This window comes from Spirillospora sp. NPDC049024 (assembly GCF_040649235.1).
Lineage (GTDB): Bacteria > Actinomycetota > Actinomycetes > Streptosporangiales > Streptosporangiaceae > Spirillospora.
The window spans coordinates 171224-212358 of sequence record NZ_JBEZFD010000017.1 but is presented as its reverse complement, the minus strand read 5'-3'; the positions used below and the strand labels follow the sequence as shown (position 1 = coordinate 212358).

Below are 41135 nucleotides of genomic sequence, written 5' to 3'. Positions count from 1 at the left end.
GGGCGGCGCGGCGCCGGGCGGCGCGGCGCCGGGCGGCGGCGCGCCCCGGGGACGGGCGCCGGGGTGAGGGGCGCGCAAGCAAGGACCGCCGGGCGGAACCCGCCCGGCGGTCTTCACCTCCGCAGTGCCGAAGCCGGCGGCTACGCGCCGCCGTAGGGGGTGGCGTCGAGGATCTCCACGGTCATGGAACGGCCGTTGGGGAGGTTGTAGGTGGCCTTGTCGCCGACCTTCTTGCCGTCGATCGCGGAACCGAGCGGCGACTTGGGCGAGTAGACGTCGATGGGGGCGCCGACCTCCTCGCGGGAGGCGAGCAGGAACGTCACCTCCTCGTCGTCGCCCTCGAACGAGACCGTGACGGTCATGCCCGGCCCGACCACGCCCTCGGTGCGCGGCGCCTCGCCGACGCGGGCGTTCTCCAGGATGCCCTGGAGCTGGAGGATCCGGCCCTCGATCTTGCCCTGCTCCTCCTTGGCCGCGTGGTAGCCGCCGTTCTCGCGCAGGTCGCCCTCCTCCCGCGCCGCCTCGATCTTCTGAGCGATCTCGATGCGGCCCGGGCCCGACAGGTGGTCCAGCTCAGCCTTGAGCCGGTCGTACGCCTCCTGGGTCAGCCAGGTGACGTTGTCAGCGCGGGTCTCGGTCACGGGTACTCCTCATCCACATGGTGCGATCGGTCCACCCCCGCGGGCGGGCGTCACATCGACATGAAGTGCGGCTGGGTGAAACCTCAAGCCTATCCGGTGTGTGCGGGTAAAGGTTCCCTGAACTCGGCGTCCGCAATCCGCCAATCGTGTCCCGCCACTCACCGGCCGTAAAGGCCTGCCGTCAGCGGCAGGCGGGTCAGACCCTGCGGCAGTCGCGGATCCTCGCCCCGGTGGCCCGCCGCGGCGTCTGGAGCGTCTCCGTCCCCTTGACGCTGGACGTCCCGGGCGGCACGGAGACCTCCTTCTGCGCGATCACGGCGAAGGCGGTGTCGTAGGCGTCCACCGTGCAGCGCACGTCGTCGCCCTTCCCCTTGGCCACCGTGTAGTTGAGCTCGACCGACGTGTCGGTGATGTTGTACGTGACCGTCTGCGACACGATTCCCGGCGTCTGCCCCGTGTGCGCGGCGAGGATGCCGAAGCCGGCCGCCCCCAGCGCCGCCAGGAGGCCGATGACCACCAGCCCGAGCCGGCTCCGCCGGGACGCGGCCGGAGCCGCTGCTTTCGACACGCTCGTCGTCATGGCGGGAATCCTCGTGCGGGGTGCGGACGTTGTCAGGGACAATTCATTCTCGTCTGTCATGGCGCGTGCCTCGAACCGGGGCCCGCTCAACAGTCCGGAGAGGGAGACCCCCAGTGTCCGAGGTCATCGACGGTACGTCCGACGCCATGGGCGGTGCGGCGCTCGAACGGCCCTGCGGCGGCGACGAGCCCCTGCGGCTCATGGCGGTGCACGCGCACCCCGACGACGAGTCCAGCAAGGGCGCGGCCACGATGGCCCGCTACGTCGCCGAAGGAGTCGAGGTCCTCGTCGTCACCTGCACCGGCGGCGAGCGCGGCGACATCCTGAACCCGGCGATGGACCGGCCCGAGATCAAGGCCGACATCGGCAAGGTCCGCGAGGCGGAGATGGCGCGGGCCCGCGAGATCCTCGGCGTCGGGCAGCGCTGGCTGGGGTTCGTCGACTCCGGCTTCCCCGAGGGCGACCCGCTGCCCCCGCTGCCGGAGGGCTGCTTCGCGCTGGAGCCGCTGGAGACCGCCGCCGAGCCGCTGGTGCGCGCGGTCCGCGAGTTCCGCCCGCACGTGATGCTCACCTACGACGAGAACGGCGGCTACCCCCACCCCGACCACGTGAAGTGCCACGAGGTGTCGGTGGAGGCGTTCGAGGCCGCGGGCGACCCGGAGCGCTACCCCGACGCCGGCGACCCCTGGCAGCCGCTGAAGCTCTACTACCACATGACCTTCAGCAAGGAGCGCATCCTCGCCCTGCACTCCGCGATGGAGAAGGCCGGCCTGGAGTCGCCCTACGGCGACTGGCTGAAGCGCTTCGAGGAGGAGGGCGACCAGCGCGCCAGGTGGGAGGTCACCACCCGCGTCCCCTGCGCCGACCACTTCGAGACCAGGGACCAGGCCCTGCTCGCCCACGCCACGCAGATCGACCCGAACGGGTTCTGGTTCGTCGTCCCGCTCGACGTCCAGCGCGAGGCATGGCCGACCGAGGACTACCATTTGGCCAGGTCCCTGGTCGACACGGAACTGCCGGAGGACGACCTGTTCGCCGGCGTCCGGGAGAAGGTGTGCTTGTGATGCCAGCCGTCTACGCCATGCCGCTGAACGACGACACGGTCACCCCCGGCGTCCTCGGCTTCGTGGTGTTCCTCGTGCTGCTGGCCGCGACGGTCTTCCTGATCCGCTCGATGGGCAAGCAGATGAGGAAGATCCAGGCGCCCCGCGAGGCGGATCTCCGGCAGCAGGAGTGGGAGCGGGCCGAGGCGGCGAAGGCGGCCAAGGCCGCGGCGGCGGCCAAGCCCTCCGACGACGACGCCTGACCCGGCCCTGCGCCGGTCCCCGCGCCGGTTGGATGCCGCCGCGCCGGGGAGGACCCTCGGTGTGCGCGCGAACTCCGATGACGCCGACCGCGGCCTCCCGCCCGCGGAGGCTCGCCGTGCCCTCGACCGCCATCTCGCCGGCGCCGTCATCGGTGAGGGCGAGATGGCGGCCGAGGGGCTGGCCCTGCTGGAGGGGGAACGCTGGGCGGAGGCCGCCGAGACGCTGGAGGAGGCCCTGCGCCTCGCCGAGCGCGAGGGGGACGCCCACACGGTCCTGGCGGCGCGCCACGACCTCGCCCGGGCGCTGATCGGCAGCGGCGACCTCGACCGCGCGATCGAGCTGCTCGGCCCGCTGCCGGACGAGTTCGCCGCCCTGCCGGAGCCCGACGAGCGCGCCCGCGCCCGCGCGCTGGAGAGCCTCGGCGAGGCCCACCTGCGCGCGCACCGCCCCGTCGCGGCCATCAACTTCTTCGGCCAGGCCCTGGAGATCCTGCGCGGGCTGGACGCGGTCGCCGGGCAGGCCGCCATGTTCGTCCGCATCGCCGACGCCGCCCGCCTCCGCGGCGACGCCGCGGCCGAGCGCGCCGCCCTCGACCGCGCCGCCGAACTGATCCGCCCCGCCTGACGGCCCGGCCCGGAGCGCTCTAGATCTTGCCGTGGTCCCAGCTGACGATCCGGTCGGGCTCCATGACGATGAGGACGCGCTTGGACAGCGCCTGCTCGATGCCCTCGGCGATCACCGGGTCGACCGGCTCGCCCAGCTTCGGGACGGGCAGGCCCGCCATGCGGGAGCCGACGACCATGCCGACCTTGGACCGGGGCTCGGGGTCCTCGATGACGAGGCCCCGCCCGTACAGGGCGACGCCGCGCAGCTGGTCGTACTCGACGCCGTCCTCGACCAGGCACGTCATGGTGGGGTCGCGGCGCAGGTTGATCACCTTCTGCGACGACTTGTACGTGGTGAAGGCGATCTTGCCCTCGTACAGCGTGTAGAACATCGTCACCAGATGGGGCTCGCCGTCCTTGCCCACGGTCGCGACCTGCACCTTGAAGTTGGCGGCCAGGTAGTCCGCCACTTCCTCGGGCGACATCTTGATCTTGTCGCGTTTGCTACCGGCCAACGGGCCCTCCCAGGATCGTCTGCATCGCGCACAGAATAACCAAGCGCTTGTCCGCCCCATCGCCCGGCACCATGGGGGGATGTCCGTGCGCGATCTCACCGTCCTCGGCTCCGCCAGCGCGGTGCCCACCAGGACCCGCAACCACAACGGCTACCTGCTGCGCTGGGACGGGCAGGGCGTCCTGTTCGACCCGGGAGAGGGCACGCAGCGGCAGATGACGCACGCGGGCCTCTCCGCGAACGACGTGAACTGGATCTGCGTGACGCACTTCCACGGCGACCACTGCCTCGGCGTGCCGGGGATCGTCCAGCGGATCGCCCGCGACGGCGTCGCGCACCCGGTGGACGCGGCGTTCCCGGCGAGCGGCCGGCTCTACTGGGAGCGGCTGCGGAACGCGGCCGTCTTCCGGGACACCGACGTCGTCCGCGAGCGCCCCGTGTCGGGTGAGCGGATGGCGCTCGACACCGGCGACGCCCCGTTCAGCCTGGTCGCACGGCGGCTGTCCCACCCGGTGGAGGCGTACGGGTACCGGCTGGAGGAGCCCGACGGCGTGACGATGCTGCCGGACGAGCTCGTCGCGCGCGGCGTCCGGGGGCCGCTGATCCGCCGCCTCCAGGAGGACGGGCGGGTCACCACGCCCGACGGCCGCACCGTCACGCTGGCCGAGTGCAGCGTGACCCGTCCCGGGCAGAAGGCCGCGTTCGTCATGGACACCCGGCTCTGCGACGGCGTCCGCGAACTCGCCGACGGGGTGGACATGCTCGTCATCGAGTCCACGTTCCTGCACGAGGACGCCGGGCTGGCCGCCGAGTACGGGCACCTGACCGCCGCCCAGGCCGGGGAGGTGGCCGCGGAGGCGGGCGTCCGGCGCCTCGTCCTCACCCACTTCTCCGAGCGGTACCCCGCCGCCGACGAGCACCGCTTCCTGGCCGAGGCGTCCGCCGCGTTCGGCGGCGACATCACCCTGGTCCACGACCTGGACCGCATTCCGCTGCCGCCGCGCCGTCTGACCGGCCGGGATGCCGGGCAGGACCCAGGGCATGACTGACGAAGTCGATGTCGTGGTGATCGGTCTCGGGCCCGGGGGAGAGGACGCCGCGGGGCGGCTCGCCGAGGCGGGCCTCTCGGTCGTCGGCGTGGAGTCGCGGCTGGTCGGCGGGGAGTGCCCCTACTACGCCTGCGTCCCCACGAAGATGATGGTGCGCGCCGCGGGCCTGGTCGCCGAGGCCGAGCGCGTCCCCGGCATGGCGGGCGAGGCGTCCGTCCGGCCCGACTGGGGGCCGGTGGCCGCCCGGATCCGCGACGAGGCGACCGACTCGTGGGACGACAAGGCCGCCGCCGACCGCCTCACCGGCAAGGGCGTGCGCCTGGTGCGCGGCGAGGGCCGCATCACCGCTCCCCACGAGGTCACCGTCGGCGGCCAGGTCTTCCACGCCCGCCGCGGCATCGTGCTCAACACCGGCACCTCGCCCACGGCCCCGCCCGTCGACGGTCTCGCGGACACGCCCTACTGGACGAACCGCGAAGCCGTCCAAGCCACCGAGGCCCCCGAGTCGCTCCTCGTCCTCGGCGGCGGCGTGGTCGGCGTGGAGATGGCGCAGGTCTTCTCCCGCTTCGGCAGCCGCGTCACCATCGTCGAGGCGGCGGACCGCCTTCTCGTCAACGACGAGCCGGAGTCGAGCGCCCTGCTGCGCGAGGTCTTCGAACGCGAGGGCATCGGTGTGCGCACCGGCGTGAACGTCACCCGCGTCGCCCACGACGGAGCCGAGTTCACGATGCGGCTCGGCGACGGGGAGCTCGCCGCCGACCGCCTCCTCGTCGCGACCGGCCGCCGCCCCAACCTGAAGGGGCTCGGCCTCGGCGCCGTCGGCCTGGACGAGAACGCCCGCCGGATCGCCGTGGACGGCCGCATGCGCGCCGCCGACGGCGTGTGGGCGATCGGCGACATCACCGGCATGGGCGCGTTCACGCACGTCTCCATGTACCAGGCGGCCGTCGCCGTCCGGGACGTCCTCGGTGAGGAGGGGCCGCCCGCGGCCTACCGCGCCGTGCCCCGCGTCACCTTCACCGATCCCGAGATCGCGTCGGTCGGCCTCACCGAGGCCCAGGCCCGCGACCAGAACCTTCCCGTCCGCACGGCGGTCGCGCCGATCCCCGAGTCGACCCGCGGCTGGATCCACAAGGCCGGCAACGACGGCTTCATCAAGCTCGTGGAGGACACCGAGTGGGGCACGCTGGTCGGCGCCACGGCGGCGGGCCCGTCCGGCGGGGAGGTCCTCGGCTTCCTGGCCGTGGCGGTCCACACCGAGACCCCGACCGCCGCCCTCCGCGAGATGATCTACGCCTACCCCACCTTCCACCGCGCCGTCGAGTCCGCGCTCGCCGGCCTCGCCGCGCGGGCGCGGGGGGAGTGAGGCGGCGGCCGGATCGGGCAGGATCGGGGGCATGAACCGGCTCAAGGACGCGACCAGCCCGTACCTGCTCCAGCACGCCGGGAACCCGGTGGAGTGGTGGGAATGGAGCGACGAGGCGTTCGCCGAGGCACGGCGGCGCGACGTCCCCGTCCTGCTCTCCGTCGGATACGCCGCCTGCCACTGGTGCCACGTCATGGCCCACGAGTCCTTCGAGGACGGCGAGACGGCCCGGGCCATGAACGAGCTGTTCGTGAACGTCAAGGTCGACCGGGAGGAGCGCCCGGACATCGACGCCGTCTACATGGAGGCGACCCAGGCCATGACGGGCCAGGGCGGCTGGCCGATGACGGTGTTCATGACTCCGGAGGGGCACCCGTTCTACTGCGGGACGTACTTCCCGCGAGCGCAGTTCCGGGCGCTGCTGCAGGCCGTCCACAAGGCGTGGGCGGAGCAGCGCGACGACGTCGCCCGGCAGGGGCAGCAGGTCGTCGACGCCCTGACCTCGCGCGGGTCCGGTCTCGGCGGGTCGGAGACGCCCGGCGACCGGGTGCTCGCGCACGCCGTGAAGGTGCTCGCGCGCTCCTACGACGCGGCGCGCGGCGGGTTCGGGGGCGCCCCGAAGTTCCCGCCGTCGATGGTCCTGGAGTTCCTGCTGCGCCATCACGCCCGCACGGGCGACGAGGAGTCGCTGGCGATGGCGTCCGGCACGCTGGAGGCGATGGCGCGCGGGGGCATGTACGACCAGCTCGGCGGCGGGTTCGCGCGGTACTCGGTCGACGCGGGATGGGTCGTCCCGCACTTCGAGAAGATGCTCTACGACAACGCCCTGCTGGCGCGCGTCTACGCGCACTGGTGGCGGGTGACGGGGAACCCGTCCGCGCGGCGGGTCGCCCTGGAGACGTGCGACTGGATGCTGCGCGACCTGCGCACCGACCAGGGCGGGCTCGCCTCGGCGCTGGACGCCGACAGCGAGGGCGTCGAGGGCAAGTACTACGTGTGGACGCCCGAGCAGCTGCGGGAGGTGCTCGGGGACGAGGACGGCGCGTTCGCCGAGCGCCTGTTCGAGGTGACCGGGACGTTCGAGCACGGCGCGTCCGTCCTGCAACTCCTGAGCGACCCCGATGACGTCGAGCGGTACGAGCGCGTGCGGACCGCGCTGCTGGCGGCGCGCGCGCAGCGGATCCCTCCGGCGCGGGACGACAAGGTGGTGGCGGCGTGGAACGGGCTCGCCGTCGCGGCGCTGGCCGAGTGCGGCGCGCTGTTCGACCGGCCGGATCTCGTTCTGGCGGCCGAGGAGGTCGTGCGGCTGCTGGGAGAGGTCCACCTCCGGGACGGGCGGCTGGCGCGCACGTCCAAGGACGGGGCGGCCGGGGCGAACGCCGGCGTCCTGGAGGACTACGCCGACGTGGCCGAGGGCCTGCTCGCCCTGCACGCGGTCACCGGCGACCCGCACCACGTGCGGCTGGCCGGCGAGCTGCTGAACACCGTCCTCGAACGGTTCGCCGACGGGTCCGGCGGCTTCTACGACACGGCCGACGACGCCGAGCGGCTGTTCCGGCGCCCCCAGGACCCGACCGACAACGCGACGCCGTCGGGGCAGTTCGCGGCGGCCGGGGCGCTGCTGTCGTTCGCCGCGCTGACCGGGTCCGACTGGCACCGGCAGGCGGCGGAGGACGCGCTGGCGCCGGCGGGCACGCTCGCCGACGAGCACGCGCGGTTCGCGGGCTGGGGCCTCGCGGTCGCGGAGGCGCGCGCGGCGGGCCCGGTCGAGATCGCGGTGATCGGCGATCCGGACGACGTGCGCACCCGCGCGCTGCACCGCACGGCCCTCATGGCCGTCGCGCCGGGCGCGGTGGTGAGCGTGGGCCCGCCGGACGCCGAGGGCGTTCCCCTGCTGGAGGGGCGGGGACTGGTGGAGGGAGAGCCGGCGGCGTACGTCTGCCGCGGGTTCGTCTGCCAGCTGCCCGTCACGACCCAGGCGGACCTGAACCGCGAACTACGTGGGCAATTGGACTGACGATCCACTTTATGGCAACGTGACCTTGATCTCAGCCGGGCAGGCTGTTACTACTGAGTAACTGGAACGTGCCTGACCCAATGAAGCCGAGCGGACGAGGCTGTCCGATGGCGCCCCGGGTATCTGGACGGTGGCCGACCATCTGAGTCATAGTCGTGTCCTGTGCGCGGTCAGGGAGCCGGCGCGAGGCGACATCGAGGGAGTGTGCCAGTGGGCAAGCCGAACCGCCGGATCCTTCCGACGATCATCGGCGTCTCCGTGCTGACGACGCTCGCGGCCAACGTCGCCGTCCTCGTCGCGCACGACGACGGCCCGCCGGACCGGCCGCGCGGCGAGCAGCGCGCCCGCTTCGTCGCCGCCTCCGGCAGCACCGGCCTGTCGCCGGGCGCGGTCGCGCCGCTCGGCAAGCGGCTCACCCCGCACGTCCTCGTGGCGGCCCCCTCCACGCTCCCGCCGGAGTTCGTCCAGAAGATCCGCGGCGCCAAGGGCGTGAAGGGCGTCGAGGTCGTGGACGCGGTGCAGGGCATGGTCGCGGGCAAGCGCGTCGGCCTGATGGGCGTCGACCCGTCCACGTTCCGCAACTACACCCCGAAGCCGACCGCCAAGTCGGACGCCCTCTGGCGCAACGTGGCCTCCGGCGACGTCGCCATCTCGTTCACGATGGGCAGCGACGGCGGCGTCAAGCTCGGCAGCCAGGTGCCCGTCGGCGGCAAGCAGCACCAGTCGCAGCTGCGGGTGGGCGCGTACGCGACGATGGGCATCAGCGACGTCGACGCGGTCATCTCGCACACCACCGCGCAGGCCCTCGGGATGCCGACCGGCAACGCCCTGCTGATCAGCGTCCCGAAGACCGCGCCGAAGACGTTCATCAAGAAGCTGCGCAAGGTGCTGCCTAAGCACGCCAAGGCCGTCGCGGTCAACCCGGAGATCGACTTCCCGCGGGCCGGGAACGTGCCGGTCGCGGGCGGCCAGGTCATGACGGCGAGCCAGGTCCGCACGGTGATCAAGGCGGCCTACACGCGGCTCGGCTGGCCGTACGTGTGGGGCGGCGAGTCCGAGGCCGAGGGCGGCTACGACTGCTCCGGCCTGATGCAGTACGCGTTCGCCAGGGCGGGCATCCGGCTCCCGCGCGTCGCCGCCGACCAGGCCCGCGCCGGCTGGGTCGTCCCCTACAGCAAGGCCGAGCCGGGCGACATGCTCATCTGGGCCAACGACCCGACCGCGCCCGGCTACATCTCCCACATCGCCCTCTACCTGGGCCAGGGCAAGATGCTGGCGGCCCCGCGGACCGGCACCGTGGTGCAGGTGCAGAACGTCTACACCCGCAACATGCGCGGCGCCGTCCGAGTCAGCCCCCGAATGGCCGCCTCCCTGGCCCGCTGACCCGCGCAGCGGGCCGCCGGCTCACAGGGGGCAGCCGCGCCCGAGGAACTCCAGGTTGTGGTCGATGAGCCCGGGGAGCTCCTCGGTCGTCGCGCGTCCTTCCATCCACCGGTAGAGGGCCGCCTGGAGCACCCCGATGACGGCCCAGGTGAAGGTCTCCACCTCCGGGTCGTCGGGCCGCCGCCCCGTGCGGTGGCCGATGACCTCGGTCAGCATGGCGTGGGTGCCCTCGCGCATCGACTCGAACGTGCGGGCGCGCAGCGAAGGGACCCGGGAGGTGAGCCGCATCCGGGCGTTGACCGTGTCCAGGTCGGCTTCGTACATGAGCGGGAGCAGCTCGCGGAGCGTGGCGCGCAGCGCCTCGATGGGGGACAGCCCGGCCGGCTGGCCCCGCATGACCTCCGCCATGATCGGGTCGTACTCGTCGGTGACGACCACGTCCTCCTTGGTGGGGAAGTAGCGGAAGAACGTGCTCGGCGAGATCTCGGCCGCCGCGGCGATCTGCTCCACGGTCGTCTCGTCGTACCCCCGCTCGCTGAAGAGGCGGAGGGCGTGGTCCTGGATCGCCCTGCGGGTCCGCAGCTTCTTGCGCTCCCGCAGCGGCAGCCGGGCGAGCCGGTCCTCCAGCCGGTCGATCGGGTGCTCACGGGACGGCGTGCTCATGCTCCGATTGTCCTGCATCCGCGGCGGAGGCCGCATCCTCGCGTCCCCGCGCGGGCTGGAAGAGCCACAGGAGCAGTGCCGCCGCGAGGGCGGCGGCGCCGCAAGCGGCGAACACCGCGTCCATACCGTGGACGTAGGCGGCGCGGGCCGAGGCGAGCAGCCCCCCGTCGTCCAGCCGCCCGGCGACGGCGACCGCCCCGCCGATGGAGTCGCGCGCCGCGCCGGCCGCGTCGGGAGGCAGCCCGCCGGTGGAGACGCGGTCCCGGTAGAGCGCGGACAGCAGGCTGCCGAGGCCGGCGACGCCGAGCGTCCCGCCCGTCTGGCGCAGCGTCTGCACGAGGCCCGAGCCGCGCCCCGCCTGGGCGGGCGGCAGGGCGGCGAGGACCGCGTCCATCGCCGGGACGATGGTCAGCCCGCAGCCGAGGCCGACGACGAGCAGCCACGGGACGGTGGCGGGGTAGCCGTCGCCCGCCCCGGTGAGCGCGCCCCACCCGAAGCCCGCCGCGAGCACGAGCAGCCCGGTGACGAGGATCGGCTTGTGCCCGGCGCGGTGCGCGACGCGGTCGGTGACGACCCCGCCGGCGAGCAGGCCGAGCAGCATCGGCATCAGCCGCACGCCGGTGCCGAGGACGTCGTTGCCCTGGACGGCCTCCAGGTACTGCGGCAGGACGAACAGCGCCCCGCCCATCATCAGGTTCGCGGCGACGGCGGCGACCATCGCCCATGTGAAGGCGGGGTTGCGGAAGAGGGCCATGTCCAGCAGGGGCTCGGCGGCGCGCCGCTCCCACAGGACGAACCCGGCCAGCAGGACGGCTGCGAGCGCGAGCGAGAGCAGCACCACCGCGTCGCTCCAGCCCCGCACGGGGGCCTCGATGACCCCGTACACGAGTGCGACGACCCCTGCCATCGACAGCAGCGCGCCGATCCCGTCGACCCGCGGCGCGGCCGGGTCCCGCGTCTCGGGCAGGAGCAGCGCCACCGCGATGCCGCCGACCAGCACGACCGGCACGTTGACCAGGAAGATGGAGCCCCACCGGAAGTTCTCCAGGAGCCAGCCGCCGAGCAGCGGGCCGAGCGGCAGCCCGAGCGCCATCGCCGAGGACCAGACCGCGACCGCGCGGGTGCGCTCGTGCGGGGGGAAGATCGCGGGCAGCATCGACATCGACAGCGGGGTCACGATCGCCGCGCCGAGGCCCATGAACGCGCGGGCCGCGATGACTCCGCCGGAGCCGTCCGCGAACGCACCGGCGAGCGAGGCGGCGCCGAAGACCGCGAGGCCGGCCAGCAGCAGCCGCTTGCGGCCGAACCGGTCGCCGAGCAGCCCGGCCGGGAGCAGCAGCGCCCCGAACACCAGCAGATAGGAGTCCACGATCCACTGCAGCGCGCTGGTGCTCGCGTGCAGCCGCTCCGACAGCGTGGTCAGCGCCACGTTGAGGATCGTCATGTCGAACCCGAGCGCGAGCATGCTCAGCGCCAGCGCCCCCAGCCCCAACCAGCGCCGGGTGTGTCCCACGGTCATGGCTGCCACCTTCAAATGAGAATCACTATGAAATGACAGTAGCTCTCATTTGAAGGTGGTTGTCAATCAAAGTGGGGACTGGACCAGCCCCGGAAGGGCCTGTAATTTTGATTACATGAGTACGAGCGAAGCGGCGGAGCAGCTGCGCGGCTGGTTCATCGGACGGCTCCCCGAGGAGTGGTTCGAGGGCGCGCCCGAAGTCGTCGTCGACCGCGAGGAGGTCGCGGTCGTCGGCACCCTGCCCGTCCCGGCCGCCGCGGCCGAGGCGGCCGGCGCCGAGCGCGCGGGCGTCATCGCGGGGCACGTCCAGCGCTTCCGCGACGAGACCCGCGACCGGCGGATCGCCATCGCCAGGGAGGCCGAGCAGCGCTTCGGGCGCAAGGTTTCCTGGGGCGTGGAGTGCGGCGGCGAGCGGGAGATGTTCACCACCCTGTCGGTGCCGGTGATGACGCGGCTGCGGCAGCCCGAGCGCCGCGTACTGGACACGCTCGTGGACGCCGGGGTCGCCCGCAGCCGCAGCGACGCGCTCGCCTGGTGCGTCAGGCTCGTCGGCAAGAACACCGACGAGTGGCTGTCGGAGCTGCGCACCGCCCTGCAGCACGTCGAGCGCGCCCGCGCCGCCGGCCCCAAGGCCTGACCGCCGGCCCGGAGCGGCCGGGCATTACCCGATCTCGGTGATCACTGGGTGTGATCATGGTGCCGACCTCCCCTAACGTACCTGGAGAGCGGGCCGGACGCGGGCGGGGAGGTGCGGGGATGCCGGGGCTGCGCTGCCTGGACGGGTCCGACCTCGCGGTGGTCCCGGTCGCCTCGACCGACCGCGGCGGCACACCGTTCGAGATCACGCTGGAGCTGTGGCGCGACGGCGAGCCCTTCGGGGCGGTGGGGGAGCGGTGCGGATACTTCCTGGCCGGGCTCGCCGCCCGGGTCGCCGCCGCCCGGGCCGACGGGTCCCCGCAGGCGGCACGCTGGCCCGACCCCGACGACCGCTTCCCCGACCCCGCCCCCGCAGACGCGGCCCGCGAGCCCGAGCTGTTCGCGTTCCGCTACCGCGACCGGGGCGACGTGGTCAGCACCGGTGAGCTGCGCTGCTCGCTGCGCACGTCCTCGATGTGGGTCGGACGCCAGCGGTCGGCGGCGGGCCGGTGGCGGGTCGCGCGCCGCGCGGTGGTCGAGGCGTGGGGCGCGGGCGGGCGCGGCGTCCGCGCCGTTCTCACCTCGGCCGAGCTGGCGCGCTTTCTCGCCGATCTGCTCGCCGAGGCGGACCGGGCCGGAGCAGGCCATCCACCGCGCCTGGCCCGGCCCGCGCGTTAGCCTGGCGTACGGGAACGGTGGGAGAAGTGTCGCCGTCGGGCCATAATTGAGCGACTTTCCGCCAGGGTCGGTCGCTCGAAGGGAAGCCCATATGCGGGTTCGGCGTACGGGAGAGCCGCGCACCAGGTCGGCGCGCGGCGCGCGGAGGGACGGCGTGCGCCGGCGCCCCTCCGAGGGCGGCGGGCGGCTCGTCTCCGCCCTTCGCCGCAGCGGCCCGTACGCGGCCGTCCGCGACGCCGTCTACCGGATGTACGAGCGGCGCGTCGAGGCCGAGCTGCCCACCGAGGTCACCCCCCGGCACGTCGGCGTGATCCTCGACGGCAACCGGCGCTGGGCCAGGTCGATGGGGCTGGCCGACGTCAACACCGGCCACCAGCGCGGCGCCCAGAAGATCTCCGAGCTGCTCCAGTGGAGCGCGGAGGCCGGCGTCGAGCACGTCACGCTGTGGCTGCTGTCGACCGACAACCTCAACCGGCCCGCCGCCGAGCTGGAACCGCTACTGGCGATCATCGAGAACACCGTCCGCAAGCTCGCCGAGGACGGCTGGCACGTCAAGCCCGTCGGCGCCCTCGATCTCCTGCCCGATAAGACGGCCCGCGTCCTGAAAGATGCGGGAGAGGCCACATCGGGCGCACCCGGCCTGATTGTGAACGTCGCCGTTGGGTATGGAGGTAGGCGTGAGATCGCTGATGCGGTGCGCTCTCTGCTCATCGAGCAGGCGAGTCGTGGCACCAGCATCGAGGAACTCGCCGAGGTCCTCGACGTGGAGCACATCGCGGAGCATCTCTACACGCGCGGCCAGCCGGATCCGGACCTGGTCATCCGCACCTCGGGAGAGCAGCGTCTCTCCGGCTTCATGCTCTGGCAGAGCGCCCACTCGGAGTTCTACTTCTGCGAGGTCCACTGGCCGGACTTCCGGAAGGTGGACTTCCTCCGGGCCATGCGCTCCTACGCCGCGCGGCACCGGCGCTACGGTACCTGATCGTCCCTCGCGGACCACCGCCCCTGCGCGGGCGGACCTGCGCGCCACCGGCAGTTCCCTCATATCCAGGGAGATCGAGTGGCCACAACCTCCGCGCGCCGTCCCGGTCAGTCCGGGATCCCTTCCGGGGCCTCCGTCCCGGGTTCTTCCGGGGGGAGTGGGGGGTCGTCCCCCCACAATGACCCGGAGACCTCCGGAGACCTCGGGGGCGCTGCCCCCGGCAGGGAACCGGACCGGCGCACGTACGTCCTGGACACCAGCGTCCTGCTCGCCGATCCGGGGGCGATGACCCGGTTCGCCGAGCACGAGGTCGTACTCCCCATCGTCGTCATCTCCGAACTGGAGGCCAAGCGGCACCACCCGGAACTCGGCTACTTCGCGCGGCAGGCCCTGCGCACGCTGGACGACCTCCGCCTGCTGCACGGGCGGCTGGACGAGCCCGTCTCGGTCGAAGGGGCGCTCGGCGACCAGGGCGGGACGCTCCGCGTCGAGCTGAACCACGCCGACCCGAGCGTCCTGCCGGACGGGTTCCGGCTCGGCGACAACGACACCAGGATCCTGTCGGTGGCCGCGTGGCTGGCCCGCGAGGGGCGCGACGTCGTGCTGGTCTCCAAGGACCTGCCGATGCGGGTGAAGGCGTCCGCGGTCGGGCTCGCCGCCGAGGAGTACCGCGCGGAGCTGGCCGTCGTGGAGTCCGGCTGGACCGGGATGCGCGAGCTGGAGGTGCCGGCCGGGGCCCTGGAGGAGCTGTACGAGACGGGCGGCGCCGACCTGGAGGAGGCGCGGGACCTGCCGTGCCACACCGGGCTGCGGCTGCTGTCGGAGCGCGGTTCGGCCCTCGGCCGGGTGCAGCCGGACAAGTCGGTGCGGCTGGTGCGCGGCGACCGCGAGGTGTTCGGGCTGCGCGGCCGGTCCGCCGAGCAGCGGATCGCGCTGGACCTGCTGATGGACGAGGAGGTCGGCATCGTCTCGCTCGGCGGGCGGGCCGGCACCGGCAAGTCGGCGCTCGCCCTCTGCGCGGGGCTGGAGGCCGTGCTGGAGCGGCGGCAGCACCGCAAGGTCGTGGTGTTCCGCCCCCTGTACGCGGTCGGCGGCCAGGAGCTCGGCTACTTGCCGGGTTCGGAGAACGAGAAGATGTCGCCGTGGGCCCAGGCCGTCTACGACACCCTGTCGGCGGTGACGACGCCGGAGGTCATCGAGGAGGTCGTGGACCGTGACATGTTGGAGGTCCTGCCGCTCACGCACATCCGCGGCCGGTCGCTGCACGACTCGTTCGTGATCGTCGACGAGGCGCAGTCGCTGGAGCGCGGCGTCCTGCTGACCGTCCTGTCGCGGATCGGCTCCGGGTCGCGGGTCGTGCTGACCCACGACGTGGCGCAGCGCGACAACCTGCGCGTCGGCAGGCACGACGGCGTCGCGGCGGTGGTGGAGCGCCTGAAGGGCCATCCGCTGTTCGCGCACGTGACGCTGACGCGGTCGGAGCGCTCGCCGATCGCGGCGCTGGTGACCGACATGCTCGGCGACGTCGGGGCCTAGAGCCCCGGCGAGTGAGAACCCCGGCGGGCCGTGACGGGCCGCCGGGGTTCTCGCGTCTCAGAACGCCGTTCTCCTTCCTACGGAGGGTGATCGGTAAACCTCGTAACGTAGGAATGTGGCGAAGGTCACAATCGTCCGCTTCTGTGGGAGGAGCCGCAGGTCCGGCCGGGTTTTCGGTACGCCCGCAGTCGGGTTGACAACGGGCCGTCCGGCCGCATCTGTCTCGTTTTGGTTGCGAACCAGCCCTCGGCCTCGGGCATTGTGTCTCCCCGTAAGCACCCCCAGTGCGGTGCCAGGCCGGAGCGCGGCCCCTGAACGCGCGCGCCGTGCCGGCGCCGACCCGGGTCCGGGGCCGCCGAACACCGGCGGCCGGGCCGGACCGGGGTGGAAACAGTTCGTGCGCGTGTCCATGCGCGTGCGACCGTCGGAAGGACCGCCTTGTACGGAGACCGCCCCGGGTCCCCTAGGCGAGACGATCGACAGAGCTTCGACCCCCGGCAGCCGGTGATGGCCTCCGCCCCGGCCCAGGCGCCCGGCTCCTCCGCGGAGGGCCCCGAGGCGCCGCACGAGGACGACGTGCGCGTGGCCGGCACCCGCCCCCGCGCGAACGCCCCCGCGGGCGACACGCTCGGCCTCCAGCCCCTCCAGGAGCCGCTGCGCACCGGCGTCTCCGCCGGCGGTTCCGGCGACGAGATCTCCTCCGGTCCGGGCGCGCCCCGCCGCGCCGCCCGCCGGGACGGCTCCCGCGGGCGCGGCGGCAAGCGCATCGCGGTGGTCGCCGCGGGCGCCGCCGTCGTGATCGGCGGAGGCGCGGTCGCCGCGTTCGCGCTGACCGGCGGCTCCGGGGACGAGGGCACGCAGACCGTCAAGCCGACGCAGCAGCTCGCCGACGCCGCCGCGCCGCCGAAGATCGACCCGAAGGTGCTGGAGCAGCAGCGCAAGAAGCTGGCGCTCGACCGCGCCTCCCGCGCGACGCGCCAGGACGGCGGCAAGGGCCCGTCCCTGCTGCCCAAGGGCAAGCCGATCCCGACCAAGACGCCGGAGAAGAAGAACGGCTCCTCCGGCGGCGGCCCGACCGGCGACCCGGTCCCGGCGGGCGAGGCGCAGGCGATCGCCAAGAAGCTCATGCCGAGCTACGGCTTCACCGGCGACGGCCAGTTCGGCTGCCTGGTCAACCTGTGGAACAAGGAGAGCCACTGGAACGTCCACGCGGCCAACCCCTCCTCGGGCGCGTACGGCATTCCGCAGGCCCTGCCCGGTTCCAAGATGGGCAGCGCCGGGCCCGACTGGCAGAACAACGCCACCACGCAGATCAAGTGGGGGCTCGGCTACATCAAGAACCGCTACGGCACGCCGTGCGGCGCGTGGTCGCACTCGCAGTCCGTCGGCTGGTACTGATCCGGCCCGCCGCGTCCCGGACGCCCTGAGCGGCGTCTGGGACGCGCGACCGGCCCCGCCCGGCTCAGCGGCGGGACGTCCCGGTCATCCGCAGGACGTCGAGCGCCTCGTCGAGCTGCTCGACCGTCAGCCTTCCCTCGTCGACGTAGCCGCGCTCCAGCACGACCTCGCGGATCGTCCTGCGCTCGCTGAGCGCCTGCTTGGCGACCTTCGCCGCCTCCTCGTACCCGATGTAGCGGTTCAGCGGCGTCACGATCGACGGTGACGACTCGGCGTACTCGCGCATCCGGTCCAGGTCGGCCTCGACGCCGTCCACGCAGCGGTCGGCGAGCAGCCGGGACGCGTTCGCCAGCAGGGTGACCGACTCCAGCACGTTGCGGGCCAGCATCGGCAGCATCACGTTCAGCTCGAAGCTGCCGGACGCGCCGCCGAACGCGACCGCCGCGTCGTTGCCGATGACCTGCGCGGCGACCTGCGCGACCGCCTCGGGGATCACCGGGTTCACCTTCCCGGGCATGATCGACGAGCCGGGCTGCAGGTCGGGCAGCCGTATCTCGGCGAGCCCGGCGCGCGGCCCCGAGCCCATCCAGCGCAGATCGTTGGCGATCTTGCTGAGGCTCACCGCGATCGTGCGCAGCGCCCCGCTCGCCTCCACCAGGCCGTCCCGCGCGCCCTGCGCCTCGAAGTGGTCGCGGGCCTCGGTCAGCGGCAGCCCGGTGTCCCGCGCGATCTCGGCGATGACGCGGGCGGCGAAGCCCGCCGGCGTGTTGATGCCGGTGCCGACCGCGGTCCCGCCGAGCGGGAGCTCCGCCAGCCGCGGCAGGACGGCCTCCAGCCGCTCCACGCCGTGCCGCGCCTGCGCTGCGTACCCGCCGAACTCCTGCCCGAGCGTCACCGGCGTCGCGTCCATCAGGTGGGTGCGGCCGGACTTCACCGCGGTCGCGAACTCCTCGGCCTTGCGCGCGAGCGCGGCCTCCAGGTGCCGCAGCGCGGGGATCAGCTCGTTCACGACGGCCCCGGTCGCCGCGATGTGGATGGACGACGGGAACACGTCGTTGGACGACTGGGAGGCGTTCACGTGGTCGTTGGGATGGACGGGGCGGCCGAGCCGCTCCTGCGCCAGCGTCGCCACGACCTCGTTGGCGTTCATGTTGGACGACGTCCCCGAGCCGGTCTGGAACACGTCGATCGGGAACTGGTCGTCCCACCGCCCGTCCGCCACCTCGCGGGCGGCCGCGGCGATCGCCTCGGCGAGGTCCTCGTCGAGGACCCCCAGCTCGGCGTTGACGACCGCTGCGGCGGCCTTGATCCGACCGAGCGCGGCGATGTGGGCGGCCTCCAGCGTCCGCCCCGAGATCGGGAAGTTCTCCACGGCGCGCTGCGTCTGGGCCCGCCACTTGGCCGCGGCCGGCACCCGGACCTCTCCCATCGAGTCGTGCTCGACGCGGAACTCCTGCTCGCTCATGGAACGCCTCCCACTCGACTTCGGCGGCCGCCGTCGTCCATGGCAGCCCGGTCGGTGGCTCACGCATTCCCGCGTGAGGCGCGGATCACTCCTTGTTCAGCGTGTAGTTCTGCCGCTCACCCGGCTTGCCCGCGGGCTTCTGCTGCCCGTTCACCCAGACGTCGCAGGCGGACGCGTCGTAGACGACCGCGTTGAGGCGCGGCTGGTCGTACCGGCGCGCCTCGCCCCGGTGCAGCGTCTCGTCGGCGAGCACGGTGATCGCGGTGCCCGGCACCGACACGAAGATCTTGCAGGAGTCGGTGCGGGCCCGGACGGCCAGCGTGCTGGTCGCGGCGCCGGGCGGCGCGGCGGCCTGGGCGGCGGAGCCGCCCGGGGTGGTGGACGCCCCGGCGGTGGGGGAGGGGCCGGGGCTCTCGCGCATCATGCCGACGATGAGGGCGGTGGCGCCGATGCCGCACGAGGCGACGGTCGCGCCGATGAGCCCGATCACCACCATCAGCCGGTAGCGGGGGGTGGGGGCGCGGCGTCCCGAGCGCGGGCCCGCCATGGCCCGTTCGAGCCGGTCGACCGCGCGGGCGTGGCTGAGCCGCCGGGTCGGGTTCTTCTCCAGCAGCCCGGTGATCACGGGCGCGAGGGCGCCGGCGTTCTGCGGGGCGGGGGTCGACTCGTTCGCCAGCGCCGACAGCGTCGCCATGACGTTCTCGCGCTCGAACGGCGGGCGGCCCTCCAGCGCGGCGTACAGCGTCGCACCGAGCGACCAGAGGTCCGAGCGCGGGGTCGCCTTCTCCCCGGCGGCGACCTCGGGCGCCACGTACGCGGGCGACCCCATGAAGTGGCCCGTCTTGGTGAGGCTCGCCGAACCGGAGGAGAACGCGAGCCCGAAGTCGGTGAGGACGACGCGGTCGCCGTCCAGCAGCACGTTGCTCGGCTTCAGGTCGCGGTGCACGATGCCGGCCTTGTGCGCGGTGTTGAGGGCGTCCAGCAGGGCGCGGCCGATGTGCGCGACGCGCTCGGGCGGCAGGGGGCCCGAGCGCTCGATGAGCTGTTCGAGGCTGGGCGCCTCGATCATCTCCATCACGATCCAGGGACGGCCCTGCTCGATGACCACGTCGTACACCTCGACGATGGAGTGCGTGCGCAGCTGTGCGGGCGCGCGCGCCTCCCGGAGGGTACGGCGGTAGAAGACCACCCGGTCGTCCTCGGCGAGGTTGTCGGGGAGCCGCAGCTCCTTGATCGCCACGGCGCGATCGAGGAGCTCGTCATGCCCTCTCCAGACGGTGCCGTTGGCACCCTGACCTATCTCCGAGACCAGCCGGTAGCGCGTCGCTAGCACGAGGCGCTCTGACTGAGACATGGCGGAAAAGATACCGGAGTGGCCCGGCGGTCATTGGGGAGACTTCGGCACCAACGCGGATTTTGGCCTAATACTGTGACCTACCGACAAGAAACTTCCGGGGACCGCCCGTCCGCGGCCCCTGTCCGGGGCCGCGGAGCGGTGCCGGACGTCAGCGCCTGCCGATGGTGAGGACGGGTCCGGTGGTGTCGGCGAAGAAGTCCTCGCCCTTGTCGTCGACCACGATGAACGCCGGGAAGTCCTCGACCTCGATCTTCCAGACGGCCTCCATGCCGAGCTCCGGGTACTCCAGGACCTCGACCTTCTTGATGCAGTCCTGCGCGAGCCGCGCCGCCGGGCCGCCGATCGAGCCGAGGTAGAACCCGCCGTGCTCCTTGCAGGCGTCGGTGACCTGCTTGGACCGGTTGCCCTTGGCCAGCATGACCAGGGAGCCGCCCGCGGCCTGGAACTGCTCGACGTAGGAGTCCATCCGGCCGGCCGTGGTCGGGCCGAACGAGCCCGAGGCGTAGCCCTCGGGCGTCTTGGCCGGGCCGGCGTAGTAGACGGCGTGGTCGCGCAGGTACCGCGGCATCGGCTCGCCCGCGTCCAGCCGCTCCTTGATCTTGGCGTGCGCGATGTCGCGCGCCACGACGAGCGGGCCGGTCAGCGACAGCCGCGTCTTGACCGGGTACCTGGTCAGCTCGGCGCGGATCTCGTCCATCGGCCGGTTCAGGTCGATCCGGACGACGGTGTCGTCCAGGTGCTCGTCGGTGGTGTCGGGCAGGTACTGCGCGGGGTCGGTCTCCAGCCGCTCCAGGAACACGCCCTCCGCCGTGATCTTGGCGAGGGCCTGCCGGTCGGCGCTGCACGAGACCGCGATCGCGACCGGGCAGGACGCGCCGTGCCGCGGCAGCCGGACCACCCGCACGTCGTGGCAGAAGTACTTGCCGCCGAACTGCGCCCCGATGCCGAGCTTCTGCGTCAGCTCGAACACCTGGAGCTCCAGCTCCAGGTCGCGGAACCCGTGCCCGAGCGGCGAACCCTCGGTGGGCATCGTGTCCAGGTAGTGGGCGGAGGCGTACTTGGCGGTCTTCAGCGCGTACTCGGCGGACGTGCCGCCCACGACGATCGCCAGGTGGTACGGCGGGCAGGCGGCCGTGCCGAGCGAGCGGATCTTCTCCTCCAGGAAGGACATCATCCGCTTGGGGTTCAGGACGGCCTTGGTCTCCTGGTAGAGGAACGACTTGTTGGCGCTGCCGCCGCCCTTGGCCATGAACAGGAACTTGTAGGCGTCGCCGGGCGCCGCGTACAGCTCGATCTGCGCGGGCAGGTTGGAGCCGGTGTTCTTCTCGTCCCACATCGTCACCGGCGCCATCTGCGAGTAGCGCAGGTTCAGCCTCGTGTAGGCGTCGTACACGCCCTGCGAGATGTGCTTCTCGTCGGCGCCGTCGGTCATGACGTGCTGGCCGCGCTTGCCCATGACGATCGCGGTACCGGTGTCCTGGCACATCGGCAGGACGCCGCCGGAGGCGATGCCCGCGTTCTTCAGCAGGTCCAGCGCGACGAACCGGTCGTTCGGGGACGCCTCGGGGTCGTCCAGGATCCGGCGGAGCTGGGCCAGGTGCGCGGGCCGCAGCAGGTGGGCGATGTCGCGCATGGCGGTCTCGGTGAGCAGCCGCAGAGCCTCCGGCTCGACCTGCAGGAACGTCCGGCCGTTCGCCTCGAACGTGGAGACCCCGTCGGAGGTCAGGAGCCGGTAGTCGGTCTCGTCCGGGCCGAGCGGGAGCAGGTCGGTGTAGGAGAACTCAGACATCTCAGGCAGATCCTCGCGCGATTCCGATGGGGGCCGAGTCACAGGTTACGGGCTCGGCGGGCGCCGCCTCACGGGGGGCGACCCGGGCGCGCAGGCCCACCACGACGCCCGCGGCGACCAGGGCGGCGCCCGCCAGGTCGGCCGGTTCCGGCCGGTCGACGCCGAGCGCGACCGTGGTGACCACCGCGCTGATCGGGATCAGGCCCGCGCACAGCCCGGCGCGGTCGGCCCCGAGCCGTCCGATCGCGTCGTACCAGAGCAGGAACGCGATCGTGGTCACGACGATCGACAGGTAGGCGAAGCCGGCCAGCTCGCCGGGGGTCGGGACGCGCAGCAGGCCCGTCCCGTCCGCGGCGAGGCCGACCGCGAGGAGCATCGGGACGGCCAGCGCGGCGGAGTAGGCGGAGACGCGCAGCGGTCCGATGCGCGGCAGCAGCGGGACGGCCAGCAGCGAGAAGCACACCTCCCCGCCGAGGGCGCCGAGCGAGAGCAGCAGCCCGCGGACGCTGCCGCTGCCGAGGCCGTTCGCCAGGGCCGCCCCGGCCGCCACCGCGCAGGCCGCCACGATGATCGCCGGGGCCGGGCGGCGGCCGTCCAGCAGCGGCCCGACCACGGCCAGCACGATCGGGACCGTCGCGATCACCGTGCCGATGGTGGCGGGGCTCGTGTCCCGGGTGGCCGCGACGATGCAGACGTTGAAGGCGACCAGCCCGGTCCCCGCCAGCGCCGCGAGCAGGAGCCAGTCCCGCGCGGAGGGCCGGTGGGCCGGCCCTCCGGCGATGCGGGCCGCGACCAGCAGGACCACCGCGGCGACGGCGTACCGGACCGCCTGGCCGCCGAAGACGGGATAGGCGGAGATCGTCGCCGAGACGGCGGTCAGCGTGCCGACGAGGGACATCGCGGCCCCGGCGCCCGCCATGCCGCGCTTCTGTGAGGTGTTCATGGACCGAACGCTAGAAGCCGGTTGGACCATCGGACAGTGCCAATCAATCGCCGTGAAAGTGGACCAATAGCCTCTCCGTGACGTCCACCCCATGCCTTGACGCTGAGAGTCATGTGACCGACCTTCATCTTCCACTCGACCGGTCCGCCGGCCGGCTGGCCGCGCAGATCGCCGCGGGCTTCCGCGCGGCGGTGCGCTCCGGCCGGCTGACCGCCGGGACCCGGCTGCCGTCGAGCCGCGATCTGGCCCGTGACCTGGACGTCTCGCGCGGCGTCGTCGTCACCGCCTACGAGCAGCTCACCGCCGAGGGCTTCCTGATCGCGCGGCGCGGCGACGGCACCCGCATCGCGCCGCTGGCCCGCCCCGACGAGGAGGCGGCGCCGCCGTCCCGGCCGCCCGCCGCGCCCCGCCCGGTCGAGCCCCGGCCGGAACCGGAGGTCCTGTACGACCTGTCCCTGGGCCGCCCCGACCTGTCGGCGTTCCCCCGCGAGCGCTGGATCGCCGCCGCCCGCGCCGCGCTGCGGACCCTGCCGCACGACGCGCTCGCCTACCCCGACCCGGCCGGCGTCCCGGACCTGCGCGCCGAACTGGCGTCCTACCTCGGCCGGGTGCGCGCCGCGCTCGCCGACGCGGACCGGACAGTGATCATGAGCGGGGTGGCGCACGGCCTGTCGGCCGTGCTCGGACTGCTGCGCGCCGACGGCCACACCACGCTCGCCGTCGAGGACCCGGCGAGCGTCCGCCAGCTGCCGATGCTGGCGGCCGCCGGTGTCCGCCTCGTCCGCATCCCGGTGGACGGCGAGGGCATCGACGTCGCGGCGCTCGCCCGCACCCAGGCGCGCGCCGTCCTCGTGACGCCCGCGCACCAGTACCCGACCGGCGTCGTGCTGTCCCCGGCGCGCCGCGCCGAGCTGATCGCCTGGGCGCGCGACGCGGACGGCGTGATCCTGGAGGACGACTACGACGCCGAGTTCCGCTACGACCGCGACCCGGTCGGCTGCCTCCAGGGCGTCGAGCCCGACAGGGTCGTCCTCCTCGGCTCGGTCAGCAAGTCGCTGGCCCCCGCCCTCCGCCTGGGCTGGGCCGTCGCGCCGCAGCCGCTCGCCGAGCGGCTGCGGGAGCACCGCGCCTACACCGACCACGGCGCCCCCGTCCTGGAGCAGTACGCGCTGACCGAGTTCCTGCGCGGCGGGGGCTACGACCGGCATCTGCGCACCATGCGCAGGCGCTACCGCGCCCGGCGGGACGCCCTCGTCGGCGCGCTCACCGAGAATCTGCCCGGCGCCAGGATTCACGGCGTCTCAGCGGGCATCCACCTCTACGTGGAACTGCCGGGCGGATGCGACGAGGACGCGGTGGTGGACCGCGCCGCGCGCTCCGGGGTGGCGGTCGAGGGCGCCCGCGGGATGTGGTCGCCGCGCCGCGCGGACGAGGCGCCCCCCGCGCTCGTCCTGGGCTACGCAGGCCTCACCGAGCCCCGCCTGGTCAAGGCCGCGCAACTGCTGGGACAAGCGGTTGCTCACGGTGATGGGGGGTAGGAACAGCTTCCCCGGTGTAGGAGGTATGCATGAGTCTGGAAGAGGCCGCGCGGCAGTTGAAGATGGCGGGCCACGACGCGCAGGTGGCCTTCGACTGTGTCGGTCTGGGCGACCTCGAACGGGCGCAGGAGCACGCCGTGACGCTCCGGGCCGCGGCCGACGCCGCCGAGGTGGCGCTCGCCCAAGCACTGAAGGACATGACCCCGGAAGAAGCCCAAACGGAAGGCGAACGCGCCGTAACCGCGTTGGCAGAAGACTGATCTGTGTCTACCCAGGGGGTCGCCCCCCTGGGTAGACACAGATCACGCCATTGGTCGTTCCATGGCGGGGGCGTCGGGGCGGGCGCCCTCTACCGGTTTGGGGGCGAAGCCCTTGGCCGTTGCGAAGACGACCAGGACCAGGAGCGTCGGGATGATGAAGGCGATGCGCAGGCCGTGGTCGGCGCTGAGCGGGGCGATGGCGCCGACCACGGCGGCGCCCAGGACGAAGCCGACGTAGTTGAAGATGTTGACCCGGGAGACGGCGACGCCGAGGCCGGTGGGGTCGACCCGTCCGGCGGCGGAGAACGACACCGGGGCGATCACGCTCAGGCCGAGGCCGGCGAGCGCGAACGCGGCGATCGCGAAGGCCGCGTTGGGGGCGGCGACCACGCCGGCCATGCCGAGGATGCCGACCACGCCGCCGATCCGCACCACCCGGACGGCGCCGGAGCGGCGGACGGCGAGGTCGGCGACGGTGCGGCTGACGACCATGGTGACCTGGTAGGCGACGTAGCCGAGCGGGGCGACCCAGTCGCTCGCGGACAACTCGTCGTCCAGGTACTTGGCGCCGTAGCTGGAGATCGCCGAGTCGGCCAGGTAGGCGACGGCCATCGCGGCGCCCACGACCAGGATCGGCCGCCACGGGACGCTGCGCCCGGCCGCCTTGAGCTCCTCGGCGGTGGGGCCGTCCCCCTCCTCTTCGCGGCGGTAGAGGCGGCCGCCGGTGGCGAGGGAGGCGGCGATGCCGACGGCGGCGGCGATCGCGAAGCCGGTGAACAGCGACAGGTCCAGCTTGTTGGCGAGGGACGCCCACAGGCCGCCGAGGATCCCCGCGACGCTCCAGACCGCGTAGAACCCGGTGATCAGGCTGATCCCGTAGCGGCGTTCGACGGCGATCGCCTGCGCGTTCATCGACGCGTCCACCGCGCCGACGAACAGGCCGAACGCCGCGACCGTGATGTAGAGGGCGAGGTCGTTGTCGCCGGTGAGGCCGATCAGGGCGATCGTGGCGGCCACGGCGGGCTGGGAGACCCGCAGCACCGGGCCGCTGCCGAGCCGCTGGAACAGCGCGCCGGAGGCGACGCTCCCCACGCCCGCGACCAGCGGCACCATGAGCAGCACCAGCGACAGCGTTGCGTCGCTGAGGTGGTGCGCCTCCTGCATCTTGGGGACCTGCGTCACCAGTGAGGCGAAGCAGAGCCCCTGGACGGCGAACGCCGTGTACGCGGCGAACCGGGCCCTGCGGTCCCGGGCGGTGGTGCCCTCGCTCATGCGCCCCGACCTCTCTGGCTGCGCAACGTGAAGAAGATTCGCGTCAGCGTAGGGACAGGGTACGCCCCAGGTCAATGGGCGGGAGGCGTCAGTCGATGAGGCGCCGCCGCATGCCCCGCACGGCGATCATCCACATCAGCGCGGCGAACGCCACCAGCCCGGCCAGGTGCCCGAGGTCGGCGAGCGGGTGCAGGCCGAACACCGCGTCCCTGACCAGCTGCACGCAGTGGTACAGCGGGTTGAGGTAGGAGACCTTCTGCGCCCAGCCGGGCAGCGCGTCGACCGGGAAGAACGTCCCGGCGATCAGGAACAGCGGCGTCACCACGCCGGTGATCACGTAGTCGAACGAGTTGATCGACGGCACCACCGACGACGTCCACATGCCGAACAGGCCGAAGCCGAGCGCGGTGAAGAACGTCACGAACGGCACCAGCAGCATCCCGAACGAGGGGTCGAGGCCGAAGAACAGCGCCACGACGAGCGGCGTGCACGAGTACACCGCCGACTTGGCCGCGATCCACAGCGCCTCGGCCGTCACCAGCTCGTGCACGTCCACGGGCGCGGCGAGCATCGCGTCGTAGGTGTGCTGGAACACGCGCCTGATGTAGCCGTTGAACATCCCCGGGAACACGGAGGTGAACAGCGCCGCCGTCCCGACGACGCCGGTCGCGACGAAGTCCAGGTAGCGGTAGTCGCCGATCATCGCGACCATCGAGCCGAACCCGTAGCCGAAGGCCAGCAGGAAGAACGTCGGCTCCACCATCGAGGCGAACGACTGGGACTTCCAGTACCGCTTGTAGAGCGCCAGCTCGTGCCGCCAGATCCCGCGGACCGGGGCCGTCTCGAACCGCCGCAGCCGCGGCGCGCGCTCAGGCTGGGCCGTTTCCGTCACAGCGGTCACTCCACACGCTCCCCGGTCAGCACGACGAACACGTCCTCGAGGTTGGAGGCGCGGCGGACGCCGTCCGGGCCGAGATCGTCCTCCAGCGAGGGCGGGATGGTCTCGGCCTTCAGCACCGACACCGACGGCCCGGTCCGGCGGGTGGGCAGCCCGGCCGCCTTCGCCAGCCGCTCGACCTCCGCCAGCCGGTCCGGCGGCCCGTAGTGCTCGACGACCCGCTCGCCCGCGTACTCGGCGACCAGCGCCGACGGCGTGCCCCGCGCGATGACCCGGCCGTGCGACATCAGCGCGCACTCGTCGGCGAGGCGCTCGGCCTCCTCGATGTAGTGGGTCGACATCAGCACGGTCGTGCCGCCGGCGCGCAGCCCGTCGATCAGCCCCCACAGCTCGGCCCGCACCTGCGGGTCGAGGCCCACGGTCGGCTCGTCCAGCAGGACGAGCGCGGGCCGGTGCACCAGCCCCCGCGCGATCAGCAGCCGCCGCCGCATGCCGCCGGACAGGTCGTCCACCTTGGTCAGCTGCCGCTCGGTGAGGTGCGCGATCGCCAGCGCGTCGTCGACCGCCTTGCGCCGCTCCTTGCGCGGCACCCGGTACAGGTGGGCGAACACCTCCAGGTTCTCGCGCGCGGTCAGCTCCTCGTCGAGGTTGTCCTGCTGCGGGACGACGCCCATCACGGCCCGCGCGCGCTTGGACTCCCGGGGCACGTCGAAGCCGAGCACGCGGATGGCGCCCTCGTCGGCGATCGCCTGCGCGGTCAGCATCTTCATCGTCGTCGACTTGCCGGCGCCGTTCGGGCCGAGCAGCCCCAGGCAGACCCCGGCGGGGACGTCCAGGTCGAGCCCGTCGACGGCGGTGAAGTCGCCGAACCGCTTCACGACGCCGCGGAGGCTGATCGCCGGCGCGGCGGCGCCCTCGAGGGCGGCCGCGTCCGCGGTCGGCCCGGTCCGGGCACGATGCAAGGTCATACCCCTCACACTAGGTACGGCGAGGGACGAATCCCCACCGGTTTTCCCGCGGGGCCGTCCCCGGCGGCGGCTACCCTCTTCCTTGTGGACGTCCCCCATCGCCCGGCGGCCGAGAAGGTCACCAACGTGCGCGACCTGCGCGCGTCCGACGCCGACCGGGAACGCGTCGCCGCCGTCCTGGGCGAGGCCCTCGCGGACGGGCGGCTCACCATCGAGGAGCACTCCGAGCGCACCTCCCGCGCCTACGCCGCCCGCACCCTGGGCGAGCTGACCGGGCTCACCGGCGACCTCAGCCCCGAGGAGGCGCAGCCCATCCTCGTGGACGACCGCCCGGTCTCGGTCTTCTTCGGCCGCACCCGCCGCGACGGGCGCTGGGTCGTCCCGGTCAAGCTCCCGCTCCTCGCCCTGTTCGGGACGGTCGAGCTCGACCTGCGCGAGGCCGTCCTCCAGCGCCGCCACATCGTGGTCGACTCGCTGGTGCTCGGCGGCCGGATCCGGCTCCTCGTCCCCGAGGGCGTCCGCGTGGACGTCACGGGGCGCACCATCCTCAGCACCCGCGACCTGCGGGCCCGTCCGGCGGCCGAGGGCCCCACCATCGAGGTGAGCGGCACCATGATCTTCGGTTCGGTGCGGGCGCGCGCCCCCAAGCTCCCGCTGCGCACCCGCGTCCGCAACCGCCTCAACCGCGGCCGGTAGGCCCGCGGCCTACACCGCCGTGTCGAAGTTGATCGCGCTGTAGGCGCGGAGCTTGCTCAGCTGGTGCTCGCTGGAGACCGTCCGGATGGTGCCGCTGCGCGACCGCATGACCAGCGAGTGCGTGACCGCCGTGCCCTTGCTGTAGCGGACGCCGTCGACCAGCTCGCCGTCGGTGATGCCGGTCGCGGCGAAGAACACGTCGTCGGAGGTCACCAGGTCGTCGGTGGTGAGGACCCTGCCCAGCTCGTGGCCGGCGTCGGCCGCCTTCTGCCGCTCCTCGTCGTCCTGCGGCCACAGCCGGCCCTGGATCACCCCGCCGAGCGCCTTGATCGCGCACGCGGCGATGATGCCCTCCGGGGTGCCGCCGATGCCGAGCAGCAGGTCCACGCCGGTCCCCGGCCGGGACGCCATGATCGCGCCGGCCACGTCGCCGTCCATGATGAACTTGATCCGCGCCCCGGCCTCGCGGACCTCCTTGACGATGCCCTCGTGGCGCGGCCGGTCCAGGATGCAGACCGTCACGTCGTGCGGCGAGGAGCCCTTGGCGCGGGCGATGGCGCGGATGTTGTCGGCGATCGGGCGCTCGATGTCGACGACGTCCGCCGCCTCCGGGCCCGTCACCAGCTTCTCCATGTAGAACACCGCGGACGGGTCGAACATCGACCCCCGCGGCGCCACCGACAGCACCGCGATGGCGTTGTTCATGCCGAGCGCGGTCAGCCGGGTCCCGTCCACCGGGTCCACCGCGACGTCGCACTCGGCGCCGGAGCCGTCCCCGACCTCCTCGCCGTTGAACAGCATCGGCGCGTTGTCCTTCTCGCCCTCGCCGATCACGACGACGCCCCGCATGGAGACCGTGTTGATCAGCTGGCGCATCGCGTTCACGGCGGCCCCGTCGGCGCCGTTCTTGTCGCCCCGCCCGACCCAGCGGGCCGCGGCCATGGCGGCGGCCTCGGTCACCCGGACCAGTTCCATCGCGAGGTTGCGGTCCGGCGCCGCCGGCTCGGTGGCGAGGGGGGAGGAAACGGTGGTCTCATCGGACATGCGGGGCAGCCCCTTCGGTCGGTGGTGCCTCGGATTCTCCGTGGACCGGATGGCAAGCCACAAATTGGACCAGACCAGCCGGGCCGCGGACATCCGGGCACGGATGGAAGCGGTATCCGGGCACGGTCGACGGGTACGGTGCGGAGCCGTGAATCCACTACGGCACGGACAAGGGATCGTTTCCCCCTGGGAGAGGGCGTAATCTCAGGCGTCATGAGCAGCGACATCGACGTTCCGTCCGGCGGGGTGACACAGAACGGGGGCGCGCGGCCCGCGGCTGTCCCCGCGCGGACCTCCGACCGCGGGGCCGCCACGCGCGGCGCACTGCTGGCCGCGGCCAGGGACGTCTTCTGCGAGTCCGGCTTCGCCCAGGCCGCGGTGACCGACATCGTCGCCAAGGCTGGCGCCAGCGTGGGCAGCCTCTACCACCACTTCAACGGCAAGGCCGACCTGTACCTGACGCTGTTCGAGGACTTCCAGGGACGCCAGCAGGAACGCACCCGCGAGGCGATCAGCGCCGTCCGGGAGGCAGGCGAGACCGACCCCATGCGGCAGTTCATCGCCGGCGCGGGCGCCTACCTCAACGGCTGCCTGGACGAGCGGGACGTCGCCCGGCTTTTCATCTCCGGCGACGGTCCCCCGGGGTTCGACCGGGTCATGCGGCAGCGCCTGAACAAGTGGGCACGCCGCAACGCGGCCCTGTTCCACACCGCCGACGGCGGCGTGGACGAGGCCCTGGTCACGGTGCTGACCGGCGCGATGGCGGGCGCGGTGTCGGAGATCTCACTGCTGGACGACGAGGACGCCGCCCGCCGGCTCGCCGACAAGATCATGGCCATCGTCGGCACGATCAGGAACCCCGGTACGGAGCAGCGCTGAGGGTGCGGGATCCTGGAGGGGTGACCGACAAGACCCCATCCTCCGCCCCGGACGCCGAGGCCGCCCGGCCCGAGCCGGACGCGCCCGCCGAACGGCCCGGCGCGGACGCGTCGGCGGAACGGCCCGGGACGGACGAGGCCGCGGAACGGCCCGGCGACGGCTCCGCCGAGGAGCCGCGCGGGACGGGCGCGCCGGGCGGCCGGCCCGTGGTCGAGGTGAGCCCCGGCGTGTACAAGCGGCTGACCACGGGGCTCGGCGGCTTCACCATGGCGATGGGCGCCTGCCTGCTGCTCGTGCTGGCGATCTACGTCATCACGCCGCGCAGCGACAAGGAGGTCCTGCCGACCGTCGACTACGGCTCGCAGCTGTGGGCGATGCGCAACGACGCGCCCTACACCGTCTACGCGCCGGAGGGGCTCCCCATCCACTGGCGGCCCAACAGCTCGCGGGTGCACGGCCTGGGCTCCGGCGGCAAGGACCCCGTCGCCTGGCACCTCGGCTTCGTGACGCCGAGCGAGCAGTACGCGGCGCTTGAGCAGAGCAACGAGAAGGCGTCGGAGTTCGTCCCGCGCATGGCCAACAGCAGCCGGCCGGTCGGGACGCAGCAGGTGAACGGCGTCGCCTGGACCAAGTACCACCGCAAGGACAAGAAGGCCAACACCCTCGCCCGGACGCTCCCGAACGGGGTGAGCCTCGTCGTCACCGGCACCGCGTCCTACGCGGAGCTGGCGGTCCTGGCCGGGTCGCTCAAGGAGCAGGCGAAGACCGGCGGACCTCCCCCTCCGGCGACGGCCACGCCGGCGTCCTGATCCCTAGAACGGAGCGGCGGCCTCGCCGTTGTCGGGCCGTTCGAGGGCCGCGGCCAGCCTGGCGCGGGCGCCCTCCAGCCACTCCTCGCAGACGGCGGCGAGCCGCTCGCCCCGCTCCCACAGGCCGAGCGACTCCTCCAGCGTCAGGCCGCCGGCCTCCAGCCGCTTGACGACCTCGGCCAGCTCGTCCCGTGCCTGCTCGTACGACGGCTTCTCCGCCGTCCCCTTCTCGTCCGCCACCGGCCCACCCTCTCATCCCCGGGGAGACGGCCCGTCCCCCGGTCGGCATCCACGGTTCATTCCCGCTCGGTCACGGTCACGCCGAGCCGCCCGTCGGCCAGCCGCACGTGGAGGCGCTCGCCGTCCTTGACCCCCGCCGACTCGCGCACGACCGTCGCGTCCTCCCGCTGGACGATCGCGTACCCGCGCTCCAGCGTCGCGGCGGGGGAGAGGGCGAGCAGCCGGGCGCGGGTGTGCCCCAGCTCGTCCTCGGCCCGGTCCAGCGCGCCCGACAGGCACCGCCGGGCCCGGTCGCGCAGCGCCGCGACCTGCTCGGCCTGTCGCTCGATCTCCCGCACGGGGTCGGCCAGCGCGGGCCGCGAGCGCACCGACCGCAGCCAGGCCAGCTCCCGCTCCACCGCGCCGGACAGGCACCGCCGCCCCCGGTCGCGCAGCTGCCGGACGAGCTGGAGCTGCTCGCGCACGTCCGGCACGGTCTTCTTCGCGGCGTCGGTCGGGGTGGAGGCGCGGACGTCGGCGACCAGGTCCAGCAGCGGGCTGTCCTGCTCGTGCCCGATCGCGCTGACCACCGGGGTGCGGGCGGCGGCGACCGCCCGGACGAGGGCCTCGTCGGAGAACGGCAGCAGGTCTTCCATCGCGCCGCCGCCGCGCGCGATGATGATCACATCGATCTCGGGATCGGCGTCCAGCGCGCGCAGCGCCTCCATGACCTCGCCGACCGCGTACGAGCCCTGCACCGCGGTGTTCTCGACCCGGAACGCCACCGCCGGCCACCGCCGCCGCGCGTTCTGCAGAACGTCGTGCTCGGCGTCGGAGTCGCGCCCGCAGATCAGCCCGATCCGGCCGGGCAGGAACGGCAGCGGGCGCTTGCGCTCGGGCCGGAACAGCCCCTCGGAGGCCAGCACCCGCTTGAGCCGCTCCAGCCGGGCCAGCAGCTCGCCGACGCCGACCGGCCTGATCTCCAGCACGCTGAGCGAGAACGTCCCGCGGTTGATCCAGAAGTCGGGCTTGGCGTGCACGACGACGCGGGCCCCGTCGGTGACCGCCGGGCCGGCGGCCTCGAACACCGCGCGCGGGCCGACGACCCGCACCGACATGTTCGCCACCGGGTCGCGGAGCGTCATGTAGACCGTCCCGCCGCGGGCGTTGAGGTCGGTGATCTGGCCCTCCACCCAGATCCGGCCGAGCTTGCCGATCCACCCGCTGACCGCCTGCAGGACGGTCCGCACCGGAACCGGGGACTCGGCCGTGGTCTCCATCGCCATGCAGGCAGCCTACGGCGCGGGCCGCACCGCCGTTCCGCCCGCCGCTCCCACCGACAGAATCCATGTGACCGAAGAGACACGTCCCCGGCCACCGAACATTAGCCAAGCTAACTTAGACTGGCTAAGTAATTCGAGGAGAGACCGTGACCGCATCCGAACGCGAGCTCGCCGAGCGGCTCAACCGGTGCCTGCGCCACGTCGTGCTGATGCTCCGGCGGGTCAGCGCCGACCAGCCGATCACCAGCCAGCAGCTGTCCGTGCTCGGCTCCCTGGAGCACGGGCCGCGGCGGATGACCGAGCTGGCGGCCGAGCACGGCGTCCGGCTGCCGACCATGACGGCGCAGATCAACCGGCTCGAACGCGACGGGCTCGTGGCGCGCGGCCGGAACGGCGCCGACGCCCGCGTCGTCACCGCCTCGCTCACCGAGGCGGGACGCGACCGGCTGGCCGCCGGGCGCGCGCGCCGGATCGGCTTCCTCGCCGAGCGGTTCGCGGAGCTGACGGACGAGGAGCGCGCGGCCGTGGCCGCGGCGCTGCCCGCCCTCGACAAGCTCTTCGGCGGACCCTGAACCCGTACACGGAGGTACCCATGCACGCGAAGCCCTCGGCGACCCCGAAGGGCGGCGGCATCCTCAGGCAGCCGACGTCGGTGTGGGCGACCGCCTTCGCCGCGGTCGTCGCCTTCATGGGCATCGGCCTCGTCGACCCGATCCTGCCCGCGATCGCGGCGAACCTGGACGCCACGCCGAGCCAGGTCTCGCTGCTGTTCACCAGCTACTTCCTGATCACCGCGGTGGCGATGCTGGTGACCGGCTGGGTGTCCAGCCGGATCGGCGGCAAGCCGACCCTGCTGATCGGGCTCGCGCTCGTCGTGGTGTTCGCCGCGCTCGCCGGGACGTCCGGGACCGTCGGCCAACTCGTCGGTTTCCGCGCGGGTTGGGGCCTCGGCAACGCCCTGTTCGTCGCCACGGCGCTAGCCGTGATCGTGGGGGCCGCCTCTAACGGAGCCGGAGGCGATCCGGGGGGCGTGGGGGGTCGTCCCCCCTCGAAGGGGAACGGAGCCGGAGGCGATCCGGGGGGCGTGGGGGGTCGTCCGCCCTCGAAGGGATGGCGCGGGGCGGAGTCGGCGATCATCCTTTACGAGGCGGCGCTCGGCCTCGGCATCTCGCTCGGCCCGCTCGCCGGCGCCCTGCTCGGCGACATGAACTGGCGCTTCCCGTTCTTCGGCACCGCCGCTCTCATGGCGGTCGGCTTCCTGCTGATCAGCACGCTGCTCAGGCCCCCGCCGCGGCCCGCCGAGAAGACCCGCCTCAGCGCGCCCATCCGGGCCCTGGCGCACGGCGGCCTGTCCACCACCGCGTTCACCGCGCTGTTCTACAACTACGCGTTCTTCACCGTCCTCGCCTTCACCCCGTTCGTCCTCGGGATGAGCGCGCACGGCATCGGCCTGGTGTTCTTCGGCTGGGGCGTCATGGTGGCGCTGGCGTCGGTCTTCGGCGCCCCCCTGCTCCAGCGGCGCATCGGAACCGTCCGGGTCATGTACCTGGCGCTGGCGCTGCTGGTCGTGTTCCAGCTAGGCCTCGCGTTCTTCGGGCACGCCGGGATCATCGTCTGCACGGTCCTGTCCGGCATCCCGATCGGGCTGAACAACACCGCGTTCACCGAGGCCGCGATGGAGGTCTCCGACAGCCCGCGGCCCGTCGCGTCCGCCGGGTACAACTTCGTCCGGTGGACGGGCGGCGCCCTCGCCCCCTACGCCGCGACGAAGCTCGCGGAGGAGGTCGACGCGAAGCTGCCGTACGTCGTCGGCGCCGCCTGCTGCGCCGTCGCGATCGGGATCCTCGCGGCGCGCCGCCGCCACCTGGAGCCGCTGGAGCGGGTCGACATCGACCACGCCTTCCAGGACGCCCCCGCGGCGGCCTGACGTCCGAACGGAAGAGGCCCCCGGACACTCCGGGGGCCTCTTCCGTGTCGTGCCGCTGAACGGGCCGGTCAGTTCAGGCCGTTGAGCTTGGCGATGCGGCGCTCGTACATGCGGATGACGTCCTCGCGGCCGGCGTGCTTGCGCTCGTACTCGCGCAGGAGCTTCACCTGGTCGGCGGACAGCCCGCGCAGGCGCGCGCGCAGCTGCGGCAGCGTGGCGCTGTCGTAGTCGGGGACCGGGAGGTCCTCGGCGATGTGCTCGGCCTCCGCCTGCGCGGCGGGCTTGGCCTCCGGCTTCGGCTCGAACGCCGCCTCGTCGACCTTCTTCTCCGGGGCCTCGCCCTCCTCTGCCTTGCCCTTCGCGGCCTCGGCCGGCTTGGGCTCGGGCTTGGCGGGCCCGGGCTCGGCGGCCTTCGGGCTCGGGGCGGGCTCGGCCTGCGGCGCGGGCTCCGGCTTCGGCTCGGACGGCACCGGCTTCGGCGCGGGCTGGGCGACCGGACCGGCCGCGCCCTCCGCCTTGGCGTGGTGCCTGCCCAGCGCGCCCGGCTTGGCGGGCTTCGGCGGCGGTCCGGGACGGGCGTGCTTCGGCGCGTGGCGCGTCCCGCCGCCGGGCTTGCCGACCGAGATCTCCTCGGTGGCGGTGCCCCTGGCGGCCGTGCTCGTGGCGGCCGCGCGCGAGGCGGCCGTCCTGGTGCGGCGTGCGGGCTCCGGCTCGGGCTCGGCCTCGGGCTCCTCACCGCGGACGCGCTCGGCGACCAGCCCGACGACCTTCCCCGCCGTGTGCTGGACGTCGTCGCGGAGCCGGCCGATCACCGGCTTCACACCGCCGCCCTCGGTGATCTCCTTGTAGTCCCTGGTCACCCGGTCGGTCAGCAGCAGCGCCCGGCCGACGCCGAACATGGCCAGCCGGACGGCGTGCAGCGGGAGATCCCGGACCTGTTCCCCCAGGTTGTCGCGGACCTGCTCACTGAGGCGGCGCGGCGATTTCCTCATCGGATGTTCCTCTTCCTGCCTCGTCTCCGTCCCCACTCACTCTGCCCCATCGGTGCAACCCTGGTCACGCGGGGTGAATGGAATTCTGGCAAAGCGTGCCGTGGAGTCGGTCACAGCGCCGCCCCTCGTACGATGGAGCCATGACCTCCACCCAGCGCCGTGTCCTGCTCGCCAAGCCGCGTGGTTACTGCGCGGGCGTCGACCGGGCCGTGCAGACGGTCGAGATCGCCCTGGAGAAGTACGGGGCCCCGATCTACGTCCGCAAGCAGATCGTCCACAACGTGCACGTCGTGAAGACGCTGGAGGAGCGTGGCGCGATCTTCGTGGACGAGACCGAGGAGGTCCCCGAGGGCTCCATCGTGGTGTTCTCCGCCCACGGCGTGGCGCCCGTCGTGCACCAGGAGGCCGCGGGCCTGAACCTGCGCACCATCGACGCGACCTGCCCGCTGGTGACCAAGGTCCACAAGGAGGCGGTCCGCTTCGCCACCCAGGACTACGACATCCTGCTGATCGGCCACGAGGGCCACGAGGAGGTCATCGGCACCACCGGCGAGGCCCCCGACCACATCCACCTCGTCGACGGCCCCGGCGACGTCGCCAACGTGCGCGTCCGCGACCCCGAGAAGGTCGCGTGGCTGTCGCAGACCACGCTGTCGGTGGACGAGACCGTCGCCACCGTCGAGAAGCTCCGCGAGCGGTTCCCCAAGCTGATGGACCCGCCGTCCGACGACATCTGCTACGCCACCCAGAACCGGCAGGTCGCGGTGAAGGAGATGGCGGCGCAGGCTCAGCTCGTCATCGTGGTGGGGTCGACCAACTCCTCCAACTCCGTCCGGCTGGTCGAGGTCGCCAAGGAGCACGGCGCCGACGCCGCCTACCTCGTCGACTACGCCGAGCACATCGACCCGGCCTGGCTGGAGGGCGTCACCACCGTGGGCGTCACGAGCGGCGCCTCCGTCCCGGACGAGCTGGTCCAGGGGGTCCTGGCGTGGCTCGCCGAGCGCGGCTACGGCGAGGCCGAGGAGATCGAGTCCGTTCCGGAGCACATGCGCTTCTCCCTGCCGAAGGAGCTCCGCAAGGACCTGCGCATCACGCCCGTCTAGTCACGCGGGGACGAGCGCCCGGCGGGACGTCCCGCCGGGCCCGTGGGCGTCAGCGGCCGGAGTCCGGCGCCGGAAGGTCGAGCAGGAAGCTCCTGAGCGCCCCGCCGATCTCGTCCGGCGAGTCCTCCTGCAGGTAGTGGACGCCCTTGACGGTCACTTCCCGCTGGTTGGGGAAGGTGCGGGCGAACTCGGCCGCCCGGCCGACGAGCAGGGCGCCGGGTTCGGCCGCGACGAACAGCTTGGGAACGGGCGTTGCGGCGAGCCAGCGGCCGTAGGCCTCGACGATCTCGGCCACGTCTTTCGGCTCGCCGTCGATCGGGAGCTCGCGGGCGAAGGCCAGCGTGGGGAGGCGCGACTCGGGCGTGCGGAACGGGGCGCGGTAGGCGTCCATCTCCTCCTCGGTCAGGACGCGCACGACGCTGCGGGGCAGCACCGTCTCGACGAAGAAGTTCTCCTCGAGCACCAGCTTCTCGCCCCGCTCGGACCGCATGGCGCGGAACAGCTCCTCCCGGCCCGGCGGGAAGTCCGTCCACAGGCGCGGCTGGACGATGGCCTCCATGTAGGCGATGGCCTTGACCCGGCCGGGGTTGCGGGCGGCCCAGTGGAAGCCGAGCGCCGATCCCCAGTCGTGCAGGACGAGGGTGACGTCCGCGGTCAGCCCCATGGCGTCGAACCAGGCGTCGAGGTGGCGCGCGTGGTCGGCGAAGCGGTACGCGGGCGCCGGGCCCGAGCGCCCCATGCCGACGAGGTCGGGCGCGAGGCACCGGCCGAGGTCCGACACGTGGGGGATGACGTTCCGCCACAGGTAGGACGAGGTCGGGTTGCCGTGCAGGAAGACGACGGGGTCGCCGGAGCCGGATTCGGTGTGGTGCATTTCGGTGCCGAGCACGGGTGTCATGGGCACGGGGTTCTCCTGGTCATCTCAGGACCGTCGTGAAGACGACGTCCTTGAAACGGTGCAGCGGTTCGGGGGTGCGCTCGACCTTCATGCGCAGGATCGCGCCCTGCCATGAGGCCAGCAGGAAGTCGGCCAGGTCCGGGGCGGGGACCGTGAGGGTGATCCGCCCCTGCGCCGCCGCCTCTTCGAGGCAGTGGACGAACGGCGCCCGCCACTCGGCGAAGATCTCGGCGAGCCGCGTCCGGATGGCCTCGCTGTGCTCGGCCGACTCCAGGCTCAGGTTCCCGACCAGGCAGCCGTGCCGCCATCCCCGGGCCTCCAGCCGGTCGGTGATCGCGTCGAAGTAGCCGCGGAGCCGCTCGACCGGGTCGCGCTCGGCGCCGAGCGTCTCGGCGGTGAGCGTCTCGGCGGTGAGCGACCGCACGTCCGCGAAGTAGCGGTCGAGGATCTCCAGGCCGAACGCCTCCTTGGAGGCGAAGTGGTTCGTGAACGACCCCTGCGGCACCGAGGCCGCGGAGGTGATCTCCCGGACGCCGGCGGCCGTGAACCCGCGCCGCCGGACCACCTCGAGACCCGCGTCGAGGATCTGCTCCTTGTTCGATGGTCTGGCCATGGGGAGTAATATGTACGACCGTATTGATTTCGTCAAGCCAGGTCACGGCGCTGGGCGCTGCGGAACTCTTCTCAGCCGCGGCCCGACCGGCCGGGTCAGTCGTCCTCGTCGTGGGGGAGGCGGCGCCGGTCCCGGTCCGGGGCGGGGGTCTCGTCCCACCGGACGGGGTTCTCGTTCTCCTCCTTCTCGAAGAGCCGGACCCCGACCAGTTTGTCGTGCAGCTCCCGCGCGTTCGTCATGACGCCGCGGGCCAGGCAGATCACGACCACGAGCAGCGTCCCGAAGAACAGCCACGGCGCGGTGGCCGCGAGCGCGGTGAACACGCCCACGGTGACGGCGCGCAGCAGCGAGCCGCCGCCGAGCGCGGTGGTGAACACCACCGTGAGCGTGGCGGCGAGGAACACCAGCGGCGGGCTGACGACGAGCGTGAGCAGGTCGGCGGGACGCGTCGCGAACGCGGCGAGCGCGCAGCCGATCGCGAACCCGGCGCCGGCGAGCAGCGGCACGTCGAACCACCGCGACAGCAGCCCGCACAGCACCCCGGCGGCGAACATGACCACGATGCCGCCGCGCCCGGTGAGCGTGACCGGGCCGGGCGAGTCCGACCGGGGCGGACCGCCGCGCCGCCGCCGCGCCGGACGCTCCGGGGACGGCGAGGCGCCGTCCGGCGCGTCGCGTACCGTCGATGAACTCATCGCCACCTCTTCCCCGTGGGAGGCGGACCCCCCACACGCCCCGGCCCGCTCCGGTCACGGACGTTCCGCGGATCGCCCTGCTCGGGGACGTGCCCGCCGAGGCCCGCCGCATCCGCGGCGGGACCGCGCCGGGTCTGCTCCCGATCAGGCAGATGGTCCTCGTCGTCGAAAAGTTCGTCGTATGCGGTCAGTTCGGCCGCGGAGAGGGCGCGGGGGCTCTCCTCGACAGGATGGGGGCTTTCCAAGCCGTCGTCCACCACTCCGAGCTCGTTCAGCTTGCGCGCGCTGACCAGGACGCGCGTCTCCAGGGACCCGACCGTCCGGTTGTAGGACTTGATCGCTCCGGTCAGCGCGCGGCCGAGCTCGTCGACGTGCTGCCCCATCGTGCCAAGCCGCTCGTACAGCTCCTTGCCCAGCTCGAACACGGCGCGGGCGTTGCGCGAGAGGGCGGCCTGCTGCCAGGCGTAGGACGCCGTCCGCAGCATCGTGACGAGCGTGGTCGGCGTGGCGATGTGCACCCGCCGCCTCATCGCGTACTCGAGGAGGCCGGGGTCGCGCTCGAGGGCGGGCGCCAGGAACGCCTCGCCCGGGATGAACAGCACGACGAACTCCGGCGCCGGGCTGAACGCCTGCCAGTACGACTTCGCCGACAGGCGGTCGACATGGTCGCGCAGGTGCCGAGCGTGCGCGTCCAGCCGTACGGGGTCGCCGCTCTCCGCGGCCTGCAGGTAGGCGGCCAGCGAGACCTTGGAGTCGACCACGATGTTCTTGCCGCCGACCAGCCGCACGACCATGTCGGGGCGGACCGTGCCGTCGGCCGTCACCGAACTGGCCTGCTCGTCGAAGTCGCAGTGGTGCGTCATCCCGGCCAGCTCCACGACGCGGCGGAGCTGGAGCTCGCCCCAGCGCCCCCTGGCCTCGGGCCGCTGCAGCGCACGGACGAGCGACTGCGTCTCGCGCCGGAGCTGGTCGGAGCTCTGCCGGACGAAGTCGACCTGCTTGGCCAGCATGGCGTGCGACTCGCGGCGGCCCGTCTCCACCTCGCGGAGCTGCTCCTCCACCTTGGCGAGCGTCTCCTTGAGCGGCGCGACCAGGTGCTCGACGGCCTGCTGCCGCCGCTGCAGCTCCCCGGCGGCCTCGACGCCCGCCGCCTTGAGCCGCGCGTCGGCCAGCTCCAGGAACCGCTGGTTGCTGGCGTCCAGGGCCTTCGCCGACAGGTTCTCGAAGTGCTCGGCCATCCGCTCCTCGGCGTAGGCGAGCTTCTCCTCGGCCGCCCGCGCCCGCGCGATCAGCGCGCCCTGCCGGCCCGTCGCGAGCGCGTACCCGGCGACGGCGCCGAAGACGGCGCCGACGAGGAGTCCGGCGAACAGCGCGAGGTCCATCCGTTCATCGTGGCAGCGCGCCCGCGATCGGCGACCGCGACGCGCCGGGATCCCCCGCGTCACCGGACATTTGGCCCAGTGTTCACCAAGGGGAGGCCGTACGGAGGTTCCGGGCAGCCCGAGGGGTCCGCGCGCGCCATAAACTTGACCGCCGTGAGCCTCTCCATCGGAATCGTCGGGCTGCCCAACGTCGGCAAGTCGACCCTCTTCAACGCGCTGACCAAGAACGACGCGCTGGCCGCCAACTACCCGTTCGCGACCATCGACCCCAACGTCGGCGTGGTCGGCGTGCCCGACCACCGGCTGACCGTGCTCGCCGAGGTGTTCGGCTCGCAGAAGATCATTCCGGCGACGATGGAGTTCGTCGACATCGCGGGCATCGTCAAGGGCGCGTCCGAGGGGCAGGGGCTCGGCAACAAGTTCCTCGCCAACATCCGGGAGACCAACGCGATCTGCCAGGTCATCCGGGCGTTCGAGGACCCGGACGTCACGCACGTGGACGGCGACGTCGTCCCGTCCCGCGACATCGAGACGATCAACACCGAGCTGATCCTGGCCGACCTCCAGACGATCGAGAGGGCGCTGCCGCGCCTCGACAAGGAGGCCCGGACCAAGAAGGACAAGGACAAGCTCGCCGTCGTCGAGGCCGTCAACGCCGCGCAGAAGCTCCTGAACGACGGCGTCACGCTGTTCGCGGGCGCCGAGCAGGCCGGCGTCGACCTCGACCTCCTGCGCGAGCTGCACCTGCTCACCGCCAAGCCGTTCCTCTACGTCTTCAACCTGGACGAGAGCGAGCTGACCGACGAGGTCCTGCGCGAGCGCCTGCGCACCCTGGTCGCCCCCGCCGAGGCGGTCTTCCTGGACGCCAAGATCGAGGCGGAGCTGATCGAGCTGCCCGACGACGAGGCGCTCGAACTGCTGCAGGGGATGGGGCAGGAGGAGTCCGGCCTGTCGCAGCTCGTCCGGATCGGGTTCGCGACCCTCGGCCTCCAGACCTACCTGACGGCGGGGCCCAAGGAGGCGCGCGCCTGGACGATCCGCAAGGGCGCCACCGCGCCGGAGGCCGCCGGCGTCATCCACACCGACTTCCAGCGCGGCTTCATCAAGGCCGAGATCGTCTCCTTCGACGACCTGACCGCGGCCGGCTCCATGGCCGCCGCCCGTACGGCCGGCAAGGTCCGCATGGAGGGCAAGGACTACGTCATGCAGGACGGCGACGTCGTGGAGTTCC

At 72.9% G+C, this 41135-nt stretch carries 41 protein-coding genes (1 of these 41 cut by a window edge); 21 read left to right on the top strand and 20 right to left on the bottom strand.

Annotation, left to right across the window (positions count from 1 at the left end):
• Window positions 1-140: 140 nt before the first annotated feature.
• Both greA and AB0C21_RS29305 read right to left on the bottom strand, forming a co-directional pair.
• Window positions 141-641, bottom strand: a complete 501-nt coding sequence (gene greA / locus AB0C21_RS29310; RefSeq protein ID WP_149260927.1) for a transcription elongation factor GreA — start codon at window positions 639-641, stop codon at window positions 141-143.
• Between the two features lie 196 nt (window positions 642-837).
• Complete coding sequence (locus AB0C21_RS29305; protein WP_500208527.1) at window positions 838-1221, bottom strand: DUF4307 domain-containing protein; 384 nt, start codon at window positions 1219-1221, stop codon at window positions 838-840.
• A 146-nt stretch (window positions 1222-1367) separates the two neighbouring features.
• Between AB0C21_RS29305 and mca the strand changes: the two genes are divergently transcribed.
• The 3 genes from mca to AB0C21_RS29290 all read left to right on the top strand — a co-directional run bounded on the left by mca (window position 1368) and on the right by AB0C21_RS29290 (window position 3152).
• The gene (mca, locus tag AB0C21_RS29300) at window positions 1368-2285 is read left to right on the top strand and encodes a mycothiol conjugate amidase Mca (RefSeq protein ID WP_500208534.1); all 918 of its coding nucleotides are present in this window, start codon (window positions 1368-1370) and stop codon (window positions 2283-2285) included.
• Entirely contained in the window at window positions 2285-2527 is a 243-nt protein-coding gene (locus AB0C21_RS29295; protein WP_500208526.1) for a hypothetical protein, read from the top strand. The genes mca and AB0C21_RS29295 overlap by 1 nt, the downstream gene beginning before the upstream one ends.
• 61 nt (window positions 2528-2588) lie before the next feature.
• Complete coding sequence (locus tag AB0C21_RS29290; protein WP_500208525.1) at window positions 2589-3152, top strand: tetratricopeptide repeat protein; 564 nt, start codon at window positions 2589-2591, stop codon at window positions 3150-3152.
• A gap of 19 nt (window positions 3153-3171) precedes the next feature.
• Here the strand turns inward: AB0C21_RS29290 and AB0C21_RS29285 are convergent, their stop codons facing one another.
• Window positions 3172-3648: a pyridoxamine 5'-phosphate oxidase family protein gene (locus AB0C21_RS29285; RefSeq protein WP_500208523.1), complete on the bottom strand. Its 477-nt coding sequence runs from the start codon at window positions 3646-3648 to the stop codon at window positions 3172-3174.
• A 79-nt stretch (window positions 3649-3727) separates the two neighbouring features.
• Between AB0C21_RS29285 and AB0C21_RS29280 the strand changes: the two genes are divergently transcribed.
• The 4 genes from AB0C21_RS29280 to AB0C21_RS29265 all read left to right on the top strand — a co-directional run bounded on the left by AB0C21_RS29280 (window position 3728) and on the right by AB0C21_RS29265 (window position 9462).
• The gene (locus AB0C21_RS29280; protein ID WP_500208522.1) at window positions 3728-4696 is read left to right on the top strand and encodes a ribonuclease Z; all 969 of its coding nucleotides are present in this window, start codon (window positions 3728-3730) and stop codon (window positions 4694-4696) included.
• Window positions 4689-6062 carry a dihydrolipoyl dehydrogenase family protein gene (locus AB0C21_RS29275; protein ID WP_500208520.1) on the top strand — a complete coding sequence of 458 codons (1374 nt, stop codon included), beginning with the start codon at window positions 4689-4691 and terminating at the stop codon, window positions 6060-6062. Before AB0C21_RS29280 ends, AB0C21_RS29275 begins: the two co-directional genes overlap by 8 nt.
• Window positions 6063-6093: 31 nt before the next feature.
• Window positions 6094-8079 carry a thioredoxin domain-containing protein gene (locus AB0C21_RS29270; protein WP_500208519.1) on the top strand — a complete coding sequence of 662 codons (1986 nt, stop codon included), beginning with the start codon at window positions 6094-6096 and terminating at the stop codon, window positions 8077-8079.
• A 210-nt stretch (window positions 8080-8289) separates the two neighbouring features.
• Entirely contained in the window at window positions 8290-9462 is a 1173-nt protein-coding gene (locus tag AB0C21_RS29265) for a C40 family peptidase (RefSeq protein ID WP_500208517.1), read from the top strand.
• 21 nt (window positions 9463-9483) lie between these two features.
• Here AB0C21_RS29265 and AB0C21_RS29260 read toward each other — a convergent pair whose 3' ends face one another.
• The gene (locus AB0C21_RS29260) at window positions 9484-10125 is read right to left on the bottom strand and encodes an acyl-CoA-like ligand-binding transcription factor (protein WP_500208516.1); all 642 of its coding nucleotides are present in this window, start codon (window positions 10123-10125) and stop codon (window positions 9484-9486) included.
• Window positions 10106-11644, bottom strand: coding sequence for a DHA2 family efflux MFS transporter permease subunit (locus AB0C21_RS29255; protein ID WP_500208514.1), 1539 nt, complete (start codon window positions 11642-11644; stop codon window positions 10106-10108). Before AB0C21_RS29255 ends, AB0C21_RS29260 begins: the two co-directional genes overlap by 20 nt.
• A 115-nt stretch (window positions 11645-11759) precedes the next feature.
• On the opposite strand from AB0C21_RS29255, the gene abmR reads away from it, so the two are divergent.
• From abmR to AB0C21_RS29230, 5 genes are all read left to right on the top strand, one after another.
• A complete protein-coding gene (gene abmR / locus AB0C21_RS29250; protein WP_149260916.1) occupies window positions 11760-12281 on the top strand; it encodes an ATP-binding transcription factor AbmR in 522 nt (173 codons plus the stop codon).
• 119 nt (window positions 12282-12400) lie between these two features.
• On the top strand, window positions 12401-12958 hold the full coding sequence (locus AB0C21_RS29245; RefSeq protein WP_500208512.1) for a hypothetical protein: 558 nt from the start codon (window positions 12401-12403) through the stop codon (window positions 12956-12958).
• A gap of 91 nt (window positions 12959-13049) precedes the next feature.
• Window positions 13050-13940: an isoprenyl transferase gene (locus AB0C21_RS29240; RefSeq protein WP_149260914.1), complete on the top strand. Its 891-nt coding sequence runs from the start codon at window positions 13050-13052 to the stop codon at window positions 13938-13940.
• Between the two features lie 249 nt (window positions 13941-14189).
• Window positions 14190-15476 (top strand): RNA 5'-3' helicase PhoH2, encoded by a 1287-nt coding sequence (gene phoH2, locus AB0C21_RS29235; protein ID WP_149261230.1) that lies wholly within the window; start codon window positions 14190-14192, stop codon window positions 15474-15476.
• A gap of 507 nt (window positions 15477-15983) precedes the next feature.
• On the top strand, window positions 15984-16874 hold the full coding sequence (locus AB0C21_RS29230) for an aggregation-promoting factor C-terminal-like domain-containing protein (protein ID WP_500208510.1): 891 nt from the start codon (window positions 15984-15986) through the stop codon (window positions 16872-16874).
• A gap of 64 nt (window positions 16875-16938) precedes the next feature.
• Here the strand turns inward: AB0C21_RS29230 and AB0C21_RS29225 are convergent, their stop codons facing one another.
• From AB0C21_RS29225 to AB0C21_RS29210, 4 genes are all read right to left on the bottom strand, one after another.
• Entirely contained in the window at window positions 16939-18339 is a 1401-nt protein-coding gene (locus tag AB0C21_RS29225) for a class II fumarate hydratase (RefSeq protein ID WP_500208508.1), read from the bottom strand.
• 85 nt (window positions 18340-18424) lie between these two features.
• On the bottom strand, window positions 18425-19693 hold the full coding sequence (locus tag AB0C21_RS29220) for a serine/threonine-protein kinase (RefSeq protein WP_149260912.1): 1269 nt from the start codon (window positions 19691-19693) through the stop codon (window positions 18425-18427).
• Between the two features lie 151 nt (window positions 19694-19844).
• Window positions 19845-21485, bottom strand: coding sequence for a fumarate hydratase (locus AB0C21_RS29215; protein WP_500208507.1), 1641 nt, complete (start codon window positions 21483-21485; stop codon window positions 19845-19847).
• 1 nt (window position 21486) lies between these two features.
• Entirely contained in the window at window positions 21487-22428 is a 942-nt protein-coding gene (locus tag AB0C21_RS29210; RefSeq protein ID WP_500208506.1) for an EamA family transporter, read from the bottom strand.
• Window positions 22429-22541: 113 nt separating this feature from the next.
• On the opposite strand from AB0C21_RS29210, the gene pdxR reads away from it, so the two are divergent.
• Window positions 22542-23966 carry a MocR-like pyridoxine biosynthesis transcription factor PdxR gene (gene pdxR, locus AB0C21_RS29205; RefSeq protein ID WP_353818015.1) on the top strand — a complete coding sequence of 475 codons (1425 nt, stop codon included), beginning with the start codon at window positions 22542-22544 and terminating at the stop codon, window positions 23964-23966.
• 29 nt (window positions 23967-23995) lie between these two features.
• Window positions 23996-24226 (top strand): hypothetical protein, encoded by a 231-nt coding sequence (locus AB0C21_RS29200; RefSeq protein ID WP_149260908.1) that lies wholly within the window; start codon window positions 23996-23998, stop codon window positions 24224-24226.
• A gap of 42 nt (window positions 24227-24268) precedes the next feature.
• Here the strand turns inward: AB0C21_RS29200 and AB0C21_RS29195 are convergent, their stop codons facing one another.
• The 3 genes from AB0C21_RS29195 to AB0C21_RS29185 all read right to left on the bottom strand — a co-directional run bounded on the left by AB0C21_RS29195 (window position 24269) and on the right by AB0C21_RS29185 (window position 27364).
• A complete protein-coding gene (locus tag AB0C21_RS29195; RefSeq protein ID WP_500208504.1) occupies window positions 24269-25498 on the bottom strand; it encodes an MFS transporter in 1230 nt (409 codons plus the stop codon).
• A gap of 88 nt (window positions 25499-25586) precedes the next feature.
• Complete coding sequence (locus tag AB0C21_RS29190) at window positions 25587-26399, bottom strand: ABC transporter permease (RefSeq protein ID WP_500208503.1); 813 nt, start codon at window positions 26397-26399, stop codon at window positions 25587-25589.
• Window positions 26396-27364 carry an ABC transporter ATP-binding protein gene (locus tag AB0C21_RS29185; protein ID WP_500208501.1) on the bottom strand — a complete coding sequence of 323 codons (969 nt, stop codon included), beginning with the start codon at window positions 27362-27364 and terminating at the stop codon, window positions 26396-26398. Before AB0C21_RS29185 ends, AB0C21_RS29190 begins: the two co-directional genes overlap by 4 nt.
• 84 nt (window positions 27365-27448) lie before the next feature.
• On the opposite strand from AB0C21_RS29185, the gene AB0C21_RS29180 reads away from it, so the two are divergent.
• Entirely contained in the window at window positions 27449-28060 is a 612-nt protein-coding gene (locus AB0C21_RS29180) for a DUF1707 SHOCT-like domain-containing protein (protein WP_500208500.1), read from the top strand.
• Window positions 28061-28069: 9 nt separating this feature from the next.
• Here AB0C21_RS29180 and glpX read toward each other — a convergent pair whose 3' ends face one another.
• Window positions 28070-29104 carry a class II fructose-bisphosphatase gene (gene glpX / locus AB0C21_RS29175; protein ID WP_149260903.1) on the bottom strand — a complete coding sequence of 345 codons (1035 nt, stop codon included), beginning with the start codon at window positions 29102-29104 and terminating at the stop codon, window positions 28070-28072.
• Between the two features lie 213 nt (window positions 29105-29317).
• Between glpX and AB0C21_RS29170 the strand changes: the two genes are divergently transcribed.
• Window positions 29318-29983: a TetR/AcrR family transcriptional regulator gene (locus AB0C21_RS29170; RefSeq protein WP_500208498.1), complete on the top strand. Its 666-nt coding sequence runs from the start codon at window positions 29318-29320 to the stop codon at window positions 29981-29983.
• Between the two features lie 20 nt (window positions 29984-30003).
• Window positions 30004-30792 carry a DUF4245 domain-containing protein gene (locus AB0C21_RS29165; RefSeq protein WP_500208497.1) on the top strand — a complete coding sequence of 263 codons (789 nt, stop codon included), beginning with the start codon at window positions 30004-30006 and terminating at the stop codon, window positions 30790-30792.
• A gap of 3 nt (window positions 30793-30795) precedes the next feature.
• Here AB0C21_RS29165 and AB0C21_RS29160 read toward each other — a convergent pair whose 3' ends face one another.
• A complete protein-coding gene (locus AB0C21_RS29160; protein ID WP_500208495.1) occupies window positions 30796-31032 on the bottom strand; it encodes an exodeoxyribonuclease VII small subunit in 237 nt (78 codons plus the stop codon).
• Between the two features lie 56 nt (window positions 31033-31088).
• On the bottom strand, window positions 31089-32297 hold the full coding sequence (gene xseA, locus AB0C21_RS29155; protein WP_500208494.1) for an exodeoxyribonuclease VII large subunit: 1209 nt from the start codon (window positions 32295-32297) through the stop codon (window positions 31089-31091).
• Between the two features lie 143 nt (window positions 32298-32440).
• Between xseA and AB0C21_RS29150 the strand changes: the two genes are divergently transcribed.
• Both AB0C21_RS29150 and AB0C21_RS29145 read left to right on the top strand, forming a co-directional pair.
• A complete protein-coding gene (locus AB0C21_RS29150; RefSeq protein ID WP_500208493.1) occupies window positions 32441-32866 on the top strand; it encodes a MarR family winged helix-turn-helix transcriptional regulator in 426 nt (141 codons plus the stop codon).
• Window positions 32867-32886: 20 nt separating this feature from the next.
• Window positions 32887-34221, top strand: a complete 1335-nt coding sequence (locus tag AB0C21_RS29145) for an MFS transporter (RefSeq protein ID WP_500208491.1) — start codon at window positions 32887-32889, stop codon at window positions 34219-34221.
• A 68-nt stretch (window positions 34222-34289) separates the two neighbouring features.
• On the opposite strand, the gene AB0C21_RS29140 is transcribed toward AB0C21_RS29145, so the two are convergent.
• Window positions 34290-35213: a DUF8129 domain-containing protein gene (locus AB0C21_RS29140; protein WP_500208490.1), complete on the bottom strand. Its 924-nt coding sequence runs from the start codon at window positions 35211-35213 to the stop codon at window positions 34290-34292.
• 140 nt (window positions 35214-35353) lie between these two features.
• Between AB0C21_RS29140 and AB0C21_RS29135 the strand changes: the two genes are divergently transcribed.
• Complete coding sequence (locus tag AB0C21_RS29135) at window positions 35354-36316, top strand: 4-hydroxy-3-methylbut-2-enyl diphosphate reductase (protein WP_500208489.1); 963 nt, start codon at window positions 35354-35356, stop codon at window positions 36314-36316.
• 49 nt (window positions 36317-36365) lie between these two features.
• Here the strand turns inward: AB0C21_RS29135 and AB0C21_RS29130 are convergent, their stop codons facing one another.
• The 4 genes from AB0C21_RS29130 to AB0C21_RS29115 form a co-directional block, all read right to left on the bottom strand.
• Entirely contained in the window at window positions 36366-37214 is an 849-nt protein-coding gene (locus AB0C21_RS29130) for a haloalkane dehalogenase (RefSeq protein ID WP_500208533.1), read from the bottom strand.
• A 19-nt stretch (window positions 37215-37233) separates the two neighbouring features.
• Window positions 37234-37827 (bottom strand): TetR/AcrR family transcriptional regulator, encoded by a 594-nt coding sequence (locus AB0C21_RS29125; protein ID WP_500208488.1) that lies wholly within the window; start codon window positions 37825-37827, stop codon window positions 37234-37236.
• A gap of 95 nt (window positions 37828-37922) precedes the next feature.
• Complete coding sequence (locus AB0C21_RS29120) at window positions 37923-38522, bottom strand: DUF6542 domain-containing protein (RefSeq protein ID WP_500208487.1); 600 nt, start codon at window positions 38520-38522, stop codon at window positions 37923-37925.
• Entirely contained in the window at window positions 38519-39904 is a 1386-nt protein-coding gene (locus AB0C21_RS29115; protein ID WP_500208486.1) for a DNA recombination protein RmuC, read from the bottom strand. The genes AB0C21_RS29120 and AB0C21_RS29115 overlap by 4 nt, the downstream gene beginning before the upstream one ends.
• A 153-nt stretch (window positions 39905-40057) precedes the next feature.
• Here AB0C21_RS29115 and ychF point away from each other — a divergent pair, with 153 nt between their 5' ends.
• Window positions 40058-41135, top strand: the 5' portion of a protein-coding gene (gene ychF, locus AB0C21_RS29110) for a redox-regulated ATPase YchF (RefSeq protein WP_500208485.1). 14 nt of this gene lie beyond the right edge of the window; the window shows 1078 of its 1092 coding nt (coding positions 1-1078); its start codon is at window positions 40058-40060; the stop codon falls past the right edge of the window.

Coding starts and splice junctions, on each gene's coding strand:
- AB0C21_RS29305 (WP_500208527.1), bottom strand. CDS start 1,221: ATGACGACGAGCGTGTCGAAAGCAGCGGCTCCGGCCGCGTCCCGGCGG.
- mca (WP_500208534.1), top strand. CDS start 1,368: ATGGGCGGTGCGGCGCTCGAACGGCCCTGCGGCGGCGACGAGCCCCTG.
- AB0C21_RS29295 (WP_500208526.1), top strand. CDS start 2,285: ATGCCAGCCGTCTACGCCATGCCGCTGAACGACGACACGGTCACCCCC.
- AB0C21_RS29280 (WP_500208522.1), top strand. CDS start 3,728: ATGTCCGTGCGCGATCTCACCGTCCTCGGCTCCGCCAGCGCGGTGCCC.
- AB0C21_RS29275 (WP_500208520.1), top strand. CDS start 4,689: ATGACTGACGAAGTCGATGTCGTGGTGATCGGTCTCGGGCCCGGGGGA.
- AB0C21_RS29270 (WP_500208519.1), top strand. CDS start 6,094: ATGAACCGGCTCAAGGACGCGACCAGCCCGTACCTGCTCCAGCACGCC.
- AB0C21_RS29260 (WP_500208516.1), bottom strand. CDS start 10,125: ATGAGCACGCCGTCCCGTGAGCACCCGATCGACCGGCTGGAGGACCGG.
- AB0C21_RS29255 (WP_500208514.1), bottom strand. CDS start 11,644: ATGACCGTGGGACACACCCGGCGCTGGTTGGGGCTGGGGGCGCTGGCG.
- abmR (WP_149260916.1), top strand. CDS start 11,760: ATGAGTACGAGCGAAGCGGCGGAGCAGCTGCGCGGCTGGTTCATCGGA.
- AB0C21_RS29245 (WP_500208512.1), top strand. CDS start 12,401: ATGCCGGGGCTGCGCTGCCTGGACGGGTCCGACCTCGCGGTGGTCCCG.
- AB0C21_RS29240 (WP_149260914.1), top strand. CDS start 13,050: ATGCGGGTTCGGCGTACGGGAGAGCCGCGCACCAGGTCGGCGCGCGGC.
- AB0C21_RS29230 (WP_500208510.1), top strand. CDS start 15,984: ATGGCCTCCGCCCCGGCCCAGGCGCCCGGCTCCTCCGCGGAGGGCCCC.
- AB0C21_RS29225 (WP_500208508.1), bottom strand. CDS start 18,339: ATGAGCGAGCAGGAGTTCCGCGTCGAGCACGACTCGATGGGAGAGGTC.
- AB0C21_RS29220 (WP_149260912.1), bottom strand. CDS start 19,693: ATGTCTCAGTCAGAGCGCCTCGTGCTAGCGACGCGCTACCGGCTGGTC.
- AB0C21_RS29215 (WP_500208507.1), bottom strand. CDS start 21,485: ATGTCTGAGTTCTCCTACACCGACCTGCTCCCGCTCGGCCCGGACGAG.
- AB0C21_RS29210 (WP_500208506.1), bottom strand. CDS start 22,428: ATGAACACCTCACAGAAGCGCGGCATGGCGGGCGCCGGGGCCGCGATG.
- AB0C21_RS29200 (WP_149260908.1), top strand. CDS start 23,996: ATGAGTCTGGAAGAGGCCGCGCGGCAGTTGAAGATGGCGGGCCACGAC.
- AB0C21_RS29195 (WP_500208504.1), bottom strand. CDS start 25,498: ATGAGCGAGGGCACCACCGCCCGGGACCGCAGGGCCCGGTTCGCCGCG.
- AB0C21_RS29185 (WP_500208501.1), bottom strand. CDS start 27,364: ATGACCTTGCATCGTGCCCGGACCGGGCCGACCGCGGACGCGGCCGCC.
- glpX (WP_149260903.1), bottom strand. CDS start 29,104: ATGTCCGATGAGACCACCGTTTCCTCCCCCCTCGCCACCGAGCCGGCG.
- AB0C21_RS29170 (WP_500208498.1), top strand. CDS start 29,318: ATGAGCAGCGACATCGACGTTCCGTCCGGCGGGGTGACACAGAACGGG.
- xseA (WP_500208494.1), bottom strand. CDS start 32,297: ATGGCGATGGAGACCACGGCCGAGTCCCCGGTTCCGGTGCGGACCGTC.
- AB0C21_RS29145 (WP_500208491.1), top strand. CDS start 32,887: ATGCACGCGAAGCCCTCGGCGACCCCGAAGGGCGGCGGCATCCTCAGG.
- AB0C21_RS29140 (WP_500208490.1), bottom strand. CDS start 35,213: ATGAGGAAATCGCCGCGCCGCCTCAGTGAGCAGGTCCGCGACAACCTG.
- AB0C21_RS29135 (WP_500208489.1), top strand. CDS start 35,354: ATGACCTCCACCCAGCGCCGTGTCCTGCTCGCCAAGCCGCGTGGTTAC.
- AB0C21_RS29130 (WP_500208533.1), bottom strand. CDS start 37,214: ATGACACCCGTGCTCGGCACCGAAATGCACCACACCGAATCCGGCTCC.
- AB0C21_RS29125 (WP_500208488.1), bottom strand. CDS start 37,827: ATGGCCAGACCATCGAACAAGGAGCAGATCCTCGACGCGGGTCTCGAG.
- AB0C21_RS29120 (WP_500208487.1), bottom strand. CDS start 38,522: ATGAGTTCATCGACGGTACGCGACGCGCCGGACGGCGCCTCGCCGTCC.
- AB0C21_RS29115 (WP_500208486.1), bottom strand. CDS start 39,904: ATGGACCTCGCGCTGTTCGCCGGACTCCTCGTCGGCGCCGTCTTCGGC.